51 protein-coding genes (2 of these 51 running past the window's edge) are annotated in these 56,295 nt (G+C 71.9%); 34 read left to right on the forward strand and 17 right to left on the reverse strand.

The genetic code is table 11. The features are described 5' to 3' along the window. A protein-coding gene (locus QRN89_RS21980; protein WP_290351090.1) for an L-talarate/galactarate dehydratase crosses the window boundary here: on the forward strand, positions 1-557 show its final stretch. It extends 574 nt beyond the left edge of the window; only the last 557 of its 1,131 coding nucleotides appear in the window; its start codon lies off the left edge, out of view; it ends in the stop codon at positions 555-557. A gap of 194 nt (positions 558-751) precedes the next feature. On the opposite strand, the gene QRN89_RS21985 is transcribed toward QRN89_RS21980, so the two are convergent. Continuing rightward, positions 752-1,138: an SCO4983 family protein gene (locus QRN89_RS21985; protein ID WP_290351091.1), complete on the reverse strand. Its 387-nt coding sequence runs from the start codon at positions 1,136-1,138 to the stop codon at positions 752-754. Between the two features lie 116 nt (positions 1,139-1,254). Then, positions 1,255-2,466, reverse strand: coding sequence for a pyridoxal phosphate-dependent aminotransferase (locus tag QRN89_RS21990; RefSeq protein WP_290351092.1), 1,212 nt, complete (start codon positions 2,464-2,466; stop codon positions 1,255-1,257). A gap of 724 nt (positions 2,467-3,190) precedes the next feature. Between QRN89_RS21990 and QRN89_RS21995 the strand changes: the two genes are divergently transcribed. Both QRN89_RS21995 and QRN89_RS22000 read left to right on the forward strand, forming a co-directional pair. Then, positions 3,191-5,287 carry a bifunctional polysaccharide deacetylase/glycosyltransferase family 2 protein gene (locus tag QRN89_RS21995; protein ID WP_290351093.1) on the forward strand — a complete coding sequence of 699 codons (2,097 nt, stop codon included), beginning with the start codon at positions 3,191-3,193 and terminating at the stop codon, positions 5,285-5,287. 145 nt (positions 5,288-5,432) lie between these two features. Then, a complete protein-coding gene (locus QRN89_RS22000; protein WP_290351094.1) occupies positions 5,433-6,065 on the forward strand; it encodes an alpha-ketoglutarate-dependent dioxygenase AlkB in 633 nt (210 codons plus the stop codon). A gap of 118 nt (positions 6,066-6,183) precedes the next feature. On the opposite strand, the gene QRN89_RS22005 is transcribed toward QRN89_RS22000, so the two are convergent. The 3 genes from QRN89_RS22005 to QRN89_RS22015 form a co-directional block, all read right to left on the reverse strand. Beyond that, positions 6,184-6,705, reverse strand: coding sequence for a hypothetical protein (locus tag QRN89_RS22005; protein ID WP_290351095.1), 522 nt, complete (start codon positions 6,703-6,705; stop codon positions 6,184-6,186). Positions 6,706-6,976: 271 nt separating this feature from the next. Next, a complete protein-coding gene (locus QRN89_RS22010) occupies positions 6,977-8,335 on the reverse strand; it encodes a cytochrome P450 (RefSeq protein WP_290351096.1) in 1,359 nt (452 codons plus the stop codon). Then, the gene (locus tag QRN89_RS22015) at positions 8,332-8,574 is read right to left on the reverse strand and encodes a DUF397 domain-containing protein (RefSeq protein ID WP_290351097.1); all 243 of its coding nucleotides are present in this window, start codon (positions 8,572-8,574) and stop codon (positions 8,332-8,334) included. Before QRN89_RS22015 ends, QRN89_RS22010 begins: the two co-directional genes overlap by 4 nt. Before the next feature lie 333 nt (positions 8,575-8,907). On the opposite strand from QRN89_RS22015, the gene QRN89_RS22020 reads away from it, so the two are divergent. The 3 genes from QRN89_RS22020 to QRN89_RS22030 all read left to right on the forward strand — a co-directional run bounded on the left by QRN89_RS22020 (position 8,908) and on the right by QRN89_RS22030 (position 11,759). Further along, positions 8,908-9,561 carry a hypothetical protein gene (locus QRN89_RS22020; RefSeq protein ID WP_290351098.1) on the forward strand — a complete coding sequence of 218 codons (654 nt, stop codon included), beginning with the start codon at positions 8,908-8,910 and terminating at the stop codon, positions 9,559-9,561. A gap of 84 nt (positions 9,562-9,645) precedes the next feature. Then, complete coding sequence (gene mptB / locus QRN89_RS22025; RefSeq protein ID WP_290353815.1) at positions 9,646-11,139, forward strand: polyprenol phosphomannose-dependent alpha 1,6 mannosyltransferase MptB; 1,494 nt, start codon at positions 9,646-9,648, stop codon at positions 11,137-11,139. A 296-nt stretch (positions 11,140-11,435) separates the two neighbouring features. Further along, positions 11,436-11,759: a hypothetical protein gene (locus tag QRN89_RS22030; protein ID WP_290351099.1), complete on the forward strand. Its 324-nt coding sequence runs from the start codon at positions 11,436-11,438 to the stop codon at positions 11,757-11,759. Between the two features lie 296 nt (positions 11,760-12,055). Here the strand turns inward: QRN89_RS22030 and QRN89_RS22035 are convergent, their stop codons facing one another. Together QRN89_RS22035 and QRN89_RS22040 are read right to left on the reverse strand one after the other, a co-directional pair. Further along, positions 12,056-13,654 carry an N-acyl-D-amino-acid deacylase family protein gene (locus QRN89_RS22035; RefSeq protein ID WP_290351100.1) on the reverse strand — a complete coding sequence of 533 codons (1,599 nt, stop codon included), beginning with the start codon at positions 13,652-13,654 and terminating at the stop codon, positions 12,056-12,058. A gap of 134 nt (positions 13,655-13,788) precedes the next feature. Next, the gene (locus QRN89_RS22040) at positions 13,789-15,075 is read right to left on the reverse strand and encodes an amino acid deaminase (RefSeq protein WP_290351101.1); all 1,287 of its coding nucleotides are present in this window, start codon (positions 15,073-15,075) and stop codon (positions 13,789-13,791) included. Positions 15,076-15,270: 195 nt separating this feature from the next. Between QRN89_RS22040 and QRN89_RS22045 the strand changes: the two genes are divergently transcribed. From QRN89_RS22045 to QRN89_RS22060, 4 genes are all read left to right on the forward strand, one after another. Continuing rightward, positions 15,271-16,389, forward strand: coding sequence for a sugar kinase (locus tag QRN89_RS22045; RefSeq protein ID WP_390701414.1), 1,119 nt, complete (start codon positions 15,271-15,273; stop codon positions 16,387-16,389). Then, entirely contained in the window at positions 16,386-17,165 is a 780-nt protein-coding gene (locus QRN89_RS22050) for an IclR family transcriptional regulator (protein ID WP_290351103.1), read from the forward strand. The genes QRN89_RS22045 and QRN89_RS22050 overlap by 4 nt, the downstream gene beginning before the upstream one ends. Beyond that, positions 17,162-17,572 carry a RidA family protein gene (locus tag QRN89_RS22055; protein ID WP_290351104.1) on the forward strand — a complete coding sequence of 137 codons (411 nt, stop codon included), beginning with the start codon at positions 17,162-17,164 and terminating at the stop codon, positions 17,570-17,572. Before QRN89_RS22050 ends, QRN89_RS22055 begins: the two co-directional genes overlap by 4 nt. Before the next feature lie 393 nt (positions 17,573-17,965). Further along, on the forward strand, positions 17,966-19,438 hold the full coding sequence (locus QRN89_RS22060; protein WP_290351105.1) for a GntP family permease: 1,473 nt from the start codon (positions 17,966-17,968) through the stop codon (positions 19,436-19,438). A 207-nt stretch (positions 19,439-19,645) separates the two neighbouring features. On the opposite strand, the gene QRN89_RS22065 is transcribed toward QRN89_RS22060, so the two are convergent. Then, positions 19,646-20,473, reverse strand: coding sequence for a TIGR04222 domain-containing membrane protein (locus QRN89_RS22065; protein ID WP_290351106.1), 828 nt, complete (start codon positions 20,471-20,473; stop codon positions 19,646-19,648). 174 nt (positions 20,474-20,647) lie between these two features. Then, the gene (locus tag QRN89_RS22070) at positions 20,648-22,033 is read right to left on the reverse strand and encodes a M14 family metallopeptidase (protein ID WP_290351107.1); all 1,386 of its coding nucleotides are present in this window, start codon (positions 22,031-22,033) and stop codon (positions 20,648-20,650) included. A 181-nt stretch (positions 22,034-22,214) separates the two neighbouring features. On the opposite strand from QRN89_RS22070, the gene QRN89_RS22075 reads away from it, so the two are divergent. After that, complete coding sequence (locus QRN89_RS22075; protein WP_290351108.1) at positions 22,215-23,492, forward strand: Nramp family divalent metal transporter; 1,278 nt, start codon at positions 22,215-22,217, stop codon at positions 23,490-23,492. 22 nt (positions 23,493-23,514) lie between these two features. Next, positions 23,515-24,057, forward strand: a complete 543-nt coding sequence (locus QRN89_RS22080) for a hypothetical protein (protein ID WP_290351109.1) — start codon at positions 23,515-23,517, stop codon at positions 24,055-24,057. A 117-nt stretch (positions 24,058-24,174) separates the two neighbouring features. On the opposite strand, the gene QRN89_RS22085 is transcribed toward QRN89_RS22080, so the two are convergent. From QRN89_RS22085 to QRN89_RS22100, 4 genes are all read right to left on the reverse strand, one after another. Next, positions 24,175-25,872 (reverse strand): chitinase, encoded by a 1,698-nt coding sequence (locus QRN89_RS22085; RefSeq protein WP_290351110.1) that lies wholly within the window; start codon positions 25,870-25,872, stop codon positions 24,175-24,177. 168 nt (positions 25,873-26,040) lie between these two features. Beyond that, a complete protein-coding gene (locus tag QRN89_RS22090; RefSeq protein ID WP_290351111.1) occupies positions 26,041-26,487 on the reverse strand; it encodes a hypothetical protein in 447 nt (148 codons plus the stop codon). 61 nt (positions 26,488-26,548) lie between these two features. Further along, positions 26,549-27,208, reverse strand: a complete 660-nt coding sequence (locus QRN89_RS22095) for a hypothetical protein (protein WP_290351112.1) — start codon at positions 27,206-27,208, stop codon at positions 26,549-26,551. A gap of 25 nt (positions 27,209-27,233) precedes the next feature. Further along, positions 27,234-28,781, reverse strand: coding sequence for a hypothetical protein (locus QRN89_RS22100; protein ID WP_290351113.1), 1,548 nt, complete (start codon positions 28,779-28,781; stop codon positions 27,234-27,236). 489 nt (positions 28,782-29,270) lie between these two features. Between QRN89_RS22100 and QRN89_RS22105 the strand changes: the two genes are divergently transcribed. The 15 genes from QRN89_RS22105 (at position 29,271) to QRN89_RS22175 (ending at position 43,136) form a co-directional block, all read left to right on the forward strand. Then, complete coding sequence (locus tag QRN89_RS22105; RefSeq protein WP_290351114.1) at positions 29,271-30,149, forward strand: hypothetical protein; 879 nt, start codon at positions 29,271-29,273, stop codon at positions 30,147-30,149. Between the two features lie 112 nt (positions 30,150-30,261). Continuing rightward, positions 30,262-30,972, forward strand: coding sequence for a Flp pilus assembly protein CpaB (gene cpaB, locus QRN89_RS22110; protein ID WP_290351115.1), 711 nt, complete (start codon positions 30,262-30,264; stop codon positions 30,970-30,972). A gap of 7 nt (positions 30,973-30,979) precedes the next feature. Further along, positions 30,980-32,221: a CpaE/TadZ family protein gene (locus QRN89_RS22115; RefSeq protein WP_290351116.1), complete on the forward strand. Its 1,242-nt coding sequence runs from the start codon at positions 30,980-30,982 to the stop codon at positions 32,219-32,221. Between the two features lie 160 nt (positions 32,222-32,381). Next, positions 32,382-32,771 (forward strand): TadE family protein, encoded by a 390-nt coding sequence (locus tag QRN89_RS22120; RefSeq protein ID WP_290351117.1) that lies wholly within the window; start codon positions 32,382-32,384, stop codon positions 32,769-32,771. Between the two features lie 3 nt (positions 32,772-32,774). Continuing rightward, positions 32,775-33,158 carry a TadE/TadG family type IV pilus assembly protein gene (locus QRN89_RS22125; protein WP_290351118.1) on the forward strand — a complete coding sequence of 128 codons (384 nt, stop codon included), beginning with the start codon at positions 32,775-32,777 and terminating at the stop codon, positions 33,156-33,158. A gap of 62 nt (positions 33,159-33,220) precedes the next feature. Further along, positions 33,221-34,561 carry a TadA family conjugal transfer-associated ATPase gene (locus tag QRN89_RS22130; RefSeq protein WP_290351119.1) on the forward strand — a complete coding sequence of 447 codons (1,341 nt, stop codon included), beginning with the start codon at positions 33,221-33,223 and terminating at the stop codon, positions 34,559-34,561. 73 nt (positions 34,562-34,634) lie between these two features. Continuing rightward, complete coding sequence (locus tag QRN89_RS22135; protein ID WP_290351120.1) at positions 34,635-35,576, forward strand: type II secretion system F family protein; 942 nt, start codon at positions 34,635-34,637, stop codon at positions 35,574-35,576. A gap of 31 nt (positions 35,577-35,607) precedes the next feature. Further along, entirely contained in the window at positions 35,608-36,498 is an 891-nt protein-coding gene (locus QRN89_RS22140) for a DUF5936 domain-containing protein (protein ID WP_290351121.1), read from the forward strand. Positions 36,499-36,599: 101 nt separating this feature from the next. After that, positions 36,600-38,033 (forward strand): sensor histidine kinase, encoded by a 1,434-nt coding sequence (locus QRN89_RS22145; protein WP_290351122.1) that lies wholly within the window; start codon positions 36,600-36,602, stop codon positions 38,031-38,033. Positions 38,034-38,141: 108 nt separating this feature from the next. Further along, the gene (locus tag QRN89_RS22150) at positions 38,142-39,245 is read left to right on the forward strand and encodes a response regulator transcription factor (RefSeq protein WP_290351123.1); all 1,104 of its coding nucleotides are present in this window, start codon (positions 38,142-38,144) and stop codon (positions 39,243-39,245) included. Between the two features lie 236 nt (positions 39,246-39,481). Next, the gene (locus tag QRN89_RS22155; RefSeq protein WP_290351124.1) at positions 39,482-39,715 is read left to right on the forward strand and encodes a hypothetical protein; all 234 of its coding nucleotides are present in this window, start codon (positions 39,482-39,484) and stop codon (positions 39,713-39,715) included. Then, entirely contained in the window at positions 39,715-40,302 is a 588-nt protein-coding gene (locus tag QRN89_RS22160) for a pilus assembly protein TadG-related protein (RefSeq protein ID WP_290351125.1), read from the forward strand. The genes QRN89_RS22155 and QRN89_RS22160 overlap by 1 nt, the downstream gene beginning before the upstream one ends. A gap of 30 nt (positions 40,303-40,332) precedes the next feature. Continuing rightward, a complete protein-coding gene (locus QRN89_RS22165; protein WP_290351126.1) occupies positions 40,333-40,926 on the forward strand; it encodes a hypothetical protein in 594 nt (197 codons plus the stop codon). Next, complete coding sequence (locus tag QRN89_RS22170) at positions 40,926-41,588, forward strand: OmpA family protein (RefSeq protein ID WP_435833261.1); 663 nt, start codon at positions 40,926-40,928, stop codon at positions 41,586-41,588. The genes QRN89_RS22165 and QRN89_RS22170 overlap by 1 nt, the downstream gene beginning before the upstream one ends. Before the next feature lie 489 nt (positions 41,589-42,077). Continuing rightward, positions 42,078-43,136, forward strand: a complete 1,059-nt coding sequence (locus QRN89_RS22175; protein WP_290351127.1) for a PucR family transcriptional regulator — start codon at positions 42,078-42,080, stop codon at positions 43,134-43,136. Here the strand turns inward: QRN89_RS22175 and QRN89_RS22180 are convergent. Further along, positions 43,093-44,172 (reverse strand): GlxA family transcriptional regulator, encoded by a 1,080-nt coding sequence (locus QRN89_RS22180; protein WP_290351128.1) that lies wholly within the window; start codon positions 44,170-44,172, stop codon positions 43,093-43,095. The two genes, QRN89_RS22175 and QRN89_RS22180, sit on opposite strands and share 44 nt — an antisense overlap. Positions 44,173-44,401: 229 nt before the next feature. Between QRN89_RS22180 and QRN89_RS22185 the strand changes: the two genes are divergently transcribed. From QRN89_RS22185 to QRN89_RS22195, 3 genes are all read left to right on the forward strand, one after another. Further along, on the forward strand, positions 44,402-46,651 hold the full coding sequence (locus tag QRN89_RS22185) for a Tox-REase-5 domain-containing protein (RefSeq protein WP_290351129.1): 2,250 nt from the start codon (positions 44,402-44,404) through the stop codon (positions 46,649-46,651). A gap of 19 nt (positions 46,652-46,670) precedes the next feature. Beyond that, positions 46,671-47,399: an Imm52 family immunity protein gene (locus QRN89_RS22190; protein ID WP_290351130.1), complete on the forward strand. Its 729-nt coding sequence runs from the start codon at positions 46,671-46,673 to the stop codon at positions 47,397-47,399. A 1,381-nt stretch (positions 47,400-48,780) separates the two neighbouring features. Next, on the forward strand, positions 48,781-49,938 hold the full coding sequence (locus QRN89_RS22195) for a putative hexosyltransferase (protein ID WP_290351131.1): 1,158 nt from the start codon (positions 48,781-48,783) through the stop codon (positions 49,936-49,938). Positions 49,939-49,964: 26 nt separating this feature from the next. On the opposite strand, the gene QRN89_RS22200 is transcribed toward QRN89_RS22195, so the two are convergent. Then, entirely contained in the window at positions 49,965-50,336 is a 372-nt protein-coding gene (locus QRN89_RS22200) for a DUF192 domain-containing protein (protein WP_290351132.1), read from the reverse strand. 110 nt (positions 50,337-50,446) lie between these two features. Between QRN89_RS22200 and QRN89_RS22205 the strand changes: the two genes are divergently transcribed. Then, a complete protein-coding gene (locus QRN89_RS22205) occupies positions 50,447-51,340 on the forward strand; it encodes a prepilin peptidase (RefSeq protein WP_290351133.1) in 894 nt (297 codons plus the stop codon). A 445-nt stretch (positions 51,341-51,785) separates the two neighbouring features. After that, positions 51,786-53,312 carry a DUF2079 domain-containing protein gene (locus QRN89_RS22210; protein WP_390701347.1) on the forward strand — a complete coding sequence of 509 codons (1,527 nt, stop codon included), beginning with the start codon at positions 51,786-51,788 and terminating at the stop codon, positions 53,310-53,312. Here QRN89_RS22210 and QRN89_RS22215 read toward each other — a convergent pair. Continuing rightward, the gene (locus QRN89_RS22215) at positions 53,258-54,082 is read right to left on the reverse strand and encodes a DNA glycosylase AlkZ-like family protein (protein ID WP_356948649.1); all 825 of its coding nucleotides are present in this window, start codon (positions 54,080-54,082) and stop codon (positions 53,258-53,260) included. The genes QRN89_RS22210 and QRN89_RS22215 overlap by 55 nt on opposite strands. 13 nt (positions 54,083-54,095) lie before the next feature. Here QRN89_RS22215 and QRN89_RS22220 point away from each other — a divergent pair, with 13 nt between their 5' ends. Then, on the forward strand, positions 54,096-54,458 hold the full coding sequence (locus tag QRN89_RS22220; protein ID WP_290351135.1) for a winged helix-turn-helix transcriptional regulator: 363 nt from the start codon (positions 54,096-54,098) through the stop codon (positions 54,456-54,458). Between the two features lie 270 nt (positions 54,459-54,728). Here QRN89_RS22220 and mgrA read toward each other — a convergent pair whose 3' ends face one another. After that, entirely contained in the window at positions 54,729-55,766 is a 1,038-nt protein-coding gene (gene mgrA / locus QRN89_RS22225; protein WP_290351136.1) for an L-glyceraldehyde 3-phosphate reductase, read from the reverse strand. Between the two features lie 112 nt (positions 55,767-55,878). On the opposite strand from mgrA, the gene QRN89_RS22230 reads away from it, so the two are divergent. Continuing rightward, on the forward strand, positions 55,879-56,295 hold the 5' portion of the coding sequence (locus QRN89_RS22230) for an isoprenyl transferase (RefSeq protein WP_290351137.1). 345 nt of this gene lie beyond the right edge of the window; the window shows 417 of its 762 coding nt (coding positions 1-417); its start codon is at positions 55,879-55,881; its stop codon lies beyond the right edge, outside the window.

The raw sequence follows: 56,295 nt of genomic DNA on the forward strand, positions 1-56,295 counted from the left end.
TACGGGCGCACCTGGGAGACGGCGTGCCGCTGATGGTCGACGCGAACCAGCAGTGGGAGCGGTCCGCCGCGCTGCGGATCGGGCGCCGGCTGGAGGCGTACGACCTCGTCTGGATCGAGGAGCCGCTGGACGCGTACGACGCGGAGGGCCACGCCGCGCTCGCCGCGGCGCTGGACCCGCCCGTCGCGACCGGCGAGATGCTGACGTCGGTCGCCGAGCACACCGCGCTGATCGACGCGAACGCCTCGGACGTCGTCCAGCCGGACGCCCCGCGGGTCGGCGGGATCACCCCGTTCCTGCGGATCACGGCGCTGGCCGACCGGAAGGGGCTGTCACTCGCGCCGCACTTCGTGATGGAGCTGCATCTGCATCTCGCGGCGGCCTACCCGGGGACCGCGTGGGTGGAGCACTTCGAGTGGCTGGAGCCGCTGTTCGAGGAGCGCCTGCAGCTGAAGGACGGCCGGCTGCTGGTCCCGGACCGTCCGGGGCTCGGGTTGACGCCCAGCGACCGTGCGGCGCGGTGGACGGTCGACTCGGTGCTGGTGCGGGAGGGTTGAGCCGCCCGTTCATGGGCGCGCCCCGTCGCCGGAAAGGCAGGCGGGGCGTCGGTCGGCCGGGGCGTCGGGACACCGGCGGGGCCGGGCGTTCCCGCACCCGGTCGTCCGCAGCCGGGCCGCGCGGACCGGCCCGGGCGAGGCCGTTGGCGAGTGGCGCCCGGTCCGCGCGCCTCGTGGCACGCGGACCGGGGCCGTCAGGGGGCGCCGACCAGATGCGTGTCGCGCAGGGCGGCGGTGTGCGCGTCCATCCGCTCGGCGGAGAGGATCGCGGCGGCGGTGTCGGCGCGCGAGGCGGCGACCACCAGGGCGCGCCCGGCGAGAGCGAGGGCGCGGCGATGCAGGGCGGCCGGGTCGGCGCCGGTGAGCCCGGCATGACGGAGCGGCGCGGTGCCGCGCAGCCGGGCGACCTGCTCGGCGATGCGCTCGGCCTCGGCGCCGAGGCCGAGCTCGTCGGTGACCGCGAGGAGCGCGGCGAGATGCCCGGCGAGCTGGATGTCCAGCTCCTCCTCACGGGAGCGGTGGGGAAAGTCGCACTCGCCGGCCATCGAGTGCACCGATTTGGAGCGGATCGGTTCGTACATGGGGACGGCCTCCTGCAGTAGCCCTGCAGCCATCCTACATTGGATCGCGTCTAAAGTTGAGTGGCGTCCGGAAGCGTGGGGTCCCGGTCCGCTCACGCTCCGGAACCCCGGCGGGGTCAGGGCTGGCTGTAGCCGTCCAGGAAGTTCCCGATCCGGGTGACGGCGTCCGCCAGGTCCGTCGCGTTCGGCAGGGTGACGATCCGGAAGTGGTCCGGCTCGTGCCAGTTGAAGCCCGTCCCGTGGACGACCATGATCTTCTCGGCCCGCAGCAGGTCCAGCACCATCTGCCGGTCGTCCTTGATCTTGTAGACCTGCGGGTCCAGACGGGGGAAGAGGTAGAGGGCGCCCTTGGGCTTCACGCACGTCACGCCGGGGATCTGCGTCAGCAGGTCGTACGCCGCGTCGCGCTGCTCCAGCAGTCGGCCGCCGGGAAGTACCAGGTCCTCGATGGACTGCCGGCCCTGGAGTGCGGCGGCCACCGCGTGCTGGGCGGGCATGTTGGCGCACAGCCGCATGTTCGCCAGGATCGTCAGGCCCTCGATGTACGAGGCCGCGTGCGCCTTGGGACCGCAGACGGCGAGCCAGCCGCTGCGGTAGCCCGCGACCCGGTAGTTCTTCGACATGCCGTTGAAGGTGAGGACCATCAGGTCCGGTGCGACCGCGGCCGTCGGGGTGTGCGTTGCGCCGTCGTAGAGGATCTTGTCGTAGATCTCGTCCGAGCACACCACCAGCCGGTGCCGGCGGGCGATGTCCGTGAGCTGCCGCAGCATCGCGTCGTCGTAGACCGCGCCGGTGGGGTTGTTCGGGTTGATGATCACGATCGCCTTGGTGCGATCGGTGATCTTCCGCTCGATGTCCGCGAGGTCCGGCATCCAGTCGGACTGCTCGTCGCACCGGTAGTGCACGGCCGTCCCGCCGGAGAGCGACACGGCCGCCGTCCAGAGCGGGTAGTCCGGCGCCGGGACCAGGACCTCGTCGCCGTCGTCGAGCAGCGCCTGCATCGACATCTGGATCAGCTCGGAGACGCCGTTGCCGAGGTAGATGTCCTCGACCGAGAGCGGAATGCCCTTGGTCTCGTACTGGCTCATGATCGCGCGGCGCGCGCTCAGCAGGCCCTTCGCGTCGCCGTAGCCGTGGGCGTCCGCCACGTTCCGCAGTATGTCCTCGAGGATCGCCGGCGGGCACTCGAACCCGAAGGCGGCCGGGTTCCCGGTGTTCAGCTTGAGGATGCGGTGCCCTGCGGCCTCCAGTCGCATCGCCTCCTCGAGCACCGGTCCGCGGATCTCGTAACAGACGTTGGCGAGCTTGGTCGACTGGATCACCTGCATGACGCGAGCTTACGGGCCCGCCGCGGCACGCGCTCCGTGTTTTGGGCCACCCCCGGGGTCCGGACGGGTCGTGAGCCGAGGCGTCCCGGGCGGCCCGAGGGGGTGGGGAGGGGCGACGCCGGCGGGCCTTCGCCCGGTGAGTGGCCGAATTCCTACGATGGCGGGGCCTTCTTCGGGCCTTTCCGTGCGGAAAAGTCTCCTTTGTGAGGAGGTTGTCGCGGCTGACATCGCGCTGTTTACAATGCGCGGCTGTGACTCGCCAGCGGAACGCAGTGTTCGTCGACGCCTCCGGGCGCCGACGCCGGCTCATGAAGTTCGTATCGGTCGCCCTGGGTGCCCTGTGCGTGTGTTTTCTCGCCGTCGTGGCGATCGGTGCCTTCGGCGCCGGGCCGGCCGGCGGGCCGCTCCCGTGGAGCCAGAGCCGGCAGGACGGGGAGCCTGCGGCAGGTGAGCCCTCCCCGTCGCGGGAGGACACCGGGGAGCCGGTCGAGGAGGAGCCCGCCGGCGTCGGCGGGACGGAGCGCGAGCCCGCCTCGGAACCGTCGTCCGGGACCCCCGGCCCGCCCGTTCCGAGAGCCTCCAGCCCCGCGGGCCCGGGCGGCGGCACGTCGGAACCGCCGGCGGCCACATCGGCACCTTCCGAGGCGAGCGTGGTGACCGACGCGCCCGGCAACTCGGGCAATGCTCCCCGGCGCAGTCCGGGCGCGGAAGGCAAGGGGCCGAGGTGACCCGGCACGCCGCGCGCCGCGACCCGCGCGCCCACTGGGTGCTGCTGAGCCTCACCCTGGCAGCGCTGGCCACGGCTCTGATCTTCAGCGGCTACGGGCGACACGAGATAGCCCCGACCGCCGCCCCGCCGGGCCGATGCACGGCCACGGCGGACACCGCGTTCTCGGGCGGGCCGGTGCTGAGGAAGGATCCGGAGTCCAGCGGTGTGGTCGCGGCCCGGATGCCCGCCGGCACCGTCGCACTCACCTATGACGGCGGCCCCGACCCCGCCTGGACGCCCGCCCTGCTCGACGTGCTGGCGCGGGGCGGCGCGAAGGCGACGTTCTTTCTCACCGGGACCCAGGCCGCCGCCCACCCCGACCTGGTGCGCAGGATCAAGGACGACGGTCACGAGATCGGATCCCACACCTATACGGACGCCAATCTCGCCGCGCTTTCCGGGCCCCGCACCCGGCTCGAACTCGCCCTCACGCAGAACGTCCTCGCCGGGACGGCGGGCATCGGTACCCACCTCCTGCGGCTGCCGCACACCGCCGGGCCCGCCACGCTCTGCGGAGCCATGGGCGCGGCGGCGTACCGCGCCCTCGACGACGGCTATGTCGTGATCACCGCCGACCCCCCGGGACGGACCTCCGGTCAGGGGGCCGTGCGCACGCTCACCGGCTCACCGGCGGCCGTCGGGGAGACCGAGCGGCTGCTGGCCGCCGGCGGCGGCGGCGAGGTCCGGTTCACCACCATCGGCCGCGGGCTCGGGCTGACGGGCACCACTTACGATGTGTCCACCGCGGCGGAGTGGAGGGGGGCCGCGGTTGTCCGTGCCCAGCAGGGGTCCCGGGCTTTCGCCGACGCCATGACCTGGTTCCTGGTCGCCGCCGGTGTGATCACCGCCGCTCGCCTCGTGATGCTCTTCACCGTGGCGCGGGTCCATGTGAAGCGCGTCCGCGCCAGGCGTCCACGCCGCTCCCGCCGTCGCGGCGGGCCCCTGGTGCCCCCCGTCACCGATCCGGTCTCGGTGATCGTTCCGGCGTACAACGAGGAGGCGGGCATCGAGGCGACCGTGCGTTCGCTGCTCGCGTCCTCCCACGGTGCCGTCCAGGTCATCGTCGTCGACGACGGCTCGACCGACCGGACCTTCCAGATCGCCGACTCCATCGAGGACCGCCGTGTGATGGTGATCCGCCAGCCGAACGCGGGCAAGGCCGCCGCGCTCAACGCGGGTCTGGCCTGGGCCCACTTCGACATCATCGTGATGATCGACGGCGACACCGTCTTCGAGCCCGACGCGATCGGCAACCTGATCCAACCGCTCGCGGATCCGCGAGTGGGCGCCGTGAGCGGCAACACCAAGGTCGGCAACCGGCAGGGGGTCCTCGGCCGCTGGCAGCACCTCGAATACGTCATCGGCTTCAATCTCGACCGCCGTATGTTCGATGTCCTGGAGTGCATGCCGACCGTCCCCGGGGCGATCGGCGCGTTCCGCCGTGAGGCGCTGCTGGGCGTGGGGGGCGTCAGCGACGACACCCTCGCAGAGGACACCGACCTCACCATGGCCCTGTGCCGGGCGGGCTGGCGCGTCGTCTACGAGGAGTCCGCGGTTGCCTGGACGGAGGCCCCGGCGACGGTTCGCCAACTCTGGAAGCAGCGTTACCGCTGGTGCTACGGCACTCTCCAGGCCATGTGGAAGCACCGGGGTGCCGTGGTCGGGCGCGGAGCCGCCGGAAAACTGGGCCGCCGCGGCCTCCTGTACCTCCTGCTCTTCCAGACGGTCCTGCCCTTGCTCGCCCCGCTCGTGGACGTGTTCGCCCTGTACGGTCTGCTGTTCCAGGGAGCCGGGCAGGCGGCGGCCGTCTGGCTCGTGTTCACCGCGGTTCAGGTGCTCAGTGCGATGTACGCGCTGAGGCTGGACCGCGAGCGGTTCGAGCCCCTGTGGAGCCTGCCGCTCCAGATCTTCGTCTACCGCCAGCTGATGTACCTGGTGGTCGTCCAGTCGGTGGTCACGGCCCTCATGGGCAATCGGCTCCGGTGGCAGCGGATGGACCGGACCGGCTCGGCGACGGACGAGCTGTCGGACCGCCGCACCACGGCGGTCTGAGCCCACGCGCGGTGCGATCTGAACCGGGACGACGCATCCGCACGCTCGGCCCACCCGAACACGCTGATGAGCGGCTGCCTCCGGACTCGGCGTCTCGCGCCGAGCGAATAGCTCATCTGTTCGGTTTTCTGGGTACTCTGGAGGCATGTCAGGAGTCCATCTCCAGGGTTCGCTCTTCGACCAGACCGACGAGATCCGCCTCGGCCCGCTGACGGACGTCCGCCGCACGGTGCTCGGCCAGGGGGCCTGGCTCGATGTCCTGCCCGGCTGGCTGAGCGGCGCCGACGCGCTGTTCCAGGAGCTGGTGGACGGCGTCCCCTGGCGCGCGGAGCGGCGCCGGATGTACGAGCGCGAGGTGGACGTGCCCCGGCTGCTCGCGTACTACCGCGAGGGCGAGGCACTGCCCCACCCCGTCCTGGCCGAGGCCCGCGACGCGCTCGGCGCGCACTACGCCGCCGAACTCGGCGAGCCGTTCGTGACGGCCGGACTCTGCTACTACCGCGACGGCCACGACAGCGTCGCCTGGCACGGCGACCGCATCGGCCGGGGCTCCCGTGAGGACACGATGGTCGCCATCCTCTCCGTCGGCACACCGCGCGACCTGGCGCTCCGGCCCAGGAACGGCCACGGCCCCACGGTCCGCAGGGCCCTCGGCCACGGCGACCTCGTGGTCATGGGCGGCTCCTGCCAGCGGACGTGGGAGCACGCCGTGCCCAAGACCAGCCGGGCGGTGGGCGCAAGGATCAGCGTCCAGTTCCGGCCGCGCGGGGTGAACTGAGCGCTCGGGCGGGCGACAGCGGGATGACGGAAGGGCCCGTCGCCCGGACCGGAGCCCGGCGGGCGACGGGCCCTTCCGCACCTCATCCGATCCGGCCGGAGCCGGGTCGCACGGGCGGTCAGACGGGGGTGTTCGGAATCTGGGTGAACCCGGGGGAACACGCGGTGGCGATGTTCGCCGAGTTCAGGGGCGTGACGTCCGAGACCTCGCACGTGGCCTGGAAGATCTTTCCGCTGCCGGCCACCAGGGTGATGAAAAGCTGGCCGGGGTCTTCCTCGGTGACGGACACGGCGGGGTCCTCGGTGCAGTCCGGAGCGCCGGGGACGAGCTCCAGCGGAACCCAGTCGCCGGGGCTCCTGCTGTCGTTGAGGTAGGCGTCCCCCCGGCGGTCGGTCGTGACGCGGAACACCGTTCCGAACAGGCCACTCCCCGAGTAGTCGACGACGGTGGAGCTGACGTCCCGCTCGGTGCGCTCGCACCGCCGCCCGTCCATGACGCCGATCCTGGCGATCAGGTCGTCGGCGCGGGTGATCGACACGGGCATGTCGTCCGCCGTCGCGGAGGGTGCGTTGACGAGTCCGGCGAGGACGATCCCGGTCGCCGCCGGAATGATCCCGGCGGCCAAAGCAAGCTTCTTCATACTGCCCTTCCTCTCGACGCGTGGGAGGCCCGGAAGGCGCGCGGGAGGGGGAACGTCGGCGCGCCTCCGGGCGGATGCACACCGGAGCGTCCTCCCCGAGACGGGTCCCAAGAGGTGGGGGACACCCTTCCCGCACGATGCTCACGGCCTCGTCCGCCGTCGACTATCCACATCCGCGACAGGACGGTTCGCGCGCCGCTCCGAGCCGTCACTCAGGTGCCCACGGCCCTGCCCCGAACGGGCCAGGGCCGTGCCGCGGCGGTGAGCAGGGTCAGACGCGTCGCAGCCTGCAGCGCGCCGGGCCCTTCGCGCGCAGGGTGATGGCCGCGTCGACGGGGACCCGCTCGTCCACCGCGTCCAGTTCGTAGTCGCGCAGGATCATGGCCAGCGCGAGCACGGACTCCAGCATCGAGAAGTGCTGGCCGATGCAGGCACGCGGCCCGCCGCCGAACGGGAACCAGGCGTAGCGCGGACGGTCCTTGTCGGCGCCCGGGGCGAAACGCTCCGGGTCGAAGCGGTCCGGGTCCTCCCAGTAGCGGGGGTGCCGGTGCGTCACCCACGGCGCCACCACCACGTCCGCACCGGCCGGGATCGTGTGCCCGCCGACGACCGCGTCGGCGACCGCCCGGCGGCCGACGACCGGAGCGGCCGGGTAGAGCCGCATCGCCTCCTTCAGCACCTGGGTGAGGTACGGCAGCGCGTCGAGGTCGTACGCCTCGGGAGTACGGCCCCCCAGGATGCGCACGGCCTCCGCCCGCGCCCGGGACTGCTCCTCCGGGTGCCGGGCGAGCAGATGGAGCGCGAACGCCAGCGACGTGGCCGTCGTCTCGTGCCCGGCGAGCAGGAACACCAGCACCTGGTCGCGGATCTCGGACGCGTCCAGGGCCCCGTCCTCGGAGCTCTCCGCCCGGGCGAGCAGGGTCAGGAGGTCGTCGCCCTTCGCCGCCTCCCCCTCCGCGCGGCGCTCCTCGATGATCCGGTCGCACACCCCGTACAGCTCGTCCGTCGCCGTCGCGGCCCGGCGGTTGTCCGGAGTGGGCCAGCTGCGGGGCGGATTGACGGGGGAGTACCCGCGCCGGAGCGTGTATTCGCCGATGGCCGGGAAGCAGCGCTCCACGACGGGAACGGCGGCATCGACGTCCGTGCCGAACAGGATGCGGGCCACCGCCCGCAGCGCCAGCCGCGTCATCTCGTCGACGACGTCCACCGTGCTGTCGGGGGCCGTGGCCCAGCGGGCGAGAAGCCCGGCCGTCTCGTCGGTGACGGCCGCGGCGTAGCCGTCCACACGGCGGCGGGTGAACAGCGGCTGCACGAGCCGCCGTTGTCGCAGGTAGTCGTCGTCCTGGCTGGTCAGCAGTCCGTTGCCGAAGGACTCCCGGACCTCTTCGTAGAACGCGTTGTCCTTGCGGAAGTTGGCGGAGCCGGTCGCCAGCACCTGCTGGGCGCCCTCCGCCGAGAAGACCGCGTACAGCTCCATCCGCAGCCCCGGAGGCCCCGCGGTGAAGCGGACCACGTCGCCGTGCGCCCGGCGGGCGGCGAGATACGTGCCGAGCGAGTCCCGCTTGAGGTCGAACATCGACCCCAGCAAGGGCAGACCGGCCGGGCCCGGCACACGCGCGCTCGTCGTCATGCGCCGACACCGCCGGGGAAGCGGGTCCACGCGGCGCCGGCGACGACGAAGCGCGGGCCGTCCTCGCCGGGCCCGGAGCCACGGACGGGGACGGTGCGGGGCGGGGCGGCTGTCCCGACGCGGTGGCCGCCCCGGTCGTCGCCCCGGTCGGACGTGCTCCGGGCGGGGGCGACTTCGGCGCAGACGCTTCCCCGGCCGCCGCTGTCGCTGGACGTGAACCACGTGAGTCGGTCGCTCATAGCTCGTCGGCCACCTTTCTGACGGACTCGGCTGAGTCCTCGACACAGAGGGCGTGCCCGCGGATCATGTCACGGCGCCGGGACGGCGCACCGGACTTCTCGGCCTCGCGGCGGCTCTCGCGGACGCCCGGGGCGCCCCACCCGCGGGACCGCGGTATCGGGAGGAAGACGGTGTGGGTCGAGACCGGCGACGGCGTGCGGGCCCGCCCCGGGTGTGCTGATCTGGAGGGAGTGGACGACACGCGTCACGACCCGGGCCCGCCCGACGGCGGGCCCTGGCCCGCCGCCACGGTTCCCGCAGCCGTGGACGACTGGCCGTGACAAGGAGGAGCCATGTCCGACCCGGCGAGGCGTTCCCGGCACCTGAGCGGCATGCGCGACGAGCGCTACGGCGAGGTCGTGCTGATCTCGCCGGACGAGTCCGGCGGCCTCAAGGGCGCCGTCTACAACACCTACGGCCTCAACGACTGCCCCATGGACAAGTGGAACGCGCTGGACGCCGGCGCCCTGGCGGCGCAGTTCGGCGTCCCCGCCGTCTTTCTGAACGGCCCCCGGTTCTGGACCATCGACGAGGTCACCACGTACCACTGGGGCGACGTCGAGAAGTTCGACGGCCTCGAGGCCCGCTGGGCTGCCGATGTCCGCATTCCGCCGGACGTCGACGTCGCCGCCGGTTCGGGCAGGAAGCACTACGTGACCACCACCGTGGACCGGGACACCGAGTACGTCCTGAAGGCCGGCAGGCCCGTGTACGCGCTGACCGACGCCGACGGCCGGACCTTCGTGCTGCAGGCCTACTCCCACACCGTGGACCCGGGCCAGACGATGGACTCCCTGGCCTCCCTCGGCGACCGGCTGCGGCTCCCGGAGGGCTGGCGGTTCGGGACGCACACCCCGGACGAGGACATGCACGTACGGACGGCGGACAGGAAGGCCACCGTCGTGCAGGACGAGCTGGAGAACACCTATATGCTGCACGCTTCCTGAGCGGCCGCGGAGGGCGCTGTAGGCTCGGCAGTCCTTGCGACCCGGCGCCGGCCGGCAGACCTGGTGGGGACGGACCTGCTGCTCATGTGGATGCGGAGTGCGGCCGGCGCGCGCCGGCTGGGGACGGCCGGGGCGCTGGCCGTGGCGGCCGGAGGCACCGTCGCCGGGGCGCTGCCCGTTCGCGAGCCCTGGGGGCTGTGGGGCACCCATGGCACCACGGTGACCACGGCCGGCGCGGTCCTCGCCTACGCGGGGCTGACGCTGCTGGTGCCGGCCTGGTGGGCGTACGGCAGGCTGCTCGCGCGCGGTGAGGGGCCCGGAGTCCGGTACACGCTGTTCACGCTCGCGTGGTGGGCAGCGCCGCTCGTCCTCGCGCCCCCGCTCCACAGCGCCGACGTCTACAGCTACATCGCCCAAGGAGCGATGGTCCTCGAGGGCCACGACGTGTACGCGCACGGGCCGTCGGTGCTCGGCCCGGACTCGCTCGGTGCCGACGCGGCGGCGAGCGTCGGCGGCAACTGGACGGACACCCCTGCGCCGTACGGACCCGTGTTCCTGCTGCTGGCGAAGGCCGTGGTGTGGGCCACGGGCGGCACCGTCGTGCCCGCCGTGCTCGGGATGCGGCTGATCGCCGTCGCCGCGCTCGTCGTCACCGTGTGGGCGGTGCGCGGTCTGGCCGTCGAGTGCGGGGCGGACGAGCGCCGCGCGGTGTGGCTGGCCGTGCTCAACCCGCTCCTGCTGCTGCACGTCGTCGGCGGTGTCCACAACGACGGCCTGATGATCGCTCTCATGCTGACCGGGGTCCTGCTCGCGCTGCGCGGGAGACCGATCGCGGGCAGCGCGGTCGTCGCACTCGCCGTGATGATCAAGTCCCCGGCGGCGCTCGCGCTGCTCTTCATCGGGCTGATCGTGGTCCGCCGGGGCGAAGGGCCTCTGGCGCGGCGCCTGGTGAGGGGCCTGCCCGGCCCCGGTCTGGTGGCCGCCGCGGTCGTGGTCGCTGCGTCGCTGATCGGCGGCACCGGCTTCGGCTGGCTGCGCACGCAGAGCGTCGCCGGGGCCATCCACACGCCCCTGTCGCTCACCAGCGACCTCGGCCAGGCCGCCGGCCTCGCCGCCCGGGCCCTCACCGGCGCCGAACTCGCCACGGTGAAGGGCGCGGTGCAGACGCTCGGTCTCGCCGCCGCGCTCGCGGTGATCGCCTTCCTCGCGTTCCGGACGCTGCTCCCGTGGCGGGGCCGACCGGCTCTCGATCCCGTGTACGGCCTGGGGTTGTCGCTGCTCGTGCTGGTGGCGCTCTCGCCCATGGTGCAGCCGTGGTACCTGCTCTGGGGCACGGCGGCCGTCGCCGCGACGGTGCCGGCTTGGGACTCCCCGGCCGTCCGCGTGCTGATGGTGCTCTCCGTCGGACTGGTCTACGAGACGGCCCCCTCGGGGCACACCCCGCCGTACGGCTTCGTGCTGGGGGCGATCGCCTGCGCATCGGCGCTGGTCGCGCTGCGCCGGGGCGCAACGAGCGCGGCCCTCGCCGCCGCTGGCGGACCGACCGTCCCGCGAGGGCGTGCCAGCGCCTCTCGATGAGGGGAGACGGTCGACGAGGACGTGGGCACGGGGGCGGCCGCGGCCTTGGCTGTTCACCGAGTGCAGGGAGGGGCCGTGGGCTGTCTGTGACGGCTGATGGGAAGGTGCCGGTCGTACGCGCGGGAGCAGTGCCCGCGCGACGGTCGGCTGCGCGGGTGTGGCCGCGCATGTGACAGGCCACCCGGCGGGCTGCCAGGGGGCATCGTGATCCATGCGATATCCAGCCGAGCTGGTACCGCGGGCCCGCCGGTGCGACGGTAGCCGAACTGTGCTCTCTACCGATACCGAGGCCCATCATGTCCGGTCTGCCGTTCTTCGCTCCCTGGCTGGTGCTGGCCTCCGCGCTCTGGGCGATGCTGCCGATCCTTTGTCCCAGGCAGCGGCGGGCGGGCATCGTCATCGCCGTCTCGCACCTCATCGGGACGCTGGCAATTGCGCAGCCCTGGGCCGAGAACTGGTACTGGGATGTCGGGTGGTGGCTGATTCTCGTCTTGGGTCAGGGCACCCTTGTTGCGCTGGGACGGCTGGTCTTCGAACTCAGCCCGCTCGGCGCCCGTCACCCCCGTGCGGCGCCCCGGTCCCCGGGAAGCGACCCGGTGGTGGCCCGGCCCGGGTCGTGAGCCGGATCATGCGCTCCACAGGTCCCCGGGCCGAGGACCATGCAGGGCGATGTTGGCTGGCAGCGGGGAGTTCGGTGGGCCCTGCGGAGTATTCGGCGGAACCTGGCTTCGAAGCGCGGAATGGGCCGGACCGTCCGTGTTCAGGATTGCCGCAAGCACGTCGGCCACGTCGGCAGGCACGCTCTCGGTCATCCCATCACCGTATCTGACCAGGAGCTTTTGGCTCCAGGCGCATCCTGAGATTCTGCTTCGCGCCGCGGGTGATCCGCTCCGCGGCGCCGCCGACGGCCCCGCCCTCACCGCCCCCGGCGGACCGACCGTCCCGCCAGGGCGGACGTGCGCCTCCCGTCCTCGATGACGAAGGTGCCGTCGATCAGGACGTGGGGGATGCCGTTCGGCAGGGTGCGCGGGGCGTCGAAGGTGGAGCCCGCCGCGACCGTGTCCGGGTCGAAGAGGACGAGGTCCGCCCGGTAGCCCTCGCGGACCAGGCCGCGGTCCGGCAGCCGGAGGCGGGCGGCCGGGCGGGAGGTGAGGTGGGCGACCGTCTCCTCCAGGGAGAGGACGCCCAGTTCGCGGGCGTAGCGGCCGAGGTAGTGCGGGAAGGTGCCGTAGGCGCGCGGGTGCGGCTTGTCGCCCTGGAGGATGCCGTCGCTGCCGCCGGTGTGGACGCGGTGGCGCATGATCGCGCGGACGTTCTCCTCGTGGCCGACGTGCTGGAGGATCGTGGAGCCGAGCCGGTCGGCCAGCAGCAGTCCGCGCGCCGTGATCCAGGGCTCCTCGCCGCGGAGTGCCGCGCTCTCCGCTACGGTCCGGCCGACGAACGGCGCCAGCGAGGGCTCGGTGACGCCCGAGATCTCGATCGTGTCCCACTCGACGGGCACGCCGTGGCAGCCGTCGGAGCCGAGGACCTCCATGTGGTGGCGGATCCGTCCGGCGGTGGTGTCGTCGGCGAGCCGCGCCAGGGTGGCCTCCGGGCCGCCCTCGCTCGCCCAGCTCGGGAGGGTCGCGACGAGCGTGGTGCAGCCCGGGGTGTACGGGTAGGTGTCGAGGGAGATGTCGGCGCCCGCGTCGAGCGCCGCGTCCAGCAGGGCCAGCAGTTCGGGAGCCCGGCCCCTGTTCACGCCGAAGTTCATGGTGGCGTGGGCGAGGTGGAGGGCGCAGCCGGCGTCCCGGGTGAGCCGGACCATCTCCTCGTACGCCTCCAGGGCTCCGGCCCCGTAACTGCGGTGGTGGGGGCAGTAGTAGCCGTCGTACGAGGCCACGACCCGGCACAGTTCGGTGAGTTCGGAGCCGGTCGCGTACATGCCGGGGGTGTACGTGAGGCCGGACGACATCCCGACGGCCCCCTGCTCCAGGCCCTCGGCGACGAGCTGTTTCATGTGCGCGAGCTCGGCGTCCGTGGCGGGGCGGTCGTCCCAGCCGACCGCGTACATCCGGACGGTTCCCTGCGGGACGAGGTAGGCGGCGTTGACGGCCGTGCCCTGCCGGTCGATGCGGTCGAGGTACTCGCCGACGGTGCGCCAGTCGACGTCGACGTCGGAACCGTCGCCGTTCCAGCCCGTGATGGCCGTGCGGACCTGGGCGAGAGTCCGGTCGTCCACGGGCGCGTACGACAGCCCGTCCTGGCCGAGCACTTCGAGGGTCACGCCCTGGGCGGCCTTGGCGCTGTGGTCCGGGTCGCGCAGCAGCGCGAGGTCGCTGTGGGCGTGCATGTCGATGAAGCCGGGGGAGAGGGCGAGACCGTGGGCGTCCAGGACGCGCCGCCCGCTGGGCCGCTCGCCCCCGCCCTCCCGGGCGATGGCGCCGATCCGGCCGTCCCGGATGCCGACGTCGGCACGGTAGGAGTCACCGCCGCTGCCGTCGACGACGCGTACGTCACGGATGACCAGGTCCATGGGGTGCCTTTCTCGACGGGCGGGGCGGCTCCGTACGGGTCCGGGGCGGCGGGAGGGGCGTGGGTGCGGGCCGGGGACCGGTCGGGGCGATCGGTCGGGGCGAGGCGCCGGCCCCGAGGGCCGGGGCCCGTCGATCAGAAGAAGGTGCGGATGTAGTCCGTGACGGTGCCGTCCGCCTCGGCCACCGGGATCAGCTGCCACTTGTCGAAGGACGTGCACGGGTGGGACAGGCCCATGCCGATCCAGTCCCCGACCTCCAGGTCCGCGTCCTCGTCCGTCCTCAGCCACGCGTGCTGGTCCGACAGGCCGGTGACCGTGATCCCGGCGGCCGGGCGCACCGACCCGTCGCGGGCGTCCCGGACGACCTGCGCCTCGGGGAGGTCGAGGTCGTACGCGGCGTCCCGCTTGCCCGCGTTGGCGAACGCCTGCTGCCCCGTCGGCCGGGACACGACCTGGGCCCAGAGGCGGAACGCCGGCTCCAGCGCGCCCTCCTCGGGCATCCGGTTGAACGGCGTCAGATGCCTGTAGTGGCCGTCGTCGTGGGAGACGTACGCGCCGGAGCGCAGCAGCTTCAGCACCGGGCGGGACAGCGAGGGCAGTTCTTCGGCGAACACCTCGGCGACCGTGTCGAACCAGGCGCTGCCGCCGGCGCTGACCACGATCTCGTCCGTGTCCGCGAAGCGGCCGTCCTTGTCGAACGAGACGGCGAGCGAGACGAGCCGGTGCAGCCAGTCGCGCACCCGTTCGGGCGTCGCGTCCGGGACCTCGCCCTCGTAGCCCGCGACACCGACCAGCCGCAGGGCCGTGGTCGAGGCGACCGCGTCGGCGACGGCGGTGCAGTCCGCCTCGCTGCGGGCACCGGTACGGGCGCCGTCGCCGGCACCGAGCTCCACGACGACGTCCACCGGCCGGGCGGCACCGTGCAGTGCCTCGGCCATCAGCTCCACGCCGCGCACGGAGTCGACGTAGCAGATGAACCGGAAGTCGGGGTCCCGCTCCAGCTCCCCGGCGAGCCAGCGCAGCGCCACCGGGTCGACGAGTTCGTTGGCGAGGAAGACGCGCCGGATCCCGTGGGCGCGGTAGACACGCAGCTGGTGCGGGACGGCGGCGGTGATGCCCCAGGCCCCGCGCTCCAGTTGGCGGGCGAAGAGCTGCGGGGACATGGAGGTCTTGCCGTGCGGGGCGAACGCGAGACCGTGGCGCTCGGCGTACGTCTCCAACAGGGCGAGGTTGTGCTCGAGGGACTCCGCGGAGAGGGCGAGTACGGGAGTGGTGAAGCCGCCGGTGAAGAGGTTGCGCCGCTGGGCGGCCAGCTCGCCGACGGTCAGGCCCTCGGCGTCCGGGGGGAGCGCCTTGAAGCGGTGGTCGACGGTCTCGCGCTCGAGCCGGTCGAGGCCTTCGACGGTGTTGTCGGCGGGCATGGTGTGCCTCCTCCGTGTGCGGTTGCATCATGTGCAATGGTCATTGCGTATAACGCTCAGCGCTGTCTAACATCCCAGCCGATGCCGGGTCAACGGACCCATCAGACCAAGCCCGACCACCAGAGGAGCGCCAGGGTGACCGGAACCGCAGCAGTGGACGGCGGCGTCGTGGACGTCGTCTGCCTCGGCGAGTCCATGGTCACGTTCCTGCCCTCGCGGCCCGGCCGTCTCGCCGACGTCCCCTCCTTCTCCCGCGCCATCGGCGGCGCGGAGTCCAACGTGGCCTGTGCGCTGGCGGGGGCGGGCCACTCGGTGAAGTGGGTCAGCCGGGTCGGCGCGGACGGCTTCGGCGACCACCTGATCGCGGCCGTGGCGGCGTACGGCGTCGACACCGGCGCGGTCCGCCGCGACCCCGGCCGGCCCACGGGCATCTACTTCCGCACCGCCACCGACCGGGCCACGGACGCCCACGAGGTCGTGTACTACCGCGCGGGCTCGGCAGCCTCGGCGATGTCCCCGGCCAACGTCCCCACCGACGACCTCGACCGGGCGCGGATCCTCCACCTCTCCGGCATCACCGCGGCGCTGTCCCCGGACTGCCTCGCGCTGATGCGCGGTCTGACCGCCCGGCGCCCCGGCCGCCCGCTGCTCTCGTTCGACGTCAACCACCGTCCGGGCCTCGGCCGGGACGACCCCGCCGTGCTCCTCGAACTCGCCCGCGGCGCCGACCTCGTGTTCGTGGGCGAGGACGAGGCGGAGCGCGCCTGGGGCCTGGACGGTCCCGCCTCGATCCGCGAGGCGCTGCCGGAACCCGCCGTCCTCGTCGTCAAGCAGGGCGCGCGGGGGGCCGTGGCGTACGCCCGGCAGGCGCAGCCCGCCGGCGCCGTGCGACCGGCACCGGCACGGGCGCACGACACCGAGACCCACGTCCCCGCCCCGCACGTGGACGTCGTCGCCCCCGTCGGTGCGGGGGACGCCTTCGCCGCCGGCTTCCTGTCGGCGACGCTGCGCGGGCTCCCCGTGGGCGACCGGCTGCGGCACGGCCATCTGATGGCCGCGGCCGCCCTCACCGTCCCCGGTGACCTGGGCAGCCCGCCCCCCGCCGGACCGTCCGGTCCCGACGACCCTGCGGGCCCCGGCTCCACAGCCCACGACCCCACGGCCGACGACCCCGCGGCCCGGTACGCGGCGCCCCTCACCCTCGCGTACGCGGACCGTCTCGTCGCCCTCGACGACGACCGCTGGGGGACACTTCACCTCGGCCCCGGCTGGACGGCAGCCGCGCAGGCCACGGAGGAGGTACGCACGCCATGAGCCAGACCGTCGACCGCGCGCTCAGCATCCTGCCGCTGCTCGCACAGGGACCCGCCGACCTCGGACAGGTGGCCGAGCGGCTCGGGGTCCACAAGTCCACCGCGCTGCGCCTCCTCCGCACGCTGCACGAGCACGGGCTCGTCTACCGGCAGCAGGACCAGCGCTACCGCCTGGGGGCCCGCCTCTTCGCCCTCGCCCAGGAGGCCGTGGAGAACCTCGACATCCGCGAGATCGCCCACCCCCACCTCGTCGCCCTCAACGAGCGGTGCGGTCACACGGTCCACCTCGCGGTGTACGAGGAGAACGAGGTCCTCTACATCGACAAGGTCGAGAGCCGCTACCCGGTCCGCATGTACTCGCGGATCGGCAAGCCCGTCGCCATCACCGTCGCAGCCGTGGCGAAGCTGCTCCTCGCCGATCTGCCCGAGGCCGAGCGCCGCGCCCTCGCCGAGCGCCTCGACTTCCCCATGTACACGCCCCGTTCGATCCCCCATGCCGCCGCCTTCCTCGAGGAGCTGGCGGCCGTGCGCGAACAGGGCTGGGCCACCGACCTCGGTGGCCACGAGGAGTCCATCAACTGCGTCGGGGCGCCGATCCGCGGCGCCGACGGCCGCGTCGTCGCCGCCATGTCGGTCTCCGCGCCGAACGTCGTCGTCACCGCCGAGGAACTCCTCAGCCTGCTCCCGCTGGTGCGCCGTACCGCCGACGCCATCAGCCGGGAGTACTCCGGCAGCGCCCCTGCCCGTCACCACACCCCACCCGAGGACACCGCATGACCGAGAAGACCGCCGTCACCCCCGCCACCCACACCGTCCCGCCCGCCGCTTTCTCCCACGGCGTCCGCAAGGGCAACATCCTCCAGGTCGCCGGGCAGGTCGGCTTCCTCCCCGCCGTCGAGGGCCAGGCACCCACCGTCGCCGGACCGGCCCTGCGCGAGCAGACCCTGCAGACCCTCGCGAACGTCGCCTCCGTCCTGCGGGAGGGCGGCGCGAGCTGGGACGACGTGATGATGATCCGCGTCTACCTCACGGACACGGACCACTTCGCCGAGATGAACGAGATCTACAACGCCTACTTCGAGGAGCAGGGCCTCAAGGAGGCGCCCGCCGCCCGTACGACGGTCTACGTCGGTCTGCCCGAGGGCCTCCTCATCGAGATCGACGCCCTGGCGGTCCTCGGCTAGGGCGTGTCGCGAAGGTCCCTCCCGGCTCGCGAAGCCCGGCACGCACGCTCGCTGCGTTGTCTCGCAGTCGTCCGAGTACGTCCGGTACGAGGATGATCCTTTGCCGTGCGATCACACGCACCGGACGCCGCAGGCCCCGCCCCGCGGGCGGACGGAGGTGCTTTCGCCACACGCCCCAGGTCCCCGGTCGCCCCGCGGCCGGAACGCCGGGGCCCACCGACCGGTACGCCGGACAGGCCCACCGACCGGTACGCCGGACGCCCCCGACCGGAACGCCCGCACCCGGACGGTCCCCCTGACGCACCCCCCCCACAGCACGGCACGGCGCCCACCCCCGGAGCGCCGTGCCGTGATCCGCCCTGCCCCGAAACCCCCGCCCCCGGAGGAATCCCCGTGCTGCTCGCCGCCGACGCCCCGCCACCACCCACGCCCCACACGGGCGGACTGCTCCTGCTGATACCCGGGACCGCCGGACTGCTGACCGTCGCCGCCCTCGGTATCGCCCTGCTCCTCTTCCTGATCATCAAGGCCCGGCTGCAGCCGTTCGTCGCGCTCCTCGCCGTGTCCACGGTCGTCGGCCTCGCCGCCGGGCTGTCCGTCACCGAACTCTTCGGCACCGTCCAGAAGTCGGCCGCCGTCTCCGTCATCGAGACCGGCATGGGCGGCATCCTCGGGCATGTGGCGATCATCATCGGCCTCGGCACGATGCTGGGCGCGATCCTCGAAGTGTCCGGCGGCGCCGAGGTGCTGAGCAGTCGTCTGCTGAGCCTCTTCGGCGAGAAGCGCGCCCCGCTCGCCATGGGCCTCACCGGCCTGATCTTCGGCGTCCCGGTCTTCTTCGACGTCGGCATCTTCGTCCTCGCACCGATCGTCTACGCGGCCGCCAAGCGGTCCGGCAGGTCGATCCTGCTGTACGCGATGCCTCTGCTCGCGGGTCTGTCCATGACCCACGCCTTCCTGCCGCCGCACCCCGGCCCGGTCGCCGCGGCGGGACTGCTCCACGTCTCGCTCGGCTGGGTCATCCTCATGGGCATCGTCGTCGGCCTCCCCGCCGTCCTCGCGGCCTGGGTCTTCGCCGCGTGGATCGGCAGGCGGATCTTCGTCCCCGTGCCGGAGGACATGGTCGAGGCGGCCGAGGACGCCAAGGCCGCCGTCGCCGCCGAACAGGCGGCCGCCGGCCGTACGCCGCGGGAGGCCCCGGTCGCGCTCGCGACCGTGCTCACCATCATCGGCACCCCGCTGCTCCTGATCCTCGCCGCCACGTTCTCCTCCATCGCCCTGGAGGAGTCCACCCTGCGCTCGGTCGTCGAGTTCTTCGGCAACCCCTTCGTCGCCCTGACGATCGCCCTGGTCATGGCGTACTACCTGCTGGGCATCCGGCGCGGCTGGACCCGCAAGTCCCTGGAGTCCGTGTCCACCCGGTCCCTCAAGCCGGTCGGCAACATCCTGCTCGTCGTCGGCGCCGGCGGGGTGTTCGGGGCGGTCCTCAAGGCCAGCGGTGTCGCGCAGGCGCTCTCCGACACCTTCAACGACGTCGGGCTCCCGGTCATCGTGCTGGCCTATCTGATCTCGCTCGTCCTGCGCGTCGCCCAGGGCTCCGCGACGGTGGCGATCGTGACGACCGCCGGCATCGTCCTCCCGCTCCTGGAGGGCGGTGGCCACTCGCAGCCCTTCCTCGCCCTGGTCATCATGGCGATCTCGGCGGGCTCGATCTTCGCCTCGCACGTCAACGACGGCGGGTTCTGGATCGTCGCCAAGTACTTCGGCATCTCGGAGCGGGACACGCTGAAGTCGTGGACCGTGCTGGAGTCCGTGCTCTCGGTCGCGGGCTTCGTGGCGGCGGCGCTGCTCAGTCTGGCGGTGTAGGCGGCGTACGCGGGTACGCCGGGCCTCCGCACAGCCCGGACATGGCACGTACGCCGAGCACGCCTACGCCACGGCCACCGCCCCGGACCGGTGACCGCCGGTCCGGGGCGGTGGCCGTGTGCCACCGGGCCCGCCCGCGGGACGGTCCTCCGGCGCGGACGGGTCCTCCCGCCCGTCGTCCGGACGCCGGGCACGCGCGCCGCGTTCTCACCCGCCGCAGCCACCGCCGCAGCCACCGCCCCCGCAGCCACCGGAGCCGCCCCCGCCGTCGGGAGAGATGCGGCGCCGGACCTTGGCGTCGGCGATGGCCTTCGTACCGAGCAGGGCGACACCGAGCCCGTTCGCCTCCGTGCCGAGGTGCAGCCCGGGCCGGTCGAGGGCCGCCCAGTGGGAGCCGCGGCGGCTCTCGTACTCGGCGCGCAGCGACGCCAGCGCCGACCGTCCCGCCGGGGTGAGCCGTCCGAGGCGGACGAACGCGTACCGCGCCGCGAACCCCGTCACGGCCACGACGGCGAGCGGGACGTAGGGTTCGGGCCCCGCGGCGACCGCGGCCAGCAGGGCGGCGACGCAGAGGGCACCGTGCCCCAGGGACGGCCCTCGCCAGCGCCGGGTGGTGTCCTCGTCCCACAGGAACCGGTCGGCGACCAGCCGTGACGTCAGCCGCTCCACCGCGGGGGACCCGGTGAGCGCCTGGTGGACCTTCGCGGTGGTGACGGTGGAGCCGAGCCCCAGGCGCAGCACCGCCCGCTCGGTGTCGGTCCATTCCGGGCCGCCCTCACCGGCGGGCTGCACCGTGTGGCCCCGCTTCGTGGAGACGATCCGCCCCGCCGCGTGCAGCCGGAAGAGCACGGTGTGGGTGAGCCGCAGCGTCCCGCCCGCGAGGAGCGCGACGGCGAGCGGATCGACGGGCGGCGGCACGCCCGGCTGCTCGGTGTGGTCCCGCCCGGCCCCGCGCCGGATCCTGATCAGCACGGTCAGCGAGGCGCCGATCAGCAGCGCCGCCACCGCGGTGCCGATTGCCATGACGACGGCCATGCCGCCCTCCCCCCGTCGTACCCACCCGACGTGGTTGTCCCACGGCGGGAGAACTTTCAACCACCCACGCGCCCGGTGACGTTCGGGAACGGCCGGACAGGGGAACGGGCGCAGGCCCGGCGGAAACCCGCCGGGCCTGCGCCGGTACCGCCCGCACGGGCGGTACCGCGGGGATCAGGAGCAGTACTGCTGTTCCTTGCCGATCGACCGGTACATGCAGTCCGCGTTCTCCAGCAACTGCAGTACCGCGTCGCGGTTCCGGCTGGTCTCCCGCTCGATCACCTCGTCGGGCGGGTAGAAGCCGCCGCCGCCGAAGCCCCTCGGGTACATCTCGAAGGTGTAGCCGAAGATCTTCTGGTTGCCCCACAGCCAGTCGTCGATCGACCCGTCGGTGATGTAGAGGTCACTGGACTGCTCGGGGGTGTAGCCGTTGCTCGCGGCCATCTTCCCGCCCACGGCGGCGAAGGCGTCGCGGTCGTCCCGGGTCATGCCCGGGGCGGTGTCGGCCGTCGTGTAGCCGTACGGCCACAGCACCAGCTCGCTGTAGGTGTGGAAGTCGATGCCGGCCCTGATCTGCTGTTTGCCGCCGACGACACGGGAGCGCACGAAGTCGGCGACGACCTTCACCTCGGGCGCGGACTCGGCGGCCCGGCCGCGGTAGGTCTCCGAGCCGGGGGAGCCGGAGGAGCCGCCGCAGCAGCCGAACTTGAAGTCCCAGTTGCGGTTCATGTCCGTACCGACGGCCGACGAACCGGAGTTGGGCTGGCGGTTCTTGCGCCAGCTGCGGTATGACCCGCTGGCGATGTCGTACTCGCCGCCGTCGGGGTTGAGGTCCGGCACGATCCAGATCTCGCGGCCGTTGACGGCGTTGGTGACCCGGGAGTCGGTGCCGTAGTCGTCGCCGAGTTCGCGCAGCAGATAGAGCGCCATCTCCACCGTGAGGCGCTCACGGGCGTGCTGGTGGTGGGTGAAGAGGACCTCGGGCTCGTTCTCGTCGGTGCCGACGTTGTCGCTGATCTTGACGGCGATGATGTCCCGGCCCTGGTAGGACTTGCCGATCACCCGCTTGCTCATGATGTCCGGGTGGGCCGCGATGCGCTGGTCGATCTCCGCTTTCATCTCGGCGTAGTTGTGGTACCGGGAGTCCGCGGAGGGGAAGTCGAACGGCTGGACCGCGGCGCCCGCCGTCTTGCGGGAAGGCGGCGCGGGCAGTGCCTCGAGGTCGTGGCCGAGGGCGCGGAGCCGCTTGGCCTGGGCGGTGTCGGCGCTGACGACGACCGTGTGGTCGTGGACCTCGTCGATCGAGACGCCGGTGGCCGCGATGGCCGTGCGCTCGGCGACGGTGGACGGGCCGTGGATCTCGTACTGGCGGGTCTGCTCCTCGGCAGCCGCGGTCGCGGCGGCCGCGGGTTCAGGCGCCGGGGATGCGGTCGCCGTGAACGGCACCGCCACGGCGAGCGCCAGCAGGCTTGCGAGGGTGGCGGACCGGGTGGCGGACCTCCGGCCGCGGCGTTTGCCGGTGCGGCTCGGTGTGCCGAGGCCGCCTGTGCGAAGTCGCATGCTGTCTCCTGGGTGGGGAGTGTGGGGGTGGCTGGATGCGACGTGCGGATGTGCCGACGGTGGTTCTGGTGTGTCGGGCACATGGTCGGGGTATGGCATGCCCCGGTCAATAGCACATGCCGGTCAGCGGTTGGCCGAAGTACGGGACGTGCGGCACGAACGGGAAGGCAGGACCACACGCATGGCGGACACGACGGAAGAGCGACCAGGTCGGACGACGGCCCCGGTGATGCGCAAGGCCAGTTGGCGGCACATCGGCCCCGGCATCGTCGTCGCCGCGACCGGTGTCGGCGCGGGCGACCTCGTCGCGACCCTGATCGCGGGCAGCAAGTTCGGCTACACGCTCCTGTGGGCGGCGGTCGTCGGCTGCCTGGTGAAGATCTCACTGGCGGAGGCGGCGGGGCGCTGGCACCTCGCCACCGGCCGCACCCTCTTCGACGGCTGGCGCAGCCTCGGGCGCTGGACCACGGTCTACTTCATCGGCTACGTCATCGTCTGGGGCTTCGTCTACGGGGCGGCCGCGATGTCGTCCAGCGCGCTGCCGCTCGGGGCGCTCTTCCCCGACGTGATGGACCTCAAGTGGTGGGGAATCCTCTGCGGGCTCGTCGGACTCGTCTTCGTCTGGTTCAACCGGTACGCCGTCTTCGAGAAGGTCATGACGGTCCTGGTGGGCGTCATGTTCGTGGTCACGGTCTATCTGGCGGTCCGCGTCGCACCGAACCTCGGCGACGCGTTCGCCGGGCTCGTTCCGGTCCTCCCGGACGGCTCCCTCGTCTACACGCTCGGTCTGATCGGCGGCGTCGGCGGCACCATCACGCTCGCCGCGTACGGCTACTGGGTCAATGCCAAGGGCTGGAAGGACGCGGGCTGGATGAAGGTCATGCGGCTCGACAACCGCGTCGCCTACCTCACCACCGGGATCTTCGTGGTCGCGATGCTCTTCGTCGGCGCCGAGCTGCTGCACTCCTCGGGCATCGCGATCACCAAGGGCGACAAGGGCCTGCTGGACCTCGGCGCCATCCTGGAGGACCGCTACGGCGCCGCCACGGCCAAGCTCTTCCTCATCGGCTTCTTCGCCACGTCGTTCACCTCGCTGATCGGTGTCTGGCACGGCGTCAGCCTGCTGTTCGCGGACTTCGTCGCCCACTACCGGCCGTCACTCGCGCCGGCCGGGACGCCGCGCGACAAGTCGCAGGCCTTCCGTGCCTACCTGCTGTGGCTGACCTTCCCGCCCATCACGCTGCTCTTCCTCGACCAGCCGTTCGGCCTCGTCATCGTGTACGGGGTCATCGGGGCGTTCTTCATGCCGTTCCTGGCGCTGACACTGGTCTGGCTGCTCAACTCCTCGCGCACCCCCCGGGAGTGGCGCAACGGGCTGCTGAGCAACGCGATGCTCGGCGTGGCGGGCCTGCTGTTCGTCGTGCTGTGCGTCCAGCAGGTGCGTGAACTCCCCTGGTGAGGGTGGCGCCATACTGAAGGGCATGACGCACGGCGGATTCCCCGACCAGAACCCTCCGGCCGCCGGACCGCCGCCCGGCTTCGGCCCGCCCGTACCGGTGCCCCCACAGGCGCCCTACGGGCCGCCCCAGCCGGGCGGCTACGGACCGCCCCCGGCGCAGCCGGGAGGGTACGGAGTGCCCCCGCCGTACCCGGGCGCGTACGGGCAGCCGCAGCCGTACCCGTACGGGCAGCCGGCGCCGCCGCAGCCCTACGGCGGCCCGGCGAACGCCGAGGACCCGGAGTTCATCGCGCACGACCGCACCAACTCCGTCGTCGTCGACGCCTCGGGTGTGGCCCTGGAGATCCACGGCCACACCATGGAGTTCCCCTGGGCGCAGATCCGGACCGTGCACTACGCACCCGCCCCCCACGGCACCGTCCTCATGGTGGCCGTGGCCCATGCCTGCGGTCTGCTCTACGAGTGCCGGATCACCGCCCGTCGCAAGGCCATGCTCCAGGAGTGGCTGGAGGAAGTGGCGCCGGTGGTGCACTTCTACCTCTCCGCGCGGCCCCCGGTGTACTGACCGGCCGAACGGCGGCAGCGCCACCGGTGGGGGCGGTGACGCTGCCTGTCCGGGGAGGACTGGGAAGGGCGGTCGAGGGGGCGGGGTGCGGGCCGGCCGTGCGGCCGGCCCGCCGGGTCAGGGCAGGTTGTGCACGTGCGGTCCGACCGCGTTGGACCAGGCGCTGCCGGCCGTCGCGTCCCAGTTCGTCGACCAGGTCATCGCACCGCGCAGGGTCGGGTACGTCCGGGACGGCTTGAACGAGCCGCAGTTGGTGCCGCGGGTCAGGCAGTCGAGCGCGTTCTTCACGATCTGCGGGTCGACGTAGCCGCTCCCGGCGCCCCGGGTGGAGGCCGGCACCCCGATCCCCACCTGCGACGGGTCGAGCCCTCCCTCGAGCTGGATGCAGGCGAGTGCCGTGAGGAAGTCCACCGAGCCCTGGGAGTACACCTTCTGGTCGCAGCCCAGCATCGAACCGCTGTTGTAGTACTGCATGTTGACGACCGTGAGGATGTCCTTCACGGCGAGCGCGGTCCTGAAGTACTCGGTACCGGTGTTCTGCATGTCGATGGTCTGCGGCGCCATCGTCAGGACCAGCGACGACCCGGCCTTCTGCGACAGCCGGCGCAGGGCCTTCGTCAGATAGGTCGAGTTGATTCCGTGCTCGAGGTCGATGTCGATCCCGCTGAAGCCGTAGCTCTGCATCAGCGCGTACGCGCTGTCGGCGAAGGCCGTCGCGGACGCGTCGCTGTTGATCGTGACGTTCCCGCGTTCACCGCCGACGGAGAGGATGACCGACTTCCCGGCGCTCTTCTTGGCGGCGATGTCGCTCTTGAACTCGTCGACGGATCCGTAGCCGACGGCCGGGTCCAGATTGAACACGATCTCGCCGGCGGTCGCCGTCGAGTCGGCGAACGAGACCGCGATGATGTCGTACTGCGAGGACACGTCCCGCAGTTTCTGCACGGTCGCGCCGTTGTCGAAGTTCTGCCAGTAGCCGGTCAGCGCGTGCCTGGGCACCGAGGGGTTGCCCGGGTTGCCGCCGTTCGACGTGGTCGCCGTCACCGCCGCCGACTTCGCCGACTCTCCGGCGGCGTTCACGGCGGACACCTGGAACTGGTAGGACGTCGAGGCGGTCAGTCCGGTCACGGTCGTCGAGGTCCCGGTGACCGACTGGATCCTGGTGCCGTTCCGGTACACGTGGTACCCGGTCGCGCCGGAGGAGCCGGACCAGCTCAGCGCCACGGACGACGAGGTCACCGCACCGGCGGTCAGCCCGCCCGGAGTGGGGGGCACCGCCGGGTCGGGGTCACCGCCGCCGCCCCCGTCGGGTCCGAACACCGAGACGTCGTCGGCGACGTAGGCCGGCTGTCCGTACCAGCCGTGGGTGTAGACCGTCACCGACGTCGTGCCCGAGCCCGTCGTGAACGTGGTGCTCAGCTGGGACCAGCCGGAGCCGCCGGGCGTCCAGACCGACACATCGGCCGTCCCCGTCCCGCTCGCGCCGAGGTACACGTACGAGCCCTGCACCCAGGCGCTGAGCCGGTACGTCGAGTTGGGCTTGACGGCCACGGTCTGCGAACACTTCGCGTTGTCCTGGCCGGAGGGCGTGCCCCTGAGCGCCGAGGCCCCGCCGTGGACCGGCGACGACACGACCGCTCCGCTCCCGCCGGAGCACGTCCAGCCGGCGAGTCCCGACTCGAACCCGGCGTTCTTCGCGTTGTTGACGTCGGCGGCCACCGCGGTGCCGGCGCCGCCGGTCAGCCCGAGCCCGGCGCCGACGGCCAGCGCCAGCACTCCGCCGAGCCATCTGCGTCTGCGTGTCGTGCGGTCCACTTTGCTGCCTCCGTGGGGGAGTTGGGGAGGAGGTACGGAACGGTGGCCACCGCTGGGCCAAAGCTGGTCCAGACCAATCGGGTTGTCAAGACCTCTGGCGGAAGCCCGTATACGAAAGGGCCCGGTCCCCATGGACCGGGCCCTCGCCCTCCTGCCGCCGTGCGCCCCTCAGGCGTCCTCCTGCAGCCGGTCCGCCGCACAACCCGCGACACACCCCACCACCAGGACGGCGTTCGACATCAGCAGTCCCTCGACGGACAGCCGCTCCCACTGCAGACCCATGTTCAGCAGCTGGGCCGCGACCGGCACGGTGAGGGCCGCCGTCAGATGCCACGGCGCCGACTCCCGGAAAGGAGGGCGATGGATCCGGGCCGCCGCCCAGACGGCGAGCGCGATGCAGAGCGCGTTCGGCAGGTGGATCAGCAACAGCCGGCCGCCGAACGTCTCCATCCGCGCCGCGGTCGCCACGTGCTCGTACACCACCGTCGCCTGCACGTACTCCGTGAAGAGCAGGACGACGACCCCGGCCGCCCAGGCCCGCGCCAGCGCGAACAGCGCCGCTCCGCGTCCCTCGTCCCCCCGGGCCGGCGCCCCGGGAAAGCCGTACCTCGTCATCGTCCTCCGCCTCCCGTCAGCAGCCCACCGCACGGTGCGCCGAACCCCGGCCCTGCCTGACCTACCTGACCGCGACCGAATCGACGATCTTCTTCAGATCGTCGTCGCCGAGCCGTCCCTTCACCGCGTCGACACGCACGGCGTACGCCTTCCTGGCCGTGTCCAGTCCCGCCACGATCACGCCCCGGACCCGGTCCTGCCCCCGGGTGAACTCGAAGTCGATGCGCCGCGCCTCCCGCCGGCCCTCCGGGCCCGCGACGGTGATCTCCTTCTGACCCTTGAGCGTCGAGCCGAGCGCGATCCCCGCCTCGGCGCCGATCGCCGCCTCCTCCGCCGAGTCCGCCTCGGTGAACCCGAGCTGCACGGTGATCGTGCCGACGGCCCGGCCGTCCTCGGTCAGGGTCGCGGCGGCGGCGTTGTACCCGCTGCGCTCCGCCGCGCCCTGCTCCTCGAACGCGGGCGGACGCGCGACCGTCACGGACGGGGTCTCCAGCGTCCCCCAGCCCTCCGGCGTGACCGCCGACCCCTGGTCCGATCCGCACCCCGCCACGGCCAGCACGGCGACGGCCGCCGTGACCAGCCGCAGTCCGGTCCGCCGTGCGCCGCCGCGTACGCGTGCGGCCGCGGGCGGTGCGCCCTGGGCCCGCCCACCGGGGTCGCGCGGTTCCGCGTCCCGCCCGGTCGTGCCCGCGCCCCGCCTGCTCATGCCGTGTGTGCCCATGGCCTCGGTGCTCCTGTCGCCGGGATCAGTTCGCACAGTAGCTGTACGGGACATAGCTGCGACTGCCTCCCTGCGGTGCCCCCAGGAACTCCGCGTCATCGAGGATCTCCTCCTTCTTCTCGGTCGAGACCGAGAAGCCCAGGCTCAGTCCCAGGTTCAGCTCGAAGCCGTACTCCGCCGCGTCGGTCAGCCCCGTGTACGTCGTGCGGCTCGACAGGCCCTCGTCGAAGAGCAGCTGCCCGAACGGGTCGTCGGCGCCCGGCCGCTTCGTCGGAGCGTGGCCCTCGAACATGTAGCTGAACGGCGCCGCGTACTGGCCGTTCCCGTCCAGCCACTGCTGGGCGACCGCGCGCTGCTCGGCCCCCTCGGCGCCGGGCGGGATGACGATCGAGTCGGTGACGACCTCGATGCCCGTCTGCTGGTCGGTGCCCTTGACCGAACCGCTTCCGCCGCGCTTGTCGTCGCCGTCCTTGCCGTTGTCGCCGCCGACCTTCACCCCGTCCTTCGTGGCGCCCTTCTCGACCGTGCGCGTCATGTCGATCCGCAGCAGCTCGCCGGTCCTCTTGTCGTAGGTGACGGTGATGGTTCCCGTCCGCGTGGTGGACGCGGAGGCCTCGCCGCCGAGGGGCCCGGCCTCGTACCCGACCTTCGTGCCGTACTCGATCGACGCGCTGTAGGTGTAGGACTTGGTGCCCTTGAAGTCGTTGTCGGTCCAGGTCGCCTCGGGGGAGAACTTGAAGTTCCCGCCGAGCGCGGCGCTCAGCTTCCGCTCGTCGCCGGCCGACAGCTTCAGGCCGCCCGCGGCGCTCGCCTCGATGCCGACCTTGCCGTGGCTGATGTGCCGGTCGCCCAGTTGCTCCTCGATGCGGTCGCGCAGCTTCTCCTCCTCGGCCATGGGGCCCTTGCCGAAGAGGTAGAGGATGCTGTTGCCCAGACCGCCGCCCCGGGCGTTGGAGTGCCGGTTGGCGAGCTCGTACGTCTTGAGGCTCTCGAGGTCGTCGCGGAACGCCTTCGCGTCCGCCTCGCTGTCGAACACCCAGGTGTCCCCGTTGGTGACCTTGATCCCCGCACCCAGCTCCACCTTGTCGGAGCCGAACCGCCCGACCTTGGCGCCCGGCTTCCAGTCCTTCTTGGCGGCGATCGACGCGGCGTCCGTGAAGGTCATCAGCACCTGCTGGTCGTTCTCGTCGACCGTGCCGTCCTTGTTGACGTCGGTCTTCGACCGGAACGTCTGCTGCTGGAAGCCGTACTCCTCGCCCCACTCGATGAACAGCAGCTTGCCCTTGGCCCCGGCCTTGTCGCTGACCGAGGAGATCTGGCAGAGCGCGGGCTCGTAGTCGGCGTCGGTCCTGGGGGCCGCCTCGTCCCCTCCCGGTGCACCGCAGGAGCCGCCGAAGGTGACCAGGCAGCGCAGCTTGTCGGCGATGGTCCCGTCCACGCCGGTGCCGACGAGGGCCCCGACGACGGCGGCGGAGACGACGATCACCCCCACGTACTCCGAGGCGGCGGCGCCCCGGTCGCGCGGGCGCCGGCCGCGTCGGCGCCGCGGAGGTATGTGCCCGTCCCGTCCCATGCCCGTCCCCCTCTGCCTCTGACCCCTGAACCGCTGACCCGCTGCCTCCGGCCCTCGGACCCCGGCTTTCCGTCTCGGGCCCCCGGACCGCTGCTCTCCGACCGGAACCGGACGGTACGGATGCCGGGCGCCCGGGGCGTGGGCCCTGGGACCCCATTCCGGGCCCAGAAGGCCGGTTGGGCCCAGCGGACGCAATCGGGCTGCGGGCCGCGGGCGATGCGCGGGCGGGTGCCGTGCGACGCGCGGTGCAGGCGACGCGAAAAGCGGAGGAACGATTCCTGAAATCCCCTCCCTGATACAGGAGTTAACCTCTGGCGGCTTCGTCCGCTTTGACCGGTGAGCATTGCGTGAGGGTTGGGCTGCCGGGTGCCGAAAGCTGTTCTCTGAACCTGTCGGACGTGGATAAAGTGCTGATGCAGGAGGAGCACGAAGAGCAGGGGAACTGCGGTCGCCGTCGCTGCGGCGGCCGGAGCCGAACGGGGAATCAGCGTGCCGACCGCGATTGCTGTGACCAGCGCCGACCTGGTGCTGCCGCCGACGGACAGCCATACGCCCACCGCGGCGCTGCTGCACGCGCCCGACACCCAGCCGCTGGACGCGGCGCTCGCCGACATGCAGGTCCTGGTGGAGCAGAACGGCTATGTGATCGCCCTCTACCCCGCCTCCATCCCCGCCGCGCACGAACGCAGACTGCACACGGTCCGCTCGGTCCTGGAGAGCGACCGGATCGCGCTGCTGAAGCTCGATCTGCCGCCGCTCGGGGTGTCCGTGCTGGTCCGGCAGCTGCGTCAGCTCTCCGTCTGCGACTTCAGCGCCGGGGTGGTCGCCTCCGCCGCGCGGCTGCTCTCCCACTACATCCACGCGGGCGCCCTGCTCAACTCGGTCACCAAGCTCGACCGCGTCCCCGTCAGCCTCAAGTCCCACGCCAAGTCCTGGGTCCCCGGATCGCAGTTCGGCGTCGTGGCCGCCCCCAGCCCCCAGCTGGTCAGGATCGGTCACGGCGAGCTGACCGGACCCGAGTTCGCCACGCGGCTGCTGGTGGCGAAAGGGCAGCTGCAGTCGGAATGGGTGAACACGACCCTCGCGCCCGCATGGCAGGTCCAGGGAATCCAGGAGACCTCGCTGCCGGCCGAATCCCCGCGATGGTGGGGCACCCCACGGATGATCGAATTCGCCGCCTTTCTCCCCGACATCTCCGTGATCTATCAGCTGGTTTCCTCGGTACGACGAGAGGCGTGCACCTGGTGCGGCATCGAACTCATCGGTGACCGCTGCGGTTTCTGTTCGGCACCGCTCGCCCCGGCCGAGAACCGAACGCCCTCCACAGGTGTCCTAGGCGAAGGAACACCGATGCACCACGGGTCGTAATGCGCCGCCGACGCGGTGGGCGCGGACCGATGGCGGCCCGGCCGTATGCGCGCCCCACCGCACGTACCAGTCCGCCCATCTGCCCACGTCTTCCATCGAGGTTGCCCCGCTCATGAATTCACGCCAACGCCGCGGCATCGTCCTGCTGCTCCTCTCGGTCCTGTGCGCCTTCGCCGCGTTCGCCGGTGTGCTCTCGGTGATCGGCGACGTGAATTCCAAGGTCGGGCCCGAGGTCGCCGCGTACCGGGTCAAGTCCGACGTCGCCCCGTACCAGGCGCTGCAGCCGAGCCAGTTCGAGAAGATCACCATGCCCAGGCGCTGGCTCTCCGAGAACGCGGTGACCGACGTCTCGGTCGTCGACGGAAAGGTGGCCGTCACCCAGCTCAAGAAGGGCTCGCTGCTCCAGGACGACATGTTCGTCAAGCGCCCGGCACTCGACCGCGACGAACAGGAGATAGCCATCATGATCGACGCCGCCACGGGGGTGGCGGGCAAGATCAGAGCCGGCGACTCCGTCAACATCTACGCCACTTTCGCCGCCGACGACCAGGGCGGGGCGAAGGCGCAGTCCCGCGTCATCGTCCCCAACGCCCGGGTGATCGACGTCGGCAGGCTCACCGCGCTCGAGCCCAAGGAGGACGACAGGCGGGGCACCCTGCGCGAGGCCGTCCCGATCACCTTCGCGCTGACCACCAAGGACGCCCAGCGCGTCGCGTACGCCGAGTCGTTCGCGGTGAACGTGCGGCTCGCACTCCTCGCCGACGGCGGTTCGACCCAGCTGCGCCCGGGGGAGGGTACCTACACCCTCGAAGGGGACAAGTGAGAGACGGATGACGACCAGAATCCTCCCGGTCGTCGGTGAAGCCGACGCCGCCCGATCCATCACCACCCTGCTCAGCCAGCTCCCGGAAGCGGAGCCGGCGGGGCCGGTCGGTGACTCGACATCGCTGATCGACACCCTGGCACGGCTCGCCGCGGAGTCCGTGGACGAGCTCCCTGAGGTCGTCCTGGTCCACGAGCGGATCGGTCCGGTGCCGGCACTCGAACTGATCCGGGAGGTGGCCCTCCGCTTCCCCGCGGTCGGGGTCGTTCTGGTCACCGCCGACGCGAGTCCCGGCCTGTACTCGGCCGCGATGGACTCCGGCGCCCGCGGCCTGGTCGGCATGCCCCTCTCCTACGAGGAGCTGGCCCAGCGCGTGCAGGCCGCGGCCGCGTGGTCGGTCGGCGTACGGCGCCATCTGGGCTCCGGCGGCGATGTGTTCACCGGCCCCGGGGGCACGGTCGTCACGGTCAGCGGCGCCAAGGGCGGCGTCGGCACCACGCTCACCGCCGTCCAGCTCGCCCTCGCCGCCAGGGCCGGCGGGATGACCGTCGCGCTCGCCGACCTCGATCTGCAGTCGGGCGACGTCGCCTCCTACCTGGACGTCCAGTTCCGGCGCTCGATCGTCGACCTGGCCGGCATCCAGGACATCTCGCCGCGCGTCCTGCAGGACGCGGTCTACGCCCACGAGACCGGGATCGGGCTGCTTCTCGCCCCCGGCGAGGGCGAACGGGGCGAGGAGGTCACCGACCGCTCGGTGCGCCAGATCGTCAGCGCCCTGAGGAACCGCTACGAGGTCGTGGTCGTCGACTGTGGCAGCTACATGAACGGCGCCAACGCGGCGGCGATCGAGATGGCCGACACGACGCTGCTCGTGACCACACCGGACGTCGTCGCCGTCCGCGCGGCCAAGCGCATGGTCAGGCTCTGGGACCGGCTCCAGATCCGCAAGGCGGAGGAGACGGTCACCGTCGTCAACCGGTACATGCGCAACACGGAGATACAGCCCCCGCTCGTCGAGCGGATCACCTCGACCCGGGTCGCCCGGGTCGTGATCCCCGCCAACTTCAAGGAACTGCAGGCCCTCGTGGACGCGGGCCGGATGCAGGACCTCGAGGCCAAGTCCACGGTCAAGCAGGCGCTGTGGGGGCTGGCGGGGGAGCTGGGACTGGTGAAGTCGAACGAGGTACCGCAGAAACAGGGCAAGTTGAGGAGCGACCGGGGTGCCCTGGGCATCCGGAGAAGGTCCTGAGGACCGGAGACCGAGGGGGCGAGTCGAAGCGATGCACATCGCGGCAGGTACCGACTGGAGGGTCACCGGCGGGAGTCCCGCCGACCCGCGCCGAAGCGTTCCCCGGGCGGCCGCGGGGCGCACGGGTCCACGGGCCGTCGGCCGGAGGCGCACCGTCCGGGTGAGCACCGGCAGCAGCCGGACCATCCTCGGGAACGACCGCGGGCAGACCGCGGTGGAGTTCACCGGAATGGTGCCGATCATCCTGGCGACGCTGGTCCTGCTCTGGCAGGCGGCGCTCGTCGGCTACGCGTTCTCGCTCGCGGGGAACTCCGCGGACGAGGGAGCCCGGGCGGGCGCCGCGGCGGGCTGGGGCGCGGCCGGGCAGGTCTGCGAGCAGGCGGCGCGGAAGAACCTCCCGGACTCCTGGGAGGCCGAGATCAGCTGTCCGCCGGGCGGTGGGGACCTCTACGACGTGGAGGTCGACGTCGTCGTCCCGGTCCTCTACCCGGGCTTCATCGACTTCTCGTTCACCGCACCCGGGCGGGCCTCCGCCGTGTGGGAGGGCTGAACCATGCGGAAGCGCATCTCCTCGCGGCACGGTGCACGCGGCCGCGGCGACCGGGGCCAGACCGCGATCGAGTACCTCGGCTGGATCCCCATCCTGCTGCTGATCGCCCTCGCCGCGATCCAGCTCGGCATCGCCGTGTACGCGGTGCAGCAGGCGGGGACGGCGGCACGGGCGGCGGCACGGACCGTGTCGATCGACAACGGGAGCGGAGAGCGGGGCGGGAAGGCGGCGATGAGCGACTGGCTGGCCGACGGCACGGACATCGACGTCGACCCGGCCGGTGACGAGGTGACCGCCACCGCGCACGTCGACATCCCCTCCCTCATCCCGGTCTTCGACTTCGGCCGGGCCACCCGCTCCGCGACCATGCCCGTCACCGACCGCTGACCGGCCGCCACCGGCACCCGGGCCCCGCCGGTCCGGTCAACCCCTTCGAAGGAGTCGAGCACATGAGCCTCCGGGCGCGCATCAACAATCCCGAGCCGAGCCCCGGCCAGGGCTCGGACAGCCAGCTCGTCGGGATCTACCGCGCCAAGCTCCTGGAGGAGATCGACCTCGCCGAGATGTCCACGCTGCAGGCCGCCGAGCGGCGGGCGCGGCTGGAGCGGGTGCTGGGCCACATCATCAGCCGCGAGGGACCGGTGCTCTCCTCGGTCGAGCGCTCGCAGCTCATCCGCCGGGTCGTGGACGAGGCCCTGGGCCTCGGCATCCTGGAGCCGCTGCTGGAGGACGCCTCCATCAGCGAGATCATGGTGAACGGGCCCGAGCAGGTGTTCGTCGAGCGCCGTGGCCGGCTGGAACTGCTGCCCATGCGGTTCAGCTCGAACGAGCAGCTCATGCAGACCATCGAGCGCATCGTCTCGACCGTCAACCGCCGTGTGGACGAGGCCAATCCGATGGTGGACGCCCGGCTTCCCAGCGGCGAGCGCGTCAACGTGATCATCCCGCCGCTGTCGCTCAGCGGCCCGATCCTCACCATCCGGCGCTTCCCCCGCGCGTTCACACTGCGCGAGATGATCGAACTCGGCTCCCTGGACGAGCAGATGACGATGCTGCTCTCGGGCCTGGTCCGGGCGAAGTTCAACGTGATCGTCTCCGGGGCCACCGGCACGGGCAAGACCACGCTGCTCAACGCGCTGTCGGGCCTCATCCCCGACGGGGAGCGGATCGTCACCATCGAGGACTCGGCGGAGCTCCAGCTCCAGCAGAACCATGTGATCACGCTGGAGAGCCGGCCCGCCAACGTCGAGGGCAAGGGGCGGATCACCATCCGCGACCTGGTCCGCAACTCGCTGCGCATGCGCCCCGACCGCATCATCGTCGGTGAGGTCCGCGGCGGCGAAACGCTTGACATGCTCCAGGCAATGTCGACGGGTCACGACGGCTCCCTCGCCACCGTCCACGCCAACAGCGCCGAGGACGCGCTGATGCGCCTGCAGACCCTCGGTTCCATGTCCGAGGTCGAGATCCCCTTCGTGGCGATCAAGGACCAGATCAACAGCGCCGTCGATGTGATCGTCCAGCTCACCCGGCACGCCGACGGCTCCCGCAGGATCACCGAGATCGCGATCGTGGACTCCCACGGCAGGGAGGAGTACCGCATCGTCACGGTCTGCCGGTTCAACGCCCGGCCGATGTCCGCCGACGGTCTGATCCACGGCTCCTTCGAGTACCTGCCGCTGCCGCGACGGGTCGCCGAGCGGCTGTACATGAAGAACGAGCCGATCCCGCCTGCGTTCGGCGTCGCCGACTCGGAGGACCAGCTCATGCTGCGCGGGGCGGTGGCATGAGCACGGGTCCTCCGCGCCCGCCCGGCCGCTCCCGCACCGGCACCGTCCCCGACCGCGACAGAAGGTTCAGCCCGTGGCCAATCTCCCGCTCCTGACGATCGGCGTCACCCTGCTCGCTTGCGTCCTCGGTGTCATCGGCGTGCACATCTACTCCTCGGGCAAGGCCCAGCGGCAGGCGCTCGTCGACCGTATGTCCCAGACCGGCCAGATCGCCCTTCCTGCGGGCCGTCGACGCCGCTTCCGGGGGGTTGACCGCCGGCTGCGCGGCACGGGACTCGGCAAACGGATCGAACGCAAGATCGCCACGACCGGCCTGGACCTCACCCCGGGCGAGTACTTCGTGTACGTGATCGGCGCGCTGCTCGCCGTCTACTTCACGATCGGGGCCGTCTTCGCGCCGTTCTTCGGCATCCTCGCCGCCGTCATCGGCCTCTGGGGTGCCAACGCCTTCCTCAACTGGCAGCGGGCGAAGCGGACCGAGGCGTTCATCAACCAGCTCCCCGAGTTCACCCGCGTCCTCGCCAACGCCACCCAGGCCGGACTCGCCATGCGCACCGCGCTCGCCATGGCCGCCGAGGAGCTGGACGACCCGGCGGGGGAGGAGCTCATGCGCGTCGCCGACCAGCTCGCCGTCGGCCACACCCTGGACGACGCGCTGGGCGAGCTCGCCGAGCGTCTGCCCTCCCGCGAACTGGTCGTCCTCGTCACGACCCTCGTCCTCTCCAACCGGGCGGGCGGCCAGGTCGTCAGCTCGCTGCGCAACCTGACCGAGACGCTGGAGGAGCGCAAGGAGACCCGGCGCGAGGTCACGACCCTGCTCTCGCAGGTGAAGGTGACCGCGCTCGCCGTTCCGCTCCTCGGCCTCAGCTTCCTGCTGATGATCAACGCCATACGTCCGGGCGCCCTGGACAAGATGACCGCCTCGGTCGTCGGCCAGTTCGCCGTCGTCATCGCCTTCGGCATGTACGCCGTCGGCTTCTTCCTCATCCGCCGTATGTCCCGGATCCGGGTCTGAGGAACGGACGAAGGGAACAGGGGGACACGCCATGGGACTTCTGCTGGCAGCCGTCGTCGGCCTCGCGGTGTACGGGGCCTTCCACGGCATCCGGATGTACCGGGCCGACGCCAAACTGCCCGGCGACCTCGCGGTGGCACTTGAGGTCGGATCGACCCGCACGACCGCGGTCGGGTCCGGCATCGACCGCATGGGCATGCGCTTCGCACCGACCGTGCTCTCCATGATGGGGCCGAAGCGCGTCGACGCCCTGCGCCGCAGGCTCGACATGGCGGGCAACCCCGGCGGTATGACCGTCGACCGCTACGCCGCCCGACGCGCCGTCTACGGCATGCTCGGCGCGGCCGCCGCGTTCTCGCTCGTCCTGCGCGGACAGGCGGTCATCGGCCTGATCGCCCTGGTGTACGGACTCGTCTGGACCGACGTGGTCCTGCGCGCCGCCATCCGCCGCCGCCGCAACGACATCGAGCGCACCCTGCCCGACTTCCTCGACGTCCTCGCCGTCGTCGTCTCCGCGGGACTCGGCTTCCGGCAGGCGCTGGAGCGGGTCGCCGAGAAGTACAAGGGCCCCTGGGCCGACGAGCTCCGGATCACCCTGCGCCAGATGGACATGGGCGTGAGCCGCCGCGACGCGTTCGAACAGCTGCGCAAGCGGAACTCCTCCGAGCAGGTGTCGATGTTCGTCACCGCACTCCAGCAGGGGGAGGAACTCGGTGCCCCGATCGTCGACACCCTCATCCAGATCGCCACGGACATGCGGCGGACGGACGCACAGAACGCCAGGCGCTCCGCCTCCAAGGCCGTCCCCAAGACGACGCTCGTGGTCACGATGGTCATGCTCCCCGCGACCATGATCCTCATCGTCATGAGCTTCTACTACGGATCCGGCGTCGACTTCGCCGACATCCTGAGCGGCGGCTGACCGGCAGCGCGCCACGGAAGGACCTCGGGACACGGGACCCCGGGACCGTAACGGCAGTGCCACCACGACAGCGCGAGCGACCGGAACAGGAGGTGACCCACATGGGCCTGAGGATTCCCGCCTTACGAGGCGGCGGCAGCACCGGAGGACCCCGCGGCGGAACCGGCGACGGCCTGCGCGGCGCAGCCGCCGGCGACATCCGGGGCGGCATCGGCGGCGGCGTCGGCGGGGGAGTGCAGGCGCAGACCGCGGCGGCCGCGTCCCGGCACGTGCCGTCACTGCCCATCCAGGTCAACGCCCTCCAGGCCCTCTGCCGGCAGGTGTTCGGCTTCCGGCTGGCGACGATCGCGCTGGCCGCCCCGTTCGCGCTGGACAACACCCGGCCGGGCCTCGGCACCTGGCTCGTCGGCTCCGCCGTGATCGTCACGTTCATGGTGTCGTACATCCCCCTGCGGGACTGGGAGCGCTTCGGGCCGTTCCTGCTCCGTCACCCCGCACTCCTCGCGGTGGACTCGTTCTTCGGCGCGCTGCTCCTGGCCACCGCCTCCCCCGAGTCGATCCTCGCGTACGTCACGCTCTGCACCCCGCTGCTCGCCGGGCTCGTCTACGGCTGGCGCGGGGCCGCCGTCTTCGCCGTGCTCCAGTCGCTCATCATCGGCGGCGCGTTCGCCGTCAGCCCGGACGCGAACGCCGGACTCGGCGATCTGCTGCTCCCGGGGCTGTGCGTCATCGCGGGCGCGGTCGGCAGCACCCTCCGCAACCTCATGCTCGGCTTCGGCACCGCCACCCAGGCCCTCACCGAGGCCCGTGCCCGGCTCGCCGTGAACGAGGCGGTGGAGGGCGAGCGCGCCCGTCTCGCCCGGGAGATGCACGACTCGGTGGCCAAGACGCTCCACGGGCTGGCCATGGCCGCGGACGGCCTTGCCGGTTCCGCGGACCGCATGGACCCGCTCACCGTCAAGCACCAGGCGGAACTCGTCGCCCGCTCAGCCCGCCGCGCCGCCGCCGAGTCCCGCGAGCTGCTGTCCGACCTCCGCCGCCAGTCCGGCCTCGACGGCGGCGTCGACGTACTGTCCGAACTGACCGCCCGCACCGAGGACTTCGCCCGGCGGCACGACGTTCGGGCCCGCTTCCGCCGGCTCGGTCAGGCCCCGGTACCGGCCGTGCCCCAGGTCGTCGCCCGCCAGGCGCTGACCATCGCCTCCGAGGCCATGGAGAACGCCCACCGCCACGGGCGGCCCACCTGCCTCGACGTCTCGGCCGGCGTCGTCGGCGACGTGCTGCGCATCAGTGTCTACGACGACGGCAAGGGCCTGCCGCCCGGCACGACGCTCGACGCCCTCCGCCGTGCGGGCCACTTCGGGCTCGTCGGCATGGTCGAGCGCGCCGCGTCCGTCGGGGCTCGCATCCGCATCGGGCGCGGGCGCCACGCACGAGGAACGGAGGTACGGCTCGAACTGCCGCTGATGGCCATCGCCCCGGCACCTCTGGGCGCGCTGCCGAGACAGCAGCGGGCGACCCCGCTCCTGAACTGACCGGGTTCCCCACCCGCCGACCGACCGTCCCGACTCGAACGCCCGGTCGACGGCCTGACCGTCCCCCATCCCCGACACCCCGACCGACTCCGAGAGGAGGCCGCAACCATGCCGGACGACATCTCCCGTACATCGGGACAGCAGTGGACACAGCAATCCCACGTGTCACAGCACACGTCCTCGCATGCCACACCGCTCACTTCCGACCATTCCTCCGGACCGTCCGCCTTCCCCGCCCCCCGAGGAACGGCGGACGCGGCATCCGGTGAGTACCCGGCCCTGCCCGCCCCCGTCGCCCCCGCCCCCACGCTCCGGGTCGTGGTCGCCGACGACAACCCGGTCGTACGAGCGGGCCTGACCGTGCTCCTCCAGGGCCGCCAGGACATCCACGTCGTCGCCGAGGCCGCCGACGGACGCCAGGCCTACGACGCCGCCGTCCAGCACCGGCCGGACGTCGTCCTGCTCGATGTGCGCATGCCCGGTGTCGACGGCATCTCCGCCCTGCCGCACCTGGTACGCCTCGCTCCGGTGCTGATGATGACGTACAGCCGCGAGAGCGAGATCGTCCACGAGGCCCTGCGTCGCGGTGCGGGCGGCTATCTCGTCCACGGCGAGTTCACGGCGGACCAGCTCGTCGCCGCCGTCCGTGACATCAAGGAAGGCCGGGCGTCCTTCACCTCCTCGGCCTCCAGCGCGCTGCTCGCGACGGTACGCGGCACCCCCGGACTCCCGGAACAGCCGCCACCGCCCCTGCCGGACGGTCTCGGTACGGCCTTCGGCGGCCCGCCGCAGCATCCCGCGACGTCTGCAACCGCACACGACACGGGACCTCCTTCTTTCTACACATCATCAACAAATCAGCAGGTGGGCTCAGTTGCCCGACAGATCGCTCCGCAACAATTGACGGCAGCCTCTTCGCTTTCGCAAGCGAATGTGGCACATTCTTCTGGAGGACCGGACCCCTCGGGGTCGGCCCCGGGGGCAGGCTCCGGGGGGCTGCTGACCGAGCTGAGCCAACGGGAGGTGGAAGTGATGGACCTGATCGCGTCGGGAATGACGAATCAGCAGATCGCCGCCACCTGCTTCATCAGCCAGAAGACCGTCAAGAACCACATCAACCGCATCTTCGCCAAGCTCAACGCCGGCAGCCGGGGCGAGGCCATCGCCATCTGGCACGGACTGGCCCGAAGGGGGCCGGCGAGCCATGGCTGACACGACCCGAATCAACCGGACCGGCGTGCCCACGGGGACCCCCGCCGCCCCGAGGGCCCAATCCGTGGAATGGGCCCGCGGTTGGGCCCTGAGGCCCATGCCGAGGGGTGTTCTCCCCCCGTACGTTTCTCATGTCGCCAGCGAGACCGGCCAGGAGGAAGCCGGAAGCGCGAGCGGCACCGATGACTCGTACGAGTCGGCCGGCAAGCGGCCGGCCGGACCAGGAGGGGAACACCATGTCGAACATCACTCTCAAGGCCGCGACCAACGCCCGCGTCTACGTCGGCAGCTGGGCGAAGACGACCGTCGAGGCGATCCAGCGCCGCGGCGACAAGGGCCAGGGTGCCGTCGAGTACGTGGGTGTGATCGTGCTGGTGGCGCTGATCATCGCGGCGCTGGTGGGCTCGGGCGTGGCGGAGTCCATCGCCACCGGCCTGTCGAACAAGGTCAACGAGATCATCGGCGGCTGATGCTGCTCGACGCCCGCGAGAAAGGGCAGGTCGCTCCCGCCTATGTGGTGGTGGTAGCGAGCCTGCTCTTTCTCGCGCTTGCGTTCTTCGCGGTCGGTCAGGCCGGCGCCACACGCAATGGTGCGCAGACGGGCGCCGACGCCGCCGCACTCGCGGCGGCCAAGCAATCTCGGGACCAGTTCGAGCTGGAGTTACTGGCCAACCCCAACCCGGCGCTTCTGACGGCGATCTTCAATCTGGGTCAGATCGGAAGCTTCCGGGGCTGTGAGGCGGCGTATCCCATGGCCCAGCAGAACGATGCCGTCGTGAAGCCTCCGGGCGGCTGCAGGCCCGCCTTCAACGGCCGTTGGGGCTTCACCGTCAACGTCGAATCGCAGAAACCGGTGGGGGACACCGTCCTGCCGGGGACCGAGACGAAGAAGGCCACGGCGGAGGCCACGGCCGAACTGGAATCCCGATGTCTCTACAAGCCGGTCCCCAAGCCGCTGGGGACGCTGACGTGCAAGGGGACGGTCCCCTGGCTGGTGGGCGAAGGCCCTCCGCCGGACGGGCCGGACCTCTTCGACATCCGGCTGACCGAGAACTGACCGCGAACGAACGCAGAAGGAATGACACGCATGAGTATCCGGCACGGAGTGACCACGCGCAGGGTGGCGAGCGCCGCTCTCCTGGCGACAGCGCTGACTCTTTCGCTCACCGCCTGCGGCGGGGACGACGGGGGGTCGGCGAAGGACAAGGGGAGCAGCTCCGCGCCTGCCGCCACGGGGAACAGCAAGCCCCAGGACGACGGTGGCAACACCGTGCCGGATACCAGCAAGACGCTGGCCACGATCAACGGCACCAACGGCTTTCAAATCGTCGTCAACACCGCCACCCGCGAGGACGGCGGCTTTCTGACCGTCACGGGAACCATCAAGAACACCAGCGGCAAGCGTGCGGTCGCACCGATCGAGTGGAACGGTCAGGAGAACCAGGTACGTCGCACGGGCCGGTCGCTTGGAGGGATCACGCTGGTCGACAAGGTCGGGAAGAAGCGCTACTACGTGCTGCGCGACACGGAAGGCTACCCGCTGACGACCACCGGGATCTTCAACGTCGACGCGGGCGCGTCGGTTGCCTTCTTCGCACAGTTCCCGTCGCCGCCGGACTCGACCTCCCAGGTCGACATCCAGGTTCCGGCCATGCCCACCGCCACGATTGAGATCTCCTGATGGCCGCCGTCACGCCCCGCTCCCGCAGGGCCGCGGCATCAGCCCTCGCCGCGGCCGTGCTCGTCGTCAGCATGCAGTTCACCGCCGCCGGCGGCGCCTGGGCCGATGAGACGCCCGCCCCGGGCACGCCTCCGGGCACGGAGTCGACCTCGCCGCCGCCCGAGGTCGACGGGAACTCCCGGGGGCTGAAGCTCCGCGACGGCGCGACCCTCGCGCCCGCCCGGGTCCTCGACATCGTCTCCGTCGTCGAGTCCGAGGGCGGCGAGGAGCGCCGCGAGGAGACCAGCTCCAACCTGAAGTTCGCGCTCCAGGCGGAGGTGCTCTTCGGCAAGGACAGCGCCAAGCTGTCCGGTGCCGCCAACGCCCGTATCGCCGAGATCGCTGCGGAGGTCCGCAAGCAGGGTGCCAAGAAGGTCCGTGTCTTCGGCTTCACCGACAACCTCGGCTCGGCCGCGCACGGCGACGTGCTGTCCAAGCAGCGGGCGGACGCGGTCCACAAGGTGCTCTCCCAGCAGCTCACGGGCTCGGGGATCAGTTACGAGATCCGGGGCTACGGCGAGCAGTACCCGATCGCCGACAACAGCAGCGAGGAAGGCCGCAAGAAGAACCGCCGGGTGGAGGTCTCCTTCCCGCGTGGTGAGAGTGGGGCCGCACAGAGCTGAGCCCACTTCCGACACGGGGGAGGACCCCTCCGGGCGCGACTCGGAGTCCCACGGGTGGCTGTCGTGCACGACAGCCACCCGTGGGACTTCCCGCGTCAGGCGGCCTGGGGCGCGCAGCAGCGGAGGGCGAGAGACCTGACAGATCGGCACGGGCGAGGAGGACCGGGCCCGACCGCCGCTGAACCGGCCGACGGCCGTGCGGTGGGACGGCAGCCGATTCCTTTGCCGGTCTCGACTCTCCCCCGTTTCCCGGTTCCGGCAGGCTCTCTTCCGGTCCTCCTCGCCCTCCCCCGTGCAGTCCGATCCTTCCAGCCCTGTGGTCCCGTTCGCATTGCCGACCACCGGCAATCTTTACGTATCCTTGATGCCGGACGTCCTCAAGCCGGACGCCGTGTGCCGGGAACGAGCCATCGCTGTCTCCGGCATCGGGACACCGTCATCGGCCGGCCGGCCGGCCGGGGAGGCGGGGAGCGGGGAAGCGGGGGGAGCATGACGGTGCAGGAGACCACGTCGTATCTGGAGGGGTACGCCGAGGCGCTGGCGGACGCCTGCGCCACCGGCCGGAGACTCACCCGCGACGAACTGGCCTCACTGCGCGGCCAGGGGGAGCGGGCCGCGGAGGCGGGCATCGGACTGCGCGCCATGGTCCAGGCCCACCTGGCCGCCGCCCGATCGGTGCGGTACGGGCTCACGGCGGTGGCTGCCGACCACCTCCTGGCCGCCATCGAGCAGGCCGTGGACGCCTTCGCCGAGGGGCACGAGCGGGCCCAGCGTCTCGCGGTGCGCCAGGAGGAGGCGGCGCGCAGGGAGTTCGTCGACGATCTGCTCTACGGGCGCAGCGACCTCGGACGGCTGGCCGAGCGGGCCGTACGTTTCGGGCTCCTGCTGTCCCACGCGCACGCGGTGGCCGTCGCCCGGGGCCCGGAGCCGTACGACGACGGGCATCCCCTCCTCCGCAGGATCGAGTCCTCGCTCGTCGCCCGCTTCGGGGACCGCCGCATCCTCCTCACCACCAAGGACGGCCGGTTGGTCTGCATCGCGCCTGCCGACCAGTCCGACGTGCTCCACCACTTCGCCAAACAGGCGTACGGGGCGACGGACGGCGGCCGGGTGGCCCTCGGACGCGCCCACTCGGGCGCCGGCGGGGTCGTCCACTCCTACGAGGAGGCGCTGAACGCCCTGGACCTGGCCGACCGCATGGGCCTGGACGATCCGGTGCTGCACGCCGCGGACCTGCTGGTGTATCCGGTGCTGACACGAGACCGCCAGGCCATGGCCGACCTCGTGCTCAGCGTCCTCGGACCGCTCAGGCACGCCCGCGGCGGGGCCCGGCCGCTGCTCGACACGCTCACGGCCTACTTCGACTCGGGGTGTGTGGCGGCCGAGGCGGCCCGCCGGCTGAGTCTCAGCGTGCGGGCGCTGACGTACCGGCTCGACCGCATCCACCGGCTCACCGGGGCCGATCCGGGGGATCCCGTGCACCGCTACACCCTGCAGACGGCGGTCATCGGGGCCCGCCTGCTCGACTGGCCGCACCAGGAGATCTGAGGACCGCACCGTAGAGCCCGAACGCCGCACGGGTGATCCGGGCCCCGGACGGAGGGCCCGTGGCCGTGCCCCGCCGCGTGTCAGTCGTGGAACGCCGCCCGGTAGGCCGTGGGCGTCGTGCCGACGTGCCGACGTGCCTGGAGAAGTGGTGCCGCAGCGTCTCCGGTGAGCCGAGCCCCGCCTCCCCGGCCACCCGGGTCATGGGCAGATCGGTGGTCTCCAGCAGTTCCCGTGCCCGTTGCAGCCGCCGGCCGAGGAGCCACTGCAGCGGTGTCGTGCCGGTCTGGGCGCGGAACCGCCGTATCAGCGTGCGGGAGCTCATCGCCGCCCGGGAGGCGATGTCCGCGACGGTGAGCGGCCGTTCGAGGTTCTCCTCCATCCACCGCAGCGTCGGCCCCAGGTCGTCCGAGTCCGGTACGGGATCGGGGTACTCGATGAACTGTGCCTGTCCGCCGGTCCGCTGCGGCGCCATGACGATCATCCGGGCGGTCCGGGAGGCCGCCGCCGCACCGTGGTCGCGCCGGACCATGTGCAGACAGAGGTCGAGTCCCGCGGCGATTCCGGCCGAGGTGAGCATCCGGCCGTTGTCGACGTAGAGGACGCCGGGGTCGACCTCCACCCGGGGGAACTCCGCTGCCAGCCGGTCCGCGAACATCCAGTGCGTCGTCGCCCTGCCCCCGTCGAGGAGCCCGGCCGCCGCGAGCACGAACGCACCCGAGCAGATGGAGGCCACGCGTGCGCCGTCCGCCGCCACGTCGCGCAGGAGCTCCACCGCGCGCGGGGAGGGGGTCAGTTCGGGCGCGACACCGGCGACGATCACCGTGTCCGCCCCGCGTGCGTCCTCCAGCCCGTGGCGGGACGAGATCCGGAACGGCTCCTGCGGGCCGGCCGTGGCGGTGACGGTCCGCTCGGTGCAGACCCTCACCTCGTAGGCGGGCGTGCCGTCGGGCCGCTGGGCGACGGCGAACACCTGGCACGGGATGGCGAGGTCGAACGCGGAGACGCAGTCGAGAGCGAGGATCGCGACTACGTGCATTCAGCGGAGCCTACGCACACGGTCCGCCGCCTCTCGATGGGCCCGGGCCCAGTCGGACACGCTTGCGGACTTTTGGGTCCACGGGCCCATGACCGCTCCCGCGAGCGCCCCTAGCCTCCGGAGTATGGCTGCAACCGGTGGGGGAACAGCGGGAGTTGCGCCTGCGGGCGCTTCCGGAGGGATGGGCGCGGGGACGTTCCCGCCCGTTCCGGGGAACGGCCGGCAACCCATGCCGCGGGCCGTGCAGGCGGTGCTCGTACTGCTGCACGTGCTGTTCGGGCTCACGGTGCTGGGGGCGTTCGGCCTGCTCGTTACGGCCTCGGCCGTGGACGGGGTCGACGGAGAGCTCCTGGGGCTGCTGGTCTACGCCGCCGCCCCCGGCGTGGCGGGATTCCTGCTCGCGCTGCGGGTCTGGACCGGTGGCGTGTGGGTGCGGCGGGCGCTGCTGGCCGTACAGGCATGGCTGCTCTTCGGGGCGTTGAGCGCACTCGTCGACGGCAGCGGCCGCGGGCTGACCCAACTGCTCCTCCCCATCGCGGTGATCGTGCTGCTGTTCCGGCCGTCGGTGCGCGAGTGGTTCCTTCTCGCCGGGACGAACCGGGTCGAGCGGCGGCCCCTGAAGATCGCCCGGCTCATCAAGTGGCGCAGGGACGGCGGCCAGACGGCCACGGAGTACGTCGGACTCATCGTGCTCGTCGCGGCGATCGTCGTCGGCCTGGTCGCCACCGGGGTGGGCGGTCAGATCGCCGGCGGGCTCCGGTCCGCGGTCTGCGAGATCACCGGCACGGCGTGCGGGGGCGGGGACGGCGGCCCGACGGACGTCGAGGCCGGTGACGGCACCGACGACGGCACCGGTGACGGGACCGGCGGCGACAGCGCGGGCACGGACGGCGGTGCCACGGCCGCCGGCGCGGACGGCGGCACGGGTGCCACCGGGGGCACCGGCGGAACCAGCGCGACCGGCGGCACCGCGGGCAGCGGCGGCACCCAGGAGGACACCGGCGGGACGGAAACCGCCGACGAAGCCGTCTACGACGAGGACGACGAGACCGACGAGACGGGCGAACCCGGAGTGCCGGACGACGGCCTCGACGACGTCGCCGCCGACGACGGCGGCGGAGACGGTGAGGACGACGGCGAGAGCTGCACGTCCGGCATCGGAGCCTTCCTCTCCTGCGGCGCCGAGCAGGTCGGAGGCTTCTTCGAGGGCGTCGTCGTGGACGGCCTCTGGGGTGACATCACCGGCACGTTCGAGACGATCTTCAACCCCGGCAAGGCGTGGGAAGGCATCAAGGACTACGGCTCCCAGCTCGGCGACCAGTGGCTGAAGGACAGTGCGGGGGCGGGCGACAAGTGGTCCGAGGGCGACTACCTGGGCGCCCTGTGGGACTGGGGCTCGGCCTCCGTCAACACCGGGGTGACCGTTCTCGACGACGTCTTCGTCGGGGACGAGGTCCGCGACATGTGGAACCGCGGCGACGAGGGCCAGGCCATCGGCACGGTCCTCTGGAACGTCGGCTCCCTCTTCATCCCCGGCTACGGCGAGGCGAAGCTCGTCGGCAAGCTCGGCAAACTGGGCAAGCTCGGGAAGCTGGGCAAGGTCGGCGAGCTCGCGCAGAAGGCTTCCGAGGCCGCGGCGAAGGCCCGCAAGGCGGCCAAGGCCGGTGATGTCGAGGCCGCCGAGCAGGCCGCCGCGGAGGCACGGCAGCACGCCGACGACGCCGCCAGGGACGCGGGACTCACCGGCTGCACCGTCGGGATGGGCGCGAAGGTGCGCATCCCGTACGGCGGCGGGCCGGGCGTTCCCGGCAGCGGCACCGGAGTCGTCGCGGGCCGGGGGACCGCGGTACCGGTCGCGCTGTTCGCCGGCAAGTGCGACGAGGTCGACCCGGAGAAGAAGCAGGCCGCGGAGGAAGCCGCCCAGCAGGCCGAGGAGGCGAAGAAGGCGGCCGCCGCGGCGAAGCGGAAGGCAGGGCTCGACAGGGCGCAGCAGCAGCCCAAGCCGTCCTGGTACGAGAACCTCACGAACCCCCGTGCCGGGACCAAGGACGGCGGCGAAGGGAAATGGGAGCGCATCAAGCCCGCCCTTTTCAGCTACGAGTCCGAGATGGGTGCGCGCTACCAGGAGCAGATCTCCGGAGTGAACCGGGGCAAGGAGTACCAGGTCCCCCTCGACAAACTCGACGGCAAGCCCGTCAACTTCGACGGGTGGGACTCCGCGAAGGGGACCTATCTCGAGGCGAAGTACGGCTACCGCAATCCGAAGTACTACGACGCCGAAGCGGGGGAGCTCAAGCTCGACATCGCCAACCGCTGGGCCAAGCAGGCGCAGCGGCAGGTCGACGCGGCCCGAGGGAAGCCGGTTGTATGGCACTTCTCTGATCCGGAGGTGGCTGAGGCCGCACGGGCGATGTTTGAGGAGAGGCGTATCAAGGTTAAGGTTGAGCACACGGCGGATGACGTTGTTGGCACAAGCTGAGGTAAGAGGGAGAGCGAACGTGCTGTACGTCGTGGTCAACGGGGGTTGGGGGAGGCGGCAGGAGAGCGTTGTTCAGATCGCTGAGCGCTGGGTGGAAAGCCTGTCGGCCTTGGGCGATTTGAATGATGCGGCTTTCACCGGATGGCTAGAGGCAGTCGACGATATTTCCACTGCGCCGCGTATGCCGCTGTCGGTGGCTGCGCTCTCCGAGTATCTGAAGAGGGAGAACCCGGAGTCCGACGTGGACCGTATTGGCTACACGGCATCCCTGCTGACAAACAATCCCGGGATGCCTCGTGTGACATTTTCGATTCATGCAGGTGGTACTTCGGAGTGGGTGACGAATTCCGTTGCAGTGTCGTTCCGATCGCGCAAGCTGGATGAATCCGTGCCGACTGTGAGTCGCTCCTCGGATGTGCTGCGAATTCTCGCCGACGCCTGGGACATCGACACGGGACAGGCCTACGGCCGTGCCCAGTACGATGCGGTGCGAGATGAGTTCGGCCTCGATAATTCAGCTCCCCGCTGCGGCCGATCGGTGTACTTGTCTGCGAAACGCGCGGCCCTGGCTCCGGAGGGATTTTCCGGTACGTATGCACGCACGGCACACGGCGGGCTGATCATCGATCTCACCCGGGGCGGAATTGAGGAGCCCGACATCGAGACGATCCTCGACGCCAACCGGCAACTGCGCGCAGCGGGCGCACTGGACCCGCTCCCTGAGCCCTTGGACAGGTCCAAGTGGTGAGGCCGTCGGGCGTGGCGTTCAGCCTGCCGGGTGCGGTCGGTGTCATCGAAGATCTGCTTGCCGGACCGTGCCGGTAGACGGGCCGACGCATCGGGAGGTGGAGGACGACACCGGTTGGGCAGGTGGCCACGGCGCGGGCTTCCGGCTTGTTCCGCTGTGGCTGAGCCGGTCCTGTTTCGGCGTACCCGGATCCGAGTGGGGCGCCGCGCGGGAGGAGTCCGAAGCGCACCTCGCGTCGCTCGCCGAGGAGTTGGAGAAGCGCTGGGGCCCGCATCGTGAGATCAGCTTCCGGGTCCCCTCATGGACGAGCTCCCGGAAGAGTCGATCATTCGCTCATCGCCCAGATCATCGAACTCGACCTCTACGGTGAACTGCATGTCTGGGGCCCCTGGACACATATGACGGGCCTCGGTGGGTGGCGCGGATCCGTCCTCCGGGCGAACAACCGGCACCAGCTGGGGGAGTACATGGCCGTCGCCCAGGCGGAGCGGATCGCGGAGTGTTCGCCGCCCGGCGTCGATGGTGCCATCCGGGATCCGGACCTAGGCTGCGCGCCGGTTGTACCGCGTGCCGCGATGCCGCGGAAGGGCGGTGGAGCCTCGATGTCGCCTGGGGCGGGCGTCAGCACCGCCTGATGTAGCCCGGGAGATAACGGAGTTGGGTCTCCGCCGTCCAAGTGGAGGAGCTGAGCGGAGCCGCATCTGCGGCGATCCCGGTGGCCTTCGCCGCAGAGGACGACGAGCTCTGCAAGGGCGCGGAGGCGGACAACGCCCGCGAGGCGCAGAAGCAGGCCGACGAGGCGGGTGCGTCCGCAAGGGCGTCGACACCACGGACCTCGAGGGGATCTGGGTCCGCCGGATCACTGCCTGGATCGCCGGGGAAACCCTGGAGTGGAGCGGCCTCGTGGCCGACGACGAGGCCGTCCTCACGCCCTGGCTGATGGAACTCTCCGAGCAGTACGTGCTGCCCGGCATGTCCGCGGAACGGGCCGCCTGGGCTCTGCACACCGCATGGCGGATGAAAGCGCATCGGGAAGGTGTTCCTGGGGGCGGCGTACGGGCTCGGGCTGGTCCCGCTGTGCAAGGCCGGGCGCAAGTCGGCCATCCCGTTCGGGCCGTTCATTGGTCTCGGGGGCGCTGATCGGGCTGCTGCCGGAGGCGCTTGCGGCGTAGCCGTGCTCTGCCCTGTCGCGTGCACGCACGCCGACGGGCCCCCGGACGGGGTGGCGGCGAGCGTGAGCCGGTTGCGACCGGAACGCCCCGCGCATCGCACCCGGCGCCGTCGGCACGGAGCCGGGCGCACGACCCGACACCTGGGGCCGGGAGGCCGCCCGCCCGCCGTGAGGGCGGTCACACCCGCACCCGCGGCGATAATCGGGCGCATGTCTGACCAGTCCGAGTCCGAGCCGCAGGGCTCCGGTCCGCGTCGAGTGTCCGTTCCGTCCGGGATCTCCGGCGCCGCCCCCGCCCTCCTGGGGTACGCGGCCGTCCGGCTGGTGGGGATGGCGATCCTCGCGGTGGCCGCCGCGGTGCAGGGCAAGGACGCTCTCCACCGGTTGAACGGGCGCTGGGACTCTGTCTGGTATGTCCGGATCGCGGAGAACGGTTACGGGTACGGCGTGACGCTGCCCGACGGCAGTGTCCATTCCGATCTGGCCTTCTTCCCGTTGCTGCCCGTGCTGGAGCGGGCGGTCTCCGGGGCGCTGCCGGTCGGCGCCGCCACGGCGGGACTGGTGATCGGCTGGATCGCGGCCTTCGCTGCCGCCTGGGGTGTCTACGCCGTCGGTGCGCAGGTGGCGGGACAGCGGGCCGGAGTGCTGCTGGCGGTGCTGTGGGGCGTGTACCCGACCGCGTTCGTGCAGTCGATGGCGTACACCGAGACGCTGTTCACCGCGCTGGCCGCCTGGTCCCTGTACGCCGTGCTGACCGACCGCTGGATCATCGCGGGGGCACTGTGCGCGCTGGCAGGGCTGACCCGGCCGTCGGCCGCCGCGCTCGTCGCCGCCCTCGGAGTCACCGGGCTCGTCCGGCTGTTCAGGGGGGACCTGACGTGGCGGACGGTCGTGGGCGTGGTGATCGCGCCGCTCGGATGGCTCGGGTACGTCGTCTTCGTGGCCGTGCGCCAGGGCAGCCCCACCGCCTACTTCGAGGTCCAGGCCGCCTGGGGCAACGACATCGACGGCGGGGTCGCCCTCGCCCGTTTCATCGGCGGGCAGCTGACCGGGCCCGCGCCGCTCGCCGGCGTCGGGCTGATCGCCGCGCTCGGGCTGCTCCTCTGGGTGGTGTGGCTGTGCGTGAGACAGCGCCAGCCGCTGCCGCTGCTGGTGTACGGAACGGGCGTCGTCGTCATCTCGCTGATCGGCGCCGCGTACTTCGGCTCCCGCCCGCGGCTGATCATGCCCGCTTTCCCGCTGCTGCTGCCGGCGGCGGTCGCCCTCGCCCGGCGGGCCCGCCGGGCGACGCTGCCGGTGGTGGCGCTGCTGGCCGTCGCCTCGGGGGCGTACGGGGCGTTCACACTGCTCGGTTCGGGACCGCCCTGAGTCGGAGCGCTGCGCGAGGGACCCCCTCAGGGCGTCCCGCGCCGAGGCCCGCCGATCGAGAGCCGGACCCCCGGCCGTATGCCCCACTCCGCCATCGCCCCCGCCTCCGCCTCCAGGACGTGACGGCTGCGCAGCCTGGGCAGCCCGAGCCGCCCGGGGCGCATCGTGTGGACGTCGAGGACGCGCAGTTCCCTGTCGAGGTACGCCACGTCGATGGCGAAGCGCATGCGGAAGGTGTGCACGCTCGTGCACGGCGTCAGCATGATCGCGCCGTCCAAGCCGTCACGGCCGAGGAGCCCCCGGTACCGCGCCGCGTACGACGCGGCGACCATCAGCCGGACCGGCTCCTCCCGGCCGGGGACCGTCAGCGTGCCGTTGCCGTCCTGCCATCCGCCCATGGCCCAAGACCGTAGCGGGAGTCGGGCCGTCATGGGCCCACTCCCCGGACGCCGGGGAGTGGGCCCGTGGGCCCATGACCCGGAGTCGATTCCGGTCCTAGGGTCGGACCGTGGAGTACGCGTACGTCACGCTGATCGCCGCCGCCGCCCTGTGGGGGGCCGCGGCCGGGGTGCTCGTGCCGCGCCCCGCCTACCGGATGTCCGTCGAGCCGGAGGAGGCGTGGCGGAACACCTGCCCCGCCGGGCATCCCCTCACCGGTCCCGCGCAGGGGTGGCTGGGGACCGCGCGCTGTGCGAGCTGCGCGGTGTCGCCCGTGCCCGCGGTCTCCGCGCCGGTGCCCGCCGCAACGCCCGGGTCCGGCGCGCCGGAAGCACCGGGCGAGCCCGGGGACGGGCCGCCGGACGCGGATGTGCCGGGCGGAACGGACCGGCCCGACGGCACCGCCGTCCGCACGCCCGCCGTGTACCGGAACTCGGTCGTCGTGCCCGCGGTCACCGCGCTCGCCTGCGCCGCGCTCGCCGCGGCCGTCGGGTCCCGTCCGGAGCTGGCCGTATGGCTGCTCCTCGCGCCCTTCGCCGTCCTCCTCGCCCTTGTCGACCGCCATGTCCACCGGCTTCCGGACCAGTTGACGCTGCCGCTGGCCGTCGCGGCGGCGGTGCTGCTCGGCGGTGCGGCGCTGCTCCCCGGCGCCGGCGGGTCATGGCCGACCGCGCTGCTCGGCGGCCCCGTGCTCGGTGCCGCGTACCTCGTGCTCTTCCTCGTCAACCCGAACGGCATGGGCTTCGGCGATGTGAAGCTGGCGCTGTCGCTCGGCGTGGCGCTCGGCTGGTACGGCTGGGAGGTGCTGTTCGTGGGCGCCTTCGCGGGCTTCCTGCTGGGTGCGGTGTACGGGCTCGGTCTCGTCGTCCTGCGCGGCGCGGGCCGGGGGACGGCGATCCCGTTCGGGCCGTTCATGATCTCGGGTGCGCTGCTCGGGCTGCTGCTGGGGGCGCTCGCCGTCTAGGAAATGTGGCGAACGTGGCTCCGTCCACCCGCAGGGCGGGGCCTGCGGCGTCCGGTGCGTGGGGTCTCCCCCCGGCCCCTCCGGGCCGAGGGGAAGGATCCAAGGCGCCGGATCGACCTCGTAGGGGGCCTACTCGGTGGACTCGGCAACGCCGCGAGTCGCCGTGGCGGGCGTCGCGACCGGGCGGACGTTGCCTGGTGCGGCACTGGCCGTGTCGGACACGGCCGGGTGCCGCCGTGACCGGACGCGTGACCGGGACGGCGGTCGAGCACCGCAAGCGGGACACCTCGTCGTGCCGAAATCTCCGTGCACAGGCCGTCCCCACCGGGCAGTTCGGCTCCGATGGTCGGGTCGGCCGGGGCGGAGTCCACCGGTGACCGCCACGAGGGGGAGTTCCCCGGCATGTGGACAGTGCGGCAGTTCACGCCCTCTAGCATGCGGACGTATGCGGACATTCTTTGACAATCTAACGGTCTCGCGTGTGCAGACGAAGCCGGTGCCGGCTTCCGCGGACGCCCGGCCGGCGGAAGGTCCCGCCGCCGCCCTCCTCCCCTGGGGCTGGGCGGCGGTCCTGTCCCTGCTCTACGCCACCGTCGCCGTGCGCCGCCACGAACTCCTCCGCACCACGGGCTACGACCTCGGCATCTTCGAGCAGGCCGTCCGCGCATACGCCCGGCTCCAGCCCCCCGTCGTCCCCTTGCGCGGCGACGGCTTCAACCTGCTCGGCGACCACTTCCACCCGCTGATCGCCGTACTCGCCCCGCTCTACGGGCTCTGGCCTTCCCCGCTCTGTCTGCTCATCGCCCAGTCCGTCCTCCTCGCCCTCGCCGTCGTGCCGCTGGCGCGCTGGGCCGTCCGGACGCTCGGCAGCCGCGCCGCGCACGTCGTCGCCTTCGGCTACGGCGCGAGCTGGGGCATCGCCTCGGCGGCCGCGTTCGACTTCCACGAGGTGGCCCTCGCCGTACCGCTGCTGGCCTTCGCCCTCGAGGCGCTCGGCCGGCGGCGCTGGGGGCAGGCCGTCGCCTGGTCCGCGCCGCTGCTGCTGGTCAAGGAGGACCTGGGGCTGACCCTCGCTGCGGTCGGCGCGTACGTGGCGTGGAAGGGGTCCCGGAAGCTGGGGATCGCGACGGCGGCGGCCGGGCTCGTCGGCAGCGCGATCGAGATCACGCTGCTGCTGCCCGCCTTCAACCCCGGCGGCGGGTACGCGCACGGGGGCAACCTCACCGACGGGCACGGCTCGCTCCTCGCCACGATGGCCTTCGCGCCGCTCGACGCGCTCCGCCCGGAGGTCAAGGCCATGACCCTCGTGCTCGTCTTCGCCCCCAGCGCCCTGCTCGCCCTCCGCTCACCGCTGGCGCTGATCGCCGCACCGACGCTCGCCTGGCGGATGCTGTCGGAGAACGCCTTCCACTGGGGGACCGCGTTCCACTACAGCGCCGTACTGATGCCGGTCGTCTTCGCCGGGCTCGTCGACGCGCTCGGCGGGTACCGGCAGGCCGGCCATCCGCTCGCGGCCCGCCATGTCCGCGCCTCCCTCGTCACGGTCCTGGCCGTGACGGTGGTGATGCTGCCGTCCTTCCCGCTCGCCCAGCTGGCACAGCGGGCCACATGGCGCACGACCCCGCACATCGAGGCCGCCCGGGCGCTGCTGCAGCGGATCCCGGACGGGGCGACGGTGGCAGCCTCCAACCGACTCGTCCCCCAGCTCACCTCGCGGTGCGACGTCGTCCTGTTCCCGACCTGGCCCGTCGAGGGGCATCTGTACGAGTACGACAGGAAGCGACTGCCCAGGCCGACCGCGGAATGGATCATCCACGACAGCAGGGCCCCGGAGGCATGGCCCTACAAGACGGGCCACTGGCCCTATCCGCCCGAGCAGCAGCAGGCCGAACTCGACGCGGCGCAGCGGACCTACGGCTACGAGCGCGTCGCCGCGCGGGACGGCATCACGCTGCTGCGGCGCACGGGGTGACGTCCGGAGGTGCACGGCGACGGTCCTGTGCGGCTCGTGCGACCACGGGCCGGGTGCGGACGCCGCCGGGGGTGCGCCCGGACCGCCCGATGACGGCGGACCTCCTCGGCCTGTCCGCGTGCCGCCGCGGCGGATACCTCGCCCGCCCAGCCGCGCGGCGCCGCCGGCCACCGGGCGAAGTGCTGCGGCGTGGCGGGGCGGTAGGCGCGCAGGTACCGGCGTACGAGCTCGGCCTGCGCTGGGGCGCCGTCCATCGGGGTGAACCCGGGCAGGATGCGGCGCGGATGGGTGTACGTGACCCTGCGGCCGCGAAGGGGCCCGAAGCACAGACTCCCCGGCGCGGCGGGGTGCGTCACCTGCCGCCGGCGCGGCCACCTGTCCTGGAAGGCGTCCGTCACGCGGTCGCCCGCCCAGGGGCCGGCGCGCTCCACGACCGCCTCGGTCAGCTCGTCCGCGGTGGGACGCGGTCCGCGAGCGCCTCGCCGATCGCGGTCAGGACCGGCTCCGTCTGCTGCCGCGTCGTCCGGACGTGCGGCGGCGTCGGGTCGGCGCCTGCAGGGATCGAGGAGAGGGCGCCCGTCCACAGGGGCAGGTCGGCCGAGGCGGCGGACGAACGGTGCCGCGCGGCCCGTACGGCGGGCGTCGGCCCGGGGCCAGGTCACGCGGCGCGTCGTCGTCTTGGACCGACCCCAGGAGGCAAAACGCCACCCACTGTCCGCATTCCCGTGGAGTACCGTCGCATCGGGAAGTGACCGAATTCCGGTGCGCACGGGGGAGTTGGCGATGGCGAAGGGCAGGACCTCCTACAGCTGCGGTCTCGACGCGGCGGTGGACGTCGTTGGCGGCAAGTGGAAACCGATGATCCTCTGGGCCCTGCACGAGGCGGGCACCAGGCGCTTCGGCGAGCTCAAGCGGGACGTGGCGGGGGTGAGCGAGAAGATGCTGACCCAGCAGCTGCGGGAGCTGGAGGCCGACGGCATCGTCCACCGCGAGGTCCACCGGGAGGTCCCGCCGCGCGTGGAGTACTCCCTCACCGGGCTCGGGCGGTCACTGAACACCGCCCTGCTGCCCCTCGGGCGGTGGGGGGACGACCACATGGGCGAGATCCTGCGGCACAAGGAGCAGCCGGGGACCGGCCCGGCCTGATCCGGGGCGGCCGCGTCAACCGGGTGCCCGAGGGGCCGGGTCCCCCGTGGGGGGTACGGGACGGGCCGTCGCGGAGGCCGGTACCGGCCTCTGCCCTGGCACTTTCCCACTCCGTACCGCAGTCCGGTGAATTCGGAGAGTGGTGACGGCATGGCGCGGCGCGCGTCCGCCCTCACGAAGGGTTATGGTGGAAGCCCCCCCTCGGGCCGGTCCGTATCCCCCCCACGGACCGGCCCGTTTTCCTTGCCGGCGGGCGAACGGGGCGCAGGGTCAGCCGCGACCGGCCCAGATGTTCGTCCCCGCGGTGTCCACGGCGAAGACGTCGATCTCCTTCAGCTCCTCGTCGGTGAGCGGCGCCGCGTGGAGCGCGGCCACGTTCTCCTCGAGCTGCCCGACGTTGCTCGCACCGATCAGCGCCGACGTCATCCGGTCGTCGCGCAGCGTCCAGCTGAGCGCGAGCTGGGCCAGCGACTGGCCGCGCCGCTGGGCGATCTCGTTCAGCCCCCGGAGCCGGCGCAGCACCTCGTCGGAGAGCAGGTTCGGGTCGAGGGACTTGCCCTGGGTCGCCCGCGAGCCCTCCGGGATGCCGGTGAGGTACTTGCCGGTGAGGAGCCCCTGGGCGAGCGGCACGAAGGAGATGCAGCCCATGCCCGCCGCCTCCAGGGTGTCGAGGAGCCCGTCGTCCTCGATCCAGCGGTTGATCATCGAGTAGGACGGCTGGTGGATGAGCGCCGGGACGCCCATCTCCTTCAGCAGCCCGGCCGCCTCGGCGGTCTGCTCGGCGTTGTAGGAGGAGACGCCCACGTAGAGCGCCTTGCCCTGCTGGACGGCGGACGCCAGGGCGCCCATCGTCTCCTCCAGCGGGGTGTGCGGGTCGAAGCGGTGCGAGTAGAAGATGTCGACGTAGTCCAGACCCATCCGCCCCAGGGACGCGTCCAGCGAGGACATCAGGTACTTGCGGGAGCCCCACTCGCCGTAGGGGCCGGGGTGCATCAGATAGCCGGCCTTGGTGGAGACGACGAGCTCGTCCCGGTACGGCGCGAAGTCCTGGGCGAAGATCTTGCCGAAGTTCAGCTCGGCGGAGCCGGGGGGCGGCCCGTAGTTGTTCGCCAGGTCGAAGTGGGTCACGCCGAGGTCGAAGGCGCGGCGCAGGATCGACCGCTGGGAGGCGAGCGTGCGGTCGTCACCGAAGTTGTGCCAGAGGCCGAGGGAGATCGCGGGAAGCCTGAGCCCGCTGCGGCCGGTGCGCCGGTACTCCATCGAGTCGTAGCGGTTCTCGGCTGCACGGTAATAGGGGGAATCGTTCACGCTTCCCTCCCTATCACGGACTTGTGACAGACCGGGTTGGGTGGCCGTGGCCGCTCCGCAGTAGTGTGACGGGCGTCGGGGGGTCAGCCACAGCACGGAGGGGTTAAGGACTGTGAACCTGCGCGACCTGGTGTACGGGCTCTACGCACGCCGGGTGGAGGGCCGCCTCGACCACGCCCAGGTGCCCAAGCACATCGGCGTCATCCTGGACGGCAACCGCCGCTGGGCCAAGGCGTCGGGCGGCACGGCCGCGGAGGGACACCAGGCCGGGGCCGACAAGATCTCCGAGCTGCTGGGCTGGTGCGCCGAGACCGACGTCGAGGTGGTCACCCTCTGGATGCTGTCCACGGACAACTTCGACCGTCCGGACGAGGAGCTGCGCCCGCTCCTCGGCATCATCGAGAACACCGTGCGCAACCTGGCCGCCGACGGCCGGTGGCGGGTGCACCACGTGGGGACGATGGACCTGCTTCCCGCGAGGACCCAGTCGGTGCTCAAGGAGGCGGAGCAGTCGACGGACGGCGTCGAC

This window comes from Streptomyces sp. HUAS CB01 (genome assembly GCF_030406905.1).
Classification (GTDB): Bacteria; Actinomycetota; Actinomycetes; order Streptomycetales; family Streptomycetaceae; genus Streptomyces; species Streptomyces chengbuensis.

Excerpts from the sequence above, each read along its gene's own strand:
- QRN89_RS21985 (WP_290351091.1), bottom strand. The coding sequence starts at position 1,138 with ATGTACGAACCGATCCGCTCCAAATCGGTGCACTCGATGGCCGGCGAG.
- QRN89_RS21990 (WP_290351092.1), bottom strand. The coding sequence starts at position 2,466 with ATGCAGGTGATCCAGTCGACCAAGCTCGCCAACGTCTGTTACGAGATC.
- QRN89_RS22000 (WP_290351094.1), top strand. The coding sequence starts at position 5,433 with ATGTCAGGAGTCCATCTCCAGGGTTCGCTCTTCGACCAGACCGACGAG.
- QRN89_RS22005 (WP_290351095.1), bottom strand. The coding sequence starts at position 6,705 with ATGAAGAAGCTTGCTTTGGCCGCCGGGATCATTCCGGCGGCGACCGGG.
- QRN89_RS22010 (WP_290351096.1), bottom strand. The coding sequence starts at position 8,335 with ATGACGACGAGCGCGCGTGTGCCGGGCCCGGCCGGTCTGCCCTTGCTG.
- QRN89_RS22015 (WP_290351097.1), bottom strand. The coding sequence starts at position 8,574 with ATGAGCGACCGACTCACGTGGTTCACGTCCAGCGACAGCGGCGGCCGG.
- QRN89_RS22020 (WP_290351098.1), top strand. The coding sequence starts at position 8,908 with ATGTCCGACCCGGCGAGGCGTTCCCGGCACCTGAGCGGCATGCGCGAC.
- mptB (WP_290353815.1), top strand. The coding sequence starts at position 9,646 with ATGTGGATGCGGAGTGCGGCCGGCGCGCGCCGGCTGGGGACGGCCGGG.
- QRN89_RS22030 (WP_290351099.1), top strand. The coding sequence starts at position 11,436 with ATGTCCGGTCTGCCGTTCTTCGCTCCCTGGCTGGTGCTGGCCTCCGCG.
- QRN89_RS22035 (WP_290351100.1), bottom strand. The coding sequence starts at position 13,654 with ATGGACCTGGTCATCCGTGACGTACGCGTCGTCGACGGCAGCGGCGGT.
- QRN89_RS22040 (WP_290351101.1), bottom strand. The coding sequence starts at position 15,075 with ATGCCCGCCGACAACACCGTCGAAGGCCTCGACCGGCTCGAGCGCGAG.
- QRN89_RS22045 (WP_390701414.1), top strand. The coding sequence starts at position 15,271 with ATGGTCACGTTCCTGCCCTCGCGGCCCGGCCGTCTCGCCGACGTCCCC.
- QRN89_RS22050 (WP_290351103.1), top strand. The coding sequence starts at position 16,386 with ATGAGCCAGACCGTCGACCGCGCGCTCAGCATCCTGCCGCTGCTCGCA.
- QRN89_RS22055 (WP_290351104.1), top strand. The coding sequence starts at position 17,162 with ATGACCGAGAAGACCGCCGTCACCCCCGCCACCCACACCGTCCCGCCC.
- QRN89_RS22065 (WP_290351106.1), bottom strand. The coding sequence starts at position 20,473 with ATGGCCGTCGTCATGGCAATCGGCACCGCGGTGGCGGCGCTGCTGATC.
- QRN89_RS22070 (WP_290351107.1), bottom strand. The coding sequence starts at position 22,033 with ATGCGACTTCGCACAGGCGGCCTCGGCACACCGAGCCGCACCGGCAAA.
- QRN89_RS22075 (WP_290351108.1), top strand. The coding sequence starts at position 22,215 with ATGGCGGACACGACGGAAGAGCGACCAGGTCGGACGACGGCCCCGGTG.
- QRN89_RS22080 (WP_290351109.1), top strand. The coding sequence starts at position 23,515 with ATGACGCACGGCGGATTCCCCGACCAGAACCCTCCGGCCGCCGGACCG.
- QRN89_RS22090 (WP_290351111.1), bottom strand. The coding sequence starts at position 26,487 with ATGACGAGGTACGGCTTTCCCGGGGCGCCGGCCCGGGGGGACGAGGGA.
- QRN89_RS22095 (WP_290351112.1), bottom strand. The coding sequence starts at position 27,208 with ATGGGCACACACGGCATGAGCAGGCGGGGCGCGGGCACGACCGGGCGG.
- QRN89_RS22100 (WP_290351113.1), bottom strand. The coding sequence starts at position 28,781 with ATGGGACGGGACGGGCACATACCTCCGCGGCGCCGACGCGGCCGGCGC.
- cpaB (WP_290351115.1), top strand. The coding sequence starts at position 30,262 with ATGAATTCACGCCAACGCCGCGGCATCGTCCTGCTGCTCCTCTCGGTC.
- QRN89_RS22115 (WP_290351116.1), top strand. The coding sequence starts at position 30,980 with ATGACGACCAGAATCCTCCCGGTCGTCGGTGAAGCCGACGCCGCCCGA.
- QRN89_RS22125 (WP_290351118.1), top strand. The coding sequence starts at position 32,775 with ATGCGGAAGCGCATCTCCTCGCGGCACGGTGCACGCGGCCGCGGCGAC.
- QRN89_RS22130 (WP_290351119.1), top strand. The coding sequence starts at position 33,221 with ATGAGCCTCCGGGCGCGCATCAACAATCCCGAGCCGAGCCCCGGCCAG.
- QRN89_RS22140 (WP_290351121.1), top strand. The coding sequence starts at position 35,608 with ATGGGACTTCTGCTGGCAGCCGTCGTCGGCCTCGCGGTGTACGGGGCC.
- QRN89_RS22145 (WP_290351122.1), top strand. The coding sequence starts at position 36,600 with ATGGGCCTGAGGATTCCCGCCTTACGAGGCGGCGGCAGCACCGGAGGA.
- QRN89_RS22150 (WP_290351123.1), top strand. The coding sequence starts at position 38,142 with ATGCCGGACGACATCTCCCGTACATCGGGACAGCAGTGGACACAGCAA.
- QRN89_RS22155 (WP_290351124.1), top strand. The coding sequence starts at position 39,482 with ATGTCGAACATCACTCTCAAGGCCGCGACCAACGCCCGCGTCTACGTC.
- QRN89_RS22160 (WP_290351125.1), top strand. The coding sequence starts at position 39,715 with ATGCTGCTCGACGCCCGCGAGAAAGGGCAGGTCGCTCCCGCCTATGTG.
- QRN89_RS22165 (WP_290351126.1), top strand. The coding sequence starts at position 40,333 with ATGAGTATCCGGCACGGAGTGACCACGCGCAGGGTGGCGAGCGCCGCT.
- QRN89_RS22170 (WP_435833261.1), top strand. The coding sequence starts at position 40,926 with ATGGCCGCCGTCACGCCCCGCTCCCGCAGGGCCGCGGCATCAGCCCTC.
- QRN89_RS22175 (WP_290351127.1), top strand. The coding sequence starts at position 42,078 with ATGACGGTGCAGGAGACCACGTCGTATCTGGAGGGGTACGCCGAGGCG.
- QRN89_RS22180 (WP_290351128.1), bottom strand. The coding sequence starts at position 44,172 with ATGCACGTAGTCGCGATCCTCGCTCTCGACTGCGTCTCCGCGTTCGAC.
- QRN89_RS22185 (WP_290351129.1), top strand. The coding sequence starts at position 44,402 with ATGCCGCGGGCCGTGCAGGCGGTGCTCGTACTGCTGCACGTGCTGTTC.
- QRN89_RS22195 (WP_290351131.1), top strand. The coding sequence starts at position 48,781 with ATGTCTGACCAGTCCGAGTCCGAGCCGCAGGGCTCCGGTCCGCGTCGA.
- QRN89_RS22200 (WP_290351132.1), bottom strand. The coding sequence starts at position 50,336 with ATGGGCGGATGGCAGGACGGCAACGGCACGCTGACGGTCCCCGGCCGG.
- QRN89_RS22210 (WP_390701347.1), top strand. The coding sequence starts at position 51,786 with ATGCGGACATTCTTTGACAATCTAACGGTCTCGCGTGTGCAGACGAAG.
- QRN89_RS22220 (WP_290351135.1), top strand. The coding sequence starts at position 54,096 with ATGGCGAAGGGCAGGACCTCCTACAGCTGCGGTCTCGACGCGGCGGTG.